Source organism: Catenulispora sp. MAP12-49 (assembly GCF_041262705.1).
Classification (GTDB): Bacteria; Actinomycetota; Actinomycetes; order Streptomycetales; family Catenulisporaceae; genus Catenulispora.
Genome location: NZ_JBGCCP010000021.1, coordinates 1 through 57,671, shown reverse-complemented (window position 1 = coordinate 57,671; position 57,671 = coordinate 1). Strand labels below are relative to the sequence as shown.

The window sequence follows — 57,671 nt, the reverse complement described above, 5'->3', positions numbered from 1 at the left end:
CGCCGGCGGGATCAGGGCGTGCGTGATGCGGTGTTCGTCCAGGACGGCCGCGAGCTCCTCGCCGAGCCAGGGGCCGTTCGGCGGCACAACGAGCGTGGCGCCGGCCAGAACGGAGATGAACAGCTCCAGCACCGAGGCATCGAAACTCGGCGAGGAGAACTGGAGCACCCGGTCGCCGGGCCGCACCGCGTAGCGCTCGATGGCGGCCTCGGTGAACGCGCCGATCCCCCGGTGGGTGACCGCCACGCCCTTCGGCGTCCCGGTGGAGCCCGAGGTGTAGATCAGGTACGCGGTGTGGTCGGGACCGAGCGCCGGGTCCAGGGCGCCGGCTGTGTCCGCGACAGCACCAGCACCCTCTATCAGGGCACGAAGACCGGCCGGATCGTCGAGCGTCACCGCGGGCGCCGCGTCGGCGAGCATCATCGCCCGCCGCTCCGCCGGATACGAGGGGTCCACCGGCAGGAAAGCGGCACCCGCCCGCGCCACAGCCAGCTCCGCCACGATCAGCTCCATCGAGCGCGGCAGGACCAGCGCCACGGTCCGCTCCGGCCCGGCACCGCGCCGCGCCAGGTGGCCGGCCAATGCCTCGACCCGGGCCGCCAGCTCCTGGTAGCTCCAGGTGCGCCGGCCGTCGGTCAGCGCGGGCGCATGCGGCGTGCGGGCCACCCACGCGGCGAACAGCTCACCGAGCGTCGGATACGCATGCGGCCCGCTGAAGGCGGCGGTGGAGTGGTCAGCCATGGTCGGTGTCCTTCCGGATCGGAGCAAGGCGGCAGGCGCCTCCCGGACCTGGGGCGGCGGCTCGGGCGGCGCGGCGGTGGCAGTGCGTTGACTCAGTTGACTCGGTGACTCAGTTGACTCAGTGGCGCAGTGGTGCGGCGGTGCGGGCTCGAGCCGATCTGCGGCTCAAGCGAAGCTGGTGTTGCGATGCGAACTCGACCCGAGCCGAGGCGCGGCTCAAGCGGAGCAGGTGCTGCGGTGCGAACTCGAGTAGCGGTGCGGGTCTCGAGCCGAGCTGCGGCTCAGCCGGAACTGGTGCGGCGCGCGGTCCGCCCCGATATCTGCACCCTGTCGATGACCCCGCTGTCCGGGTCCCGGTGGAACCGCCCGCCGGGCTGGCGGCGGCCGGTGGCCGGATCGACCAGATCGCAGGTCAGGTCGGCGTAACACACCAGCGGCAGCTCGAGGTCGCCGTCGATGGACAGCGTCGGGGAGCCGCCGGGCTGGAGTGCGATGTCGTATCGGGTGCTGCCGTTGGCGTAAGTGCCCGCACAGTCGGGCAGCGCCACGGGGTCGCTCGCGTTCACCGGCTCCATGCCGGCCGGCACCGCCATCCCGGCTATTCGCTCGAGGTCCTCGGCCAGGTCCCGCCACAGCGCCGTGCCGGCGCCGGCGTTGCCGGTGAAGGCGACCACCACTCCGCTGTCCGGCTCCACGCGCAGGTGGCACGAGGTGCCCTGAGCGTTGCCGTCGTGGCCGCACCAGGTCTGGTCGCCCTGCTCGAACAGGGCCAGGCCCAGCCCCCAGCCGTCCGCGAGCGCGCCGGCTTCGGCGCCCGGTTCGGCGCCGCTCATATGCTTGACGATCGCAGAGGGCAGGCATAGGCTTTGCCCAGCTACAGCACGACCCAGAACGCCGAGGTCGATGGCGCTCGCGAGCAGCGCGCCGGCCGGAGCCTCCAGCGGGGCCAGATTCTGTTGAACCGGACGCGTTTGGCCTGTCGCGACGTTGAAGCCGTGCCCGGCGGCCACCGGACGCCCGGCTGGCACGCCCAGGAACGCAGGCATTATGCCCATAGGTTCGAGGAGTAGCGCACCGACGGCTTCGTGCCATGGCATACCGGTCACCGTCTCGGCGATCCGCCCGGCGGCGACATATCCCGCGTTGGAGTAGGAGAAGTCGGTGCCGGGCGCGAACAGCAGGTCGCGCGCGGTGCACACAGAGGCCAGGTAGTGGGCCGCGGTGGTACGTCCGGCGGTGTCGGAGTCCGGTCCGGTCGGCAGACCGCCGGTATGGCTCAGGAGCTGGCGGATCGTCACCGTGGGGACGTCCCGGAGCTCCGGGAGGTACTCGGCAGCCGGATCGTCCAGATCCAGGTCGCCGTCGTCGGCCAGGAGCAGCACGAGCGCGGCGGTACACGGTTTGGTCAGCGATCCCAGAGGGACCGCGGTGTCCGCGGTGAGGGGGGTGCCCGTGGCGACATCAGCAGTACCGGTGTGCACGGCGACGATCTCCGAGCCGGTGTCGACCACCAGTTGGGCACCGGGCACCTTGTGGGTGCTCGCGAGGGTGTCCAGACTGTGCTGCAGTTCCCGGCGCAGCAGGAACGGCGTGTGTGTGGGGTTCATGAGGAAAGCACTCCCGTTGACATGGGTATCAGTTGACTGGTTCTCATGCGCGGGTTCGGCGCCGGCCGCCGGCGAGCGCGGCACGGACGCGGTGGTACTGCGGCTACATCCTTGCGACCTCGACCGGCAGCCGGCGCACACCCAGCAGAACAGCAGGGTTCTGATAAGTGACGTCCTCGTAGGACGGGATCGTCAGGATCCTGAAACGCTCCTGGAGCGCGCGCAGGGCGATCCGCGCCTCCAGCCGGGCCAGCGGCGCGCCGAAGCAGAAGTGGATCCCGTGGCCGAAGGTCAGGTGCGGGTTGGGGTTGCGGGTCACGTCGAACACGTCCGGCGTGCCGAAGCGCGACGGATCGCGGTTGGCGGCCCCCAGGTGGGTCATGACCATGGTGTCCGCCGGCAGTTCGTGACCGCCGAGCACCACCGGCCGGGCGACGCGGCGCCCCAGCTCGGGGAACGGCGGAAGCCAGCGCAGCACCTCCTCGATCGCGCCGGGCAGCAGGCCCGGATCGGCGCGCAGCGCCTCGTTCGTCCCGGGGTTCCGGTCGAAGGTCACGATCGCGTTGCCCAGCAGCGCGGTCGTCGTGACGTGCCCGGCGACCAGCAGCAGCGCGACGAACCCGACCATCTGCTGGTCCCGCAGCCCGACGCCGTCCACCTCGGCGGCGATCAGCCGGCTGGTCAGGTCGTCCCCGGGATGGGCACGGCGGTTGCCGATGTGCTCCAGCATGTAGCCGTTCATCTCCCGGACCGTGGGGGCGATCGCCTCCAGGGCCCGCTCGATGTCGGCGGCGTCCGGCGCCTCACCGAGCTGGTCGCCGCTGAACAGGACGCTGGCCCACTCCTGGAACAGCAGGTGTTCCTCGGCGGGGATCCCGAGCAGCTCGGCGACGACGATGATGGGCAGCGGATAGGCCAGCGACTCCACCAGGTCGAACCGGTCCTGGTCGGCGACCGCGTCCAGCAGCTGCGCGACCAGCGCCTGGATACGCGGCGCGAGCCCTTCCACGACCCGCGGCGTGAACGCCTGGCTCACCAGGGTGCGGAGCCTGCGATGCTCCGGCGGGTCCATGCCGACGAAGTTGCCCTGCGTGAAAGTCTCGAAGTCCTCCTGGGTGGGGGCCAGGGAGGACAGGTCCGAGGAGAAGGTCTTCGGGTCGGCCAGCACGGCGGCCGCGGTGTCGTAGTCCGAAACACGCCAGACACCCAGAGCCTCGTCGTGGCACACCGGCCCGGACGCGCGCAGGGTGCGCCAACGCTCGGGTATCTCCTCCAACGGGATCGTTGGAACGTGCACTGGTTGGGCAGTCACATTCGCTCCTCGGGTCACGGCACGCGGGCATGGCAAAGCCCAGACGGGGATGACGGACACGCGGCAGCGCGCGGCGGAACAGCCGCGAACTACCCCGGGATGCCCCGGCCGGGCGGCCGGGCACGGCGACAAACATCCGCAGCCGACCACCGACACAGGGTGATCGGATATGGACAATCGCTTGTCAGCCGAGTTTCACAACGACGGTGTACAGCGAAGTAAAAATCCGTATACTGTAAGGGGATGGACTCCCGCAGTCGGGCCTCGTTCTCGGCCTGGATTGCTCTCGGCCTTGGTTCCATGTTCGGGTCCGCTTGGCAGACCGATCCGACATAGGCATTCCTCTCGGCGATCCGTCCTGCGCGGCCGGAGCCGCAGACGACGCACAACTGATGCCACGGGCAGGACGCTGCCCGAATCGGGCACTTTCCCACGTCCAATGCGGCACAGTCTTCACGATAGGTCACGCCAAGGCAACCCCCCGGAGTCACCAGAGAACCAAAGCTCTGATTCGCCATGGCCGGCCGCGCTCCCCCTACCGGATCGTCACATGTCATCGCAGCAGGTGGCGCGATACGCGTCCGGCGTTCGCCAGGGGGCGCACGCCCCCGGGGGCCGGACCTGCTCAAGCGCGGCCCGTGTCCCCCGATTCACCTAACGCGGGACCGCGTTCGCCGTTGCCGCGTTAGGGAATCAGAGCTCTGGGTAGGACCGGACGCGGGATAGCCCGCCGGCGGCCCGGCGCGCGAAGGTGAAGGAGGATCCTGATATGCGCCCTTGACATCCGCGTGCCGTCGTGTTGACAGTGCCGAATCAGTCCTCTGAGAGGCCTGACGTCATCACGAAACTCTCGACGAGCAGATCGACGAGCCCGGGCCGGAAGGCGAACACGAAGTGGTCCGCCCCCGGGATCTCCGCCAGGCGGGCACGGGGAACGGCCGAACGGAGGTACAGCGACACCTCCGGCGGTACCTCCTGCCCGACGGTGCTCGCGATCAGCAGCGTCGGCACCTCGATCCGCCGCATCAGGGCACCAGGTCGCCGTCCTGGACGGCGAATACGTGGCAGGCGGCGGTGGAGTTGTCGCAGCGGCTCGGGTTTCAGTCGGAGGCTTAGAAATCCGGAAGACTCTTCAGCTTAGCCAACGAGGTGATAACCCTGATACCCGTGTCGGGGACACCGGAATCAGCACCGGCACCGGCCGAGCGGTCCAGCCAGATGGCCTGCAACCCGGCATCGCGCGCCCCGACAGCGTCGGTCTCATAGTTGTCACCGACATAAGCCACCTCGACGGGGTCCAGGCCCAGCGCCTGGCAGCCGGCCAGGAAGATACTCGCCGCCGGTTTGGCGACGCCGTGCTCCTGGGAGCAGATCAGCGGCTCGGTGAAGTAGCCGAGCAGCCCGATCGCCTCCAGTTTCGTGCGCTGGTGCGCCAGTGCCGAGTTCGACACCACACCGAGCCGGTAGCGGCCCGTCAATGCGTCCAGCGCCGGTGCGGCATCGTCGTACGCCAGCCGGGTCCGGTTCTTCCGCGCCGCGTAGCTCGTGAACCACGCCGCGGCCGCCTCGTCGGTCAGCGCTGCTGCGTCGGCCACGCCGGCCGCCGCGAGGAAGCGCCGGGTCCGCATGGCCTTCTGGCCGGTGAATGTCACCTCGCCGCGCAGGAACCGGTCGTATTCGTCTTCCTTGAGGTCCCGCCACAATCGCAGGGCTTCAGCCGGCGACGCGAACCTCTCCGCGAGCCCCTCGGCCACCAGGTGTTCGTGCAGGCCGGCTTGCTCTGCCTCCTCGAACGCGTACAAGGTTCCGTCGATATCGAACAGCACGCCCCGGATCGCCATGGTGATCATTCTGTCGTAGGCCTCGCGATGCGGTCGCCGCGGCTTCACACCGCGGCGACCGCGCCTTATCGCTTCACTACTCGATCAGCTGCCCAGGTTGATCACCACCTGCGTAGCACCGGAGGTGGCACTCACCGACCGACCCGCGCCAAGGCCATTGTCCGAGCCAGCGTCCGGCCGCCGCGCAGGGGGTGATGGCGACGCCGCCTGCTAGGCAAGCCACAGCTCACCACGCCGCGCAACGGCGTAGATCCGTTGCTGCATGTAGGGGCTGAGCGTCTGCGGAGCCGCGAGAAACACACGCTCCAGGCGCTCTCCCGGGACGACGAGCACGTCCGCAGGCGGTTCTTTCACGGTCAGCGACTGGACGCCGACGAAGGCAAGAACGCCGGCGACTCCGACAGGCAGACGGCATGCTGAGGACAAACGCTTAGCAGCAGCCGAGGCTTCATGCCTGCTGTTCCGGACGTAGTGGTTGAGCTGACCGTTGACGCGCACGAAGTCGCCATTCGCCGTGACCCGCGCGCCGGGGTGATGCTTCGTGTTGATCGTGAACACCCCGCCGGGTCCGACGACGAGGTGATCGATATCCGCGCCGCTCTTGAGCGGTATGGAGTGCAGGACGTTCCAACCACGAGCCTCAAGCCGATCAAGGCGGCTGCCGACGCGACGTTCACCAGCCGCACCCACTTCCCAGGACGTCGCATCCGTCCGAAGGCCGAGGAGCTTCGCCGCGATGCGCTGGAAGCGTCCCGGCGAGAGCTCCGCGGCCCGCTCCCGGACAGCGTTCCCGGCGACGTTGTTCGTCAGATCCCTGCCGGGCGCGGGCGGAGTCGCATCGACGACATGGGCCAAGGCACTGATATCGCCGCCGACGAACGGCGCCAGCGCCTCCAGTGCCGGGTATCGCATGGCCGGGTCTTCAACGTGCAGCGCGCTGGTCTGCCGATCGTAGTAGCCGACGTTGCCGCCAGTGGCGGTGTAGGTGACGTACAGGCGATCCTTGCCGTAACGCTTCCACGCTTTGACCGTCAGTTCCCCCACGCTTTCCCCCAAAGCAGGTTGCCCAGTGCATGCTCGGAGCAGCCTAGAGCGGGAGTGGAGGTTTGTCAGGACTCTGTGATATTCGGCCGACCCGGCCGGCACTGCCATCGGTGGCACCTCTGACTTGCGTGTGGGCCGGTGTGGGGGTGGCGCGGGGGTGTTGGTGCGGTCGGCTGGTGGGTTTTAGGGGCGTTTTACGGCTTCGCGCATGGTTTGCGGGATCCGTTGGTGGCGCGGTTCGGTGGCGCCGCTGGTTTCGCGGGGCGGCGGTGGTGTGGGCAGGTGGTCGGTTCTACTGCCACAATCAAGTTCAAGATCAAGTTCAAGATCAAGGACGACAGGCAGGAGCAAAGGTCAAGGGCTTACAAGCGCCTCCGGCGGCGCCTGCGCGGCGAGCGGCCTCGTCTCGGAGGGATCACCAGACCCCGCGTGGGTGGCGGTCTGAGTGTTGGTCGCCTCTGTCCCGGATCCCTCGTCGCTGTCGTCGCCGTAAACGGAATCATCCCGGCCTGGCGGTATCAAGTCGGATCACACGCTGCTGTGGTCCGGTTTCGTCCGACTTGACACCGCCAGTCCGGAATGATTGGCAGAGCCCGCCGACAGCGACGAGGGATCCGGGACAACCCCACCTGTGGGAAGGGATCCCGCACTACCAGCTCGCCAGTCACCACCGCAGCGTGTGCGTCACCGAGTGGACCCGTCCACACCACAGGTGGGGTTGTCCCGGATTCCCCGTCGCTTCGGCGGGCGAAGCCAAGCAGGCCGGGCCGGTGGTGTCAAGTCGCTGATACTGGACCAACAGCTGGGCGATCCGACTTGATACCACCGGACCGGTCTGCTTCCGTCAGGCGCCGATGCGACGGGGAATCCGGGACAAACGCAACCACAAGCAGCGTCCGCCGCCTAGCAGCGCGACCCCCACTCCCCGGAGCGAGGCCGCTCGCCGCGCAGGCGCCGCCGGAGGCGCCGCCGGAGGCGCCCTTGACTGTCGCAGTAAACCCCACCACCTACCCAGACCATCAGCAGCCAACGCAACGCCGCCCACCACCCCACGACCGCGCCACCCGGCGGATCCCGCAAACCATGCGCGAAGCAGTAATAAGCTCCTAAAACCACTAGCCGACCGCACCAACACCCCCACGCCACCCCAACCCGGGACGCCCCCCATCGGTGGCGGCCGCGCGGGGCCGGCAGGTGCTCCGCCGACCCCGTCGCGCCGGCGCTACAGGAACAGGAGCAGCACCAGCAGGTCCGTGAGTTCGAGGCCCTCGCCCACCTCGGCGACCTCCACGATTGTCTCGGTTCCCTCGAAGATCTCCTCTGTCGTCGTCACCTCGGAGGAGGATTCGCCGAGGTAGTCGATCGCTTTGGAGGTGTCCTCGCCGGTCATGCCGAGGCCTTCGTCGTCGGTGACGATTTCGAGTTGGCCTTCGCCGAGTTCTGTCTGGGCTTCGGCGTTGACGTTGTAGTCCGGGTTGCGGAACTCGGCGGGGTTCTTGGTGAAGTCGTTCACGTGGTCGCCCGCCGCGTGGTCGACCTCGCTCATCAGGCCGAGGTTGCCGGACTCCGTCGCGGCCTGGGGGGTGCTGGACATCGACTCGCCGTGGGTGACCTCCCAGGCGGACTCCAGGCCTTCCTCCTCTTCCTCCAGGGTCACGAACTTGCCGGTCTCGGCGTAGCCCTCCGCGAGGTCCTGCGCCGTGTCGAGGCCGTAGCGGTCGATGAACTCCTCCACCTGCGGGGAGTGGATGCCCGACTCCATCGATTCCACCAGTTCTTCGCCGAACGTCTTCGAGGCCTGCCTGCGCAGCCAGTTCGCCACGCTGGAGGCGTACTTGTAGCCCCCGGAGGGGAGGAAGACGCCGGCGGCCATGACCGGGGTGCTCGTGCTGACGCTGGAGCTGGAACCAGAACTGGAGCTGGAGCTGGAACCAGATGAACTGGAGCTGGAGCTGGCCGGCGTGTAGTTCAAGGCATCCGAGGCGGAGCTCGTGTTCGCCGGCGTGTAGTTCAGCTCGTCCGAGGCCGAGCTGGTGTTCGCCGGCGTGTAGTTCAGCGTGTCCGACGACGAGCTCGTGTCCGCGGGCGTGTAGTTGAGCTCGCCGGCTCCCTCCACATTGCCCGCGGGCGTGTAGTTCAGATCCTCCCCGCCCGACGCCTGGCTGCTGGAACAGGAACAGACCTGGTCGTCATCCGGATCCCGGCCGGAGGCGTCGGTCCAGCGCACCGGATTGTCCCGGACGAACCGGTACAGGTTCGGCCCGTCCGTCAGTCCGGCGGGGTCCGGGCTGAGCCAGCGGGCGAGCCAGGGTACGTAGTAGCGCGCCGCGTTGTAGTAGAGCCCTGTCTCCGTATCGCGTTCCTGTCCCGTGTACCGGTAACGCTTAGGCGTTTCCACTCCGGTGCGGACGGCTTGGTACGCCGTCGTGCCATAAGGGTGGTACTCCTCATAGCTGATCACCTGGCCGCCCTCGTCCAGCTCCAGCACCGAGGAGTCCTGGTGGTCCGCGAGCTGGAATCGGATCAGCTCGGACGGCCCGGGATCGGTCCCGACCGTCCGCGTCTCGACCAGCGCCAGGCGCTGCTTGTCGTCGAAGACGTGCAGAGTCTCACGCTCCAGGGTCAGCGCGCCGTCCGGGCCGTATTCACGCAGGATCTCAAAGCCGCCCAAGTACAGCCGCTCGTGCTTCCTGTCCCCCGCGCGCCGCTCGGTCACCTTGCGAACCCGCTGGCCCGTCGCGTCATAGCCGTAGTAGGTCCGGTCGTGGCCGACCGCCGCGTCACCATGGCGGGACGTGGCGTGCAGCCGGTCCGCGTAGTCCCACCGCATGACCGGCAGCTCCGGCATGGACGTCGTGTTGCCCTGCTCGTCATAGCCGAGCCGGGGCACCGGAACCTCCGACCGTCCGGGGCCGGTGCCGGTGCCGGAGAGCCGGTTGCCCGACCGGCCGGGCTCCAGCAGGCTCGGCTCGTCGTACTCGTACGTCCTGCGCCAACTGCCGCGCGCCCGATCGGACGAGCGGTGCCTGACGAGCAGCGGGTTGCCCACCTCGTCATACGTGTACCGCTCGGTATACCGAGCCATCGCGGACCCGTCGCCCGGCTGCTCGGCGGCCGGAATCCCGGTCGCGCCCGACGGCACCGCCCGCGCAGGCATCGCGGTCTGTCCCAGATGCTCCCGGCCGGACGCCTCGACGAGCCGGTACAGCGCGTCATAGACGTACCGCGACGTCGGGCTGACCACCTGGTTGCGGAAGAACGTGTCCTGCTGTGCACGATCGCTGATCTGCGTCGGATTGCCGGCCGGGTCGTACGTGTACCGCAGGTCCTGCAAGCGCCGACGCCCGCGCAGCGTGACCAGCCGGACCAGGCGGAACGTCTGCGGATCGTACGAATAAGCAGTCGACGTCCCGTTGCCATGACGTACCAGCGTGCGCTGACCGCGCGCGTTGTACTCGATCTTCGCAGCGAACGTGGTCCCTGTGACGCTCCCGCGCAGCCGCGCGGCAAGGCTCTCCAGCCGCCCGGCGGCATCGTAAGCGGGCAGCTGAACACTGTCGTCCGGCGTCCTTAGGCTGATCGGCCGGTTCAGCGCGTCGTAACCAGAGGAAGAGGCATATGAGCGCGGCTCCATCGGCACGTCCGCCGACCAGTCCAGGGCGATACCCGCATAGGGCTGCGCGAGCTGTCGGGTCGAGCCGAGCACGTTCGCCTTGAAGTCATAGCCAGTGGTGACCGTGATGCCGACTCCGTCGTGCAACCGGGCCGCCCGGCCCCGCAGATTGCGCGCCTGCGCATCGCCGAGAGACTCGCCGTACTCGGTGACCTTCGTCAGTGCCCTGCCTTCGATATCCGGCCCTGCCACATATTGGCGTACGGGCCGATGCAGCACGTCATACTCGCTACGCACCTCGAAGTCCCGGGAGTCGCGAGCGTAGACAGGCTTGCCGAGCACGTCCGGCAGTTTCCGGCCCCCGCCGATGTCCATACCCGCACTGGCGATCGCGCCGCCGATCATCGCATAGCTGTAGCGCATGGCCGCCCGATCGAGCGCATCACGCACCTCGTGCTGGTTGCCTTGGATGTCGAGCAGGCCAAGCGTCCGGCAGTACTGATCGACCAGCTCGTCCTGCCCCGCCGCGGACACTCGGTTGTGCTCGACGACCAGGAACGTCCGCCCGAGCGCGTCGAACCAGCTCCGCGTCGGAGTGCCGGCGGCATGCCGAGCCGTCTGCTCAGCAGCCCGCTGCGCGGCTCGGCCGAGGTCCCCGCCGACGCGACGCGCGTACCACGTCGCCCAGCCGCCGGGCTGCTCACTGAGCCCTGCCAAATAGCGGCCCACGAAGGGGGCGATATCAGGATCCTCACGCGGATCGAGCAACACGGTGTCGGACGTGTCGTGGACATCGTTATGCCAGGGATCGAAGGTGGTCTTGCCATACCCTCCGTCCGGGGTGATCGTGGCCACCACCCGCTGGGCCGGATCGTAGAACACCACCGGGCTGACCCCGACCATGATCGCGAACTCGAACCCCGGTGTAGCCGTGAAGAACGGCTCGTAGGTACGGACCGCCTTGCCCTTGTTGTTGAACACGGTCCAGCCGCTGGCGATCCACCGGCGCTCAAGCTCTGGACCACCGGCGAACAGCGGGCCGGGAGCGGCCTGCCCCTTGCGCTGAATCTCGCGGCCGAACCCGTCGGAGTAGCTGAAGCGCGGTTGGAGCCTGGTCCGCTGCCCGGGCTCAAGATCGCTGACATGCGTTTCCCTGGCCAGCTGGGATACCCGCGCAGGCTGGTACCCGCCGCTGCGGCGGTAGCTGTCCGGATCGTAGAGCACGCGCATGGTCGCGCGACCGAGCAGCGCGTGCGCGTGGGCGAACGGGTCGGCGAAGTAGGCCTCGACGACCGCCGGCGACGGGTCGGCCTCGAAGCCGTCCAGGCTGTCGCCGAGCGCTTCCTCCGGCTTGCCCATCGTGGCGGTGCCGGCGACCCGGCCGAGCACGTCGAACGCCACCGCGCCCCGGTTGCGGTTCGCATCGCTGACCAGCCGCGGCGCGAGCACCCGGTAGTCGTTGCCGTCGGCGGTGATCTCGTCGGCCTCGTCGCGTTCGCCCGCGGTGACGAGATTGCCGAGGGCATCCCTGGTCTGCCGCACCAGCAGGTCGTACCGGTCGTAATCGACGCTCGTGACATTGCCGAACGCGTCGGCGTAGCGGCGCGGGAGGAAGAAGTGCCGCCGCGCGTAGTCCAGTTCGGCAGCCGCTCCGTCGGCCGACCCCGGGGAGTAGAACACCTTCCCGGACGGCAGCCACCAACTCCCGCTGTCACGCAGGTATCCGGCCCGCTCCAGCATCGCGGCGTCCACGGCGCCGCCATAAAGCTCCTCGACCAGGCTGTCCGTGAAAACCTGATGCCGACTGCGATACGGCAGCGCCAGGGATTCCAGCACGCCGAACGGCAGAGGCCCGGACAGGTCGTCGCGACGGTACAACACGACCGAGTGAGCGGTCAGCCGACGTACCGGCGCACCGGACAGCATCGCCGGATCGGCATCCCAGTCCTGGAACGGAATCTCGACCGCTATCGCGTTCAGCGCGTCCCGCAACTCCTCGAACCCGAACAGCCGCCGCGCCGGACGCGCCCCGACCACTTCGAAGGCGCGAACCGAGGCTGCTTGCGGCGTCCGGTGTGCGTCCGGCAGCTCGACCGCGTTGGTGTAGTCGCTGTCAGTGTGGACAAGGCGCTGCCGCGCCTGTGCAGCCTGATCGGCGGCCGTCAGCAAAGGATCGGGGTGAAGCCGGCCGTATGCCGCCGTCGCGCTCCGCAGCGGATTGCCGAAGTCGTCGATCGCCAGCACCAGGTCGTGCGTGATCCGCGGATCGGCGCGCAGTTCACCGTTCGCGACGCGGTACAGAGTGCGCTCGTATTGCGCGGTAACGCTTTCCCGGGCATGGGTGAGCAGCACCGCATGGTAGTTCTGCGGGCCGTCGGGAACCGGGGCGATGGCCGGTTGCAGCAGTTCGATGGTGTAGTTGTGCTCCGTCACCTGGTACGGCCGCGGCTCCGCCTCGCTTCCGTCGAGCGCGTACACCTCTGTCCGCAGCGGCAAGCCCTTCAGCGCCCGACACGCCTCCCTGGCCTCGGTCCGCGACAGCCGCCACGGGCGCGGCGCGTGCCCGGGCCGCCGGAGCGTGGTCGGCAGCGCGGTGTCCGGCAGGTCCGGGTCGCCGCCGCCGGGCTGGCGCCAGTAGTCCCGCGCGTACTGCCTGCTGATCCAGTGGTCGTCGGGGAACACTCCGGTGTGCATCCAGGTCCGGGTGAGGACCGGCGGCAGGTCCGTCGCAGAATCCTGGTTCATGAAGCTTCCGGAACCGGCCTCGAGCACGGCCAGCTCTTCGGTGTCCCACTGCTCGAGCATGCCGAACCCGCGGAACTCCCGCTCGAACCCGTCGAAGTAGCCCTGGTGGTAGGCGTGCCGCGTGGTGAACCTGGTCTGGTTGACCCGGTCGATGGTCTCGACCCGTTCCACCACGTGGACCGGGAACGGCAGCCGGGTGAGCCAGGGCCGGCCGGCTGCCTGGTCGGCGAGCGAGAATTGCGTGGACGGGCTGTACCGGACCACGGTCTCGGCGCCGAGGCTGTTGACGATGCCGGTGAGCAGATAGGGCTTGCCGGCGGCCATCAGATCGACGTACCGCACCTGCCGTCCGGCCTCGCCCGCCAGCGGCGAGGACCAGACCAGGCACGCCGTACCGTGGCCGAGCAGGTCCACGACCGTCACGTGGGCCAGCGTGTCCAGCCCGGGAAAGCCTTGCGGCAGCAGGTGGGGCGGCCCGTAGCCGTTGCCCGACCGGTTGAGGTACACCCGCACGCCGTCGACGCCCAGATAGATCAGGTCCGTGCAGCCGGTGCCGTCGACGTCGGCGAGCCGGACGCGGCGTTGGTCGAAGGAGCCCGGGTGGTCCAGCTGCGGACTGTCGTCCATCGTCACCTTGGCGCCGAACCGGCCGTAGCCGGTGTTCGGCCAGTAGCAGACCTCGCCGTCCCAGACCCGGATCAGGTCCGGAAGGCCGTCGCCGGTCATATCGCCGAGGTAGACGCTCTGCCCGGGGTCGGACAACACCAGACGCGGCCCGCGCTCCTCGCTCCACGGGTCGGCGCTGTAGCTCCGCCGCGCCGGCCCAAAGCCGTCCAGTCCCAGTGACGGGTACCAGGTGAACGCGCCGTCCCCGGTGATCAGCACGTCCGCGAGGCCGTCGCCGTCCAGGTCGACCAGGCGCAGGTCGGGGTCGTCCCAGGCGATGTTCGGGTGGGAGGGGAACGGACGGAACGGATGCCAGCCGTCGTCCCCAGCGCGCTCGTAGTACCCGGCCAGCGGACCCTCGAGCTCGGTGAACTCCAGACGCCCGTCCCCGGACAGGTCGAGCAGCCGCTCCTGACCCTCCGCCCCGACAGCCCCGACCGAGGCGGGCTGCGTGGCCAGCAGCCGGGAGGGCGTGAACCGGCCCTCACCGAGATTTTGCCGGTAGTACCAGGCGCTCCCCTGCTTGGCCAGGACGCCTGTCAGGCCCTCGCCGTCGAGGTCGACCCACTGATAGGCCGAGCCGTCCACGCCGAAGGGGAGTTCGGCCAGCGTCTGCGGACTCAGCGTACGGACTTCGCTCCCGACCGCGGGTCTGCTGTAGCTGAGTTCGAGCGGCGGCAGTGAGCGGGACAGACAGCCGCCGTCGTGCCGCCGGTAGCCGGTGTGCGTGACCGCCGCGATGGTCGTCATACCGCTGCCGCCGGTGTCGGCGTAGGCCAGGTCGGTGGAGGCGACCAGGCAGTCCGCGCCGACTTCCGGTTCGTCGGGGAAGTGGTGGAACATCAACACGCGGTGACACCGGCGGTAGGTACGGACCTCGAAACCCGCCCGGCTGTTGGAGAACGGGTCGGGGCGGACCGGCCAGGGCCGGTCCGGTGCCGGCATCGGGCTGTCGGCGCGGTGGTCGCCGTAGTCGAACACCACTTCGAACAGCCAGTCGCTGCGCCGGTCGTGGTCGGCGCGCAGGGCTGCGACATCCGGCCACCACGGCTCGGTGTTGCCGTAGCGGATGCGCTTGAGATACCGGTTCGCCGATCGGGAACGCTCGGTGCGGTTCTGCTCGCTCGGCAGCGTGGTGTCGACGCCGACACTGTCCTCGGTCCCGTACTCGTACCGGGAGACGCTTCCGGTGTCGTCGTGGGTCGCGCAGATCAGCCAGCTGAACACGCGGGACGGATCGGCGGGGTCGGAGATCCGGCTCTCCGTGGTAGCACCGTAGAAGGTGGTCACGTTGGCGCTGGACATCGTGCGCCAATGCGTCTCGCCGGTGGCCCGATCACGCCAGCGCTCGATGCGCGAGAACAGCCCTTCGATCCGGGGCCGGTAGCCCTGGACCAGGTAGTCCCGGCCGCCCTCGGAGCGGCGGGTCGGCGTCTGGCGCCAGGTGCCGTCCTGCTCGGTCCGGATCGGCACCAGGTCTTCGGAGCCGGACAACAGGAACGTGTCCTCGTCCGGGTCGTCCTGGAAGTGGGGAAGTCCCCGGTTAGTCTTCCGGGTGATCGCCGGCAGCGCCACGGTCCAGCCCAGCCCGAACGGACCGTTGCCGCTGCCCGAGTCGTAGGACAGGCTCAGCGACGGCCCGGAACCCGCCCGGCCCGAGCTGGTCGTCACCGGGATGGTCAGGGTTCCGGTCCCGGTCGCGGCGCCGGCCGAGAACTTCTCCCCGATGTCGGTGACGGCTCCGCCGCCTTTCGGCAGGGTCACCGCAGGCGGTGGCGGCGGACCGCCGGGAGCCGGCTGCCACCCGCTCGCCGCGTCGGCGGACGCGTAGTCGCTGCCGGACGGCGCCGACCCCTGCGTCGGCGATGACGACGACGCCGCTGACATTGACGCTGAAGCTGACGACGACGCCGGTGACGACGACGTTTCGGAGCCGAAGGCGTCCCTGACCTCACTCACATCCGCACCCGCAGTCCCGCTCGCGCTCCTCGCCGCACCGCGGCCGACACTGCGCGGTGTAGCCGGCCAGCAGGTACGCGGAGCAGATCTCGCCGACGTGCTCGGGGAAGTCGAGCGTGAACAGGACCTCGGACCCCGCTCTGGGGACGGGACTGATCGGGGTGGCGCGCAGGTCGACCACGCCGAAGAACAGGCCCGGCCACGCACGGGAGGCGACGCAGGTCACGTCCTGCACGGCATCGCGGTCGGCCCGGTCGTCGTGCTCGTTCTCCACCGGCCGGAAGCGCACCAGGTGGTGGCTGCCCGGATCGGCGTCCGGCGCGGCGAACAACAGCATCAGCTTGTCCACGTGGCGCACCCGCTTGCCCTGGACGAAGGGGAAGTGCGCGGCGCTCAGGCTCGGTCGCAGCTCCCTGCATCTCCCCTCCTCCCACCGCCGCGGACGCAGCGCGGCCCACGCGTCCGGGAAGTCGTGGCGGACGTCGAACAGCCGCACGCCGTCGCCGGGCAGCCGGTCCCGGCTGTCCGCGGCCGCGGCCTTGCGCAACGCGTCGCCGCCTTCGCGCGCCGTGTAGTCCACGCGCAGCACCAGATCGGTGATCGAGTCGAAGTCGAACTGGTTGTTCTCCCGGGGCAGCTCGATGCGCCACCGACTGACCGCGCCGGCGAACTCGAAGGGCAGGTAACGCTCGTCCCGGAAGTTCAGCTCGAACATGCCGGTGTCGTTCTGCCCGGTCGAAGTCGCGATGGCATCGGTCGCCGCGAACGAACGGACGATGCGCGGGTCGCCCGGGATCGGGCGGTAGCCCTCGGCGTCGCCGTGCGGCTCGTCCCCGCCGCAGCGGCAGTCGCAGTCACAGTCACCGCGCGAATCAGCATGCGTACAGCAACGCTCCACCGGTCCGTGCAGCCGGGGATCGATGCGCGTCTGGCTGCCCACGAGCGTCAGCCGGCAGTGGACGCCGGTGTACGCGGGGACGACGCAGGGGACGGTCACCGAGACGTTCTTGATGCTGCGCAGGTAGTGACCCGGGTAGTCGAGGTCGAACATCCACTCCGGGATCTCGATCTCGCACTCCCCGTCGGTCTTGAGTTTCACCAGGGCCAGCGGGAAGTCACGCCGCAGGGAGATGTGCTTGGTCAGCTCGTACTCGCGCCGGTTGCGGTCCAGATAGGTCTTCTCCATGCGGCGCAGCGCGGTCTCCAGGCGCTCGCCGGCGAGCAGGCCCTCGTGCAGGTCGTCCCAGAGCTCGCCCTCGACGAACCGCTCGGCGGTGTGGCCGCGCTCCAGGTTGAACGCCCGCTCGGCCTGCCGTGCCAGGTCCACGGCCAGTTCGTAGACCTGGCGGTAGAGCGTGGCGGTCTGGCGCTGGTGGAACAGGTACAGCGCGTGGTTGGTGAACTTGTCGCGCAGGAAGTCCTCGGTTTCCTTGGCCTGCTCGATCATCACCTGCTGGATGTTCAGCTCGCGCAGCGCGGCGTCCGAGCGCCGCTCCGCGCCGAGGATCTCGCGGATCAGCCGCTCGATCTCGATCGTGTAGATGTCGATCTCGTGCCGCCACTCGGCCAGCCGGCGGTCCCAGCCGCCCTCGGTCAGCGCCAGGTTCGCGCCGCCGAAGAGGTCCTGCGCCAGGAACCCCAGCCCTTGGCCGGCGGAGTTGAAGAAGTTGGTGAAGCTGGAGCCGGTCATCGGGATCTTGACGAAGTCCACGGTGCCGACATAGGCGTCCGGGATCACGCCGCCGATCTGCGCGATCATCTCGAACACCTGGGCCGCCACCTCCAGCCCGATGCCGACTCCGGTCAGGTCGACGTACAGGTTCTCGTTGCTGTTCAGGCCGCCGTCGACCAGGCCGGTGTAGTAGGCGAGCTGGTTGTGCGCGCTGAGCTTGGCCTGCTTCAGCGCCTGGACCTGCCAGTCGGCGTCGCGCCACTGGTCCTTGCGGACGGCCAGCGACAGGGTCTGCACCTGCCGTTCCTGCCCGGCCCGCAGCGCGGCCAGGTACTCCGCGTCGCCCTTCTCATAGGCGGCCAGCAGCGCGCCGCCGAAGGCCCGCACCTCGCCGGCCATCTCCAGCGCCTTGCCGATCAGGAACTGGAAGCGGTAGGGACTCGGCGGGCAGCATGCGGTGTCGCAGCAGCCTGAATCAGCCGTCTTCCAGCCGTCGCGGACTGGATTGTCGCCCCAGAAGGAGCGGGAGTCGCGGTCCTCGGCGTAGCGGCGGCGCCGGAGGTTGTCGCGCTCGTGGATCAGCGTCAATCGGTCGCGGACCCGCTCGTACACCGAGACCAACCGGGGGTTGAGGCGAGGGCTCAGCGGCGTGAAGTCTCCGATGGTCTGCACCGGGTTCTGTGCCGGACCCAGCACGACGGTCCGCGGCATCGGGCCGAGGATCCGGTCGGCGGCGTCCAGGACGGTGCGAGCCATCGCGGAGGATTCCAGAGAACCTCCCGACTCCACCGATGCGCAGTCGCGATGCGCGCCGAGGAGCCTGTCGCCCCAGTCGAGCAGTGTCTCCAGTTGGGCCAGGATGCTCGCGCGGCGGCGGGCCACGGTCGGCGTGGGCGGGGTGTTCTGACAGCAGGCGTCGTTCACCTCGGTGGCGTCCGGAGCTCCATCGGCCGCGCCGTTCGGTGGCGGCTGGTTCCGGTTCGGGCACTGACTCCACTCGTTGTCGCCGGTGAACGGGTCGTAGTACAGCCGGTACCAGTCCAACGCCGCTTCGAATCGGCAGTGCGCACGCAGCGCGTCCGCCACTGCCGCAGCCGGTGCGAAGGACGAGAGCGGCAGCAGCGGCGCACCCGGGCTGAAGTACACGAAGAACGGATAGGCGGCCAGCCCGCCGAAGGCGCTTGTCCCCGGCATCGGCGCCGGCAGCAACACCGGATCCGGCGCGGTGACCACCAACGGCAGGAGCACCGCGTCGTCGTCGGCCAGGTCGTAGCGCCAGCCGGTCTCGGGGGTCCAGCCGGTGTAAGCAGCCTGCCAAGCGAACCCTGTGCCGCCCTCGAAGGCGGGGATGGTACCCGTTCCGCCCGAGCCGTCATCGACCCGGAAGACCAGCGAGTCGGCGCGCCGTCCGCGAAGTTCGAGGGTCGGCGGCCCGCCGGGGTCGCCGAGTTGTGCGGGATCGAGCGCCACGCCCTGGCTGGAGCGGCGCAGTTCGCCGAACTCCCCGTTGTGGACGCGGCTCCAGTGCAGGTGCACCATCGGCTGCGGGTCCCAGGCCAGCAGCTTCGGGAACTGCGCCGGGTTCTCCCAGTCGGAGTCGTCGTCGGTGGCGCCGAAGCGGTCGGCGTCCTGGGGGTCGGGGAGGTCGTAGTACTCGGCTTCGGCGAGCCAGAAGTAGTACTCGTCGACGCACGGAGGGTGGATCGCTCCGCACTGCGCGCAGCAGGGCCCTGATCCGTCTTCGACCGCCAAGGCCGAGGCGCCCGCGGGCTCGCCGGCCGCCGCCACCCGCAGGAACCGGACGCCGAGCCGGACCGCGGCCTCGATCCAGTACGGCAAGGGGTTCGCGTCCGCCGGAGGCGGGACCACCACGGCTGCGGCGCCGTCGGCGACGTCGGCTACGTCAGGATGCTGATTGCGGTCGCGCGGCTGCCCGCCGGTCGGGTCGCCCTGCTGCGGCGTCGGCGGCTGCTTCGTCGTCAGCAGCGCCAACCACGACGGCCGCGCCGCCCGGTCCGGACGCCCGAGCAGGCCGAACGCCTCGGCCGGGACAGCGGCGGCCGACACCGAGGACGGATCCGCGGCGACGGGCAGGTGCAGCGTCGAAGGCTGTCGCGCTTGCAGCACCGGCAGCCCGGGATGCGACGGCGGCTGCGGTGCGGTCCAGTACTGGATCCCGGCCGGAATCGGGATGGTCAGCGCGTGGTCGCGCAGTTCGTGTTCCAGGAACCGGAAGCCCTCATCTCGGCGCGCGGCCTCGAGTTCGGACCACTCGATCGCGTTCTCCGGGTACAGCTCGCGCCGTCGGCAGGCCTGCCAGCAGCGGAACGAGGCGAACCGGCCGTCCCAGAGTTCGAGGAACGGCGCGGGCAGCGTCGTGCCGGGCTCCAGACGCAGCCGGGCACGCCGCACGAACGCCTGCACGGCGGTGATCGCGTCCTCGATCCGGCTCGCCCGCTCCCCCGGCCCGGCCTCGACGTCGAGCAGCAGCAGATCGGAGAGGTCCTGCGGCCGGGCCGCGAACGCCGGGACCGGCCAGGGCAGGGACACCCGGTCCAGGCCGCACAGATAGGCCAGCAGCGCACGCCGGGCCCGTTCCCGCAGTCCGTCGTCCAGGGCGCGCAGGTCGCGATACCGGTGCGGGCCCCCGGATTCGAGCATGCCGTCCTGGACGAACGCGGTGAGCAGGTCGTTGCCGGACGGCGATCCGGCGGAGGGATCGGCGGCGGCCCACAACGCGGGCATGGCGCTGCCGATCGGCTCGCCGACGCGGCGGGCCTCGACGGCGCGGGCCCACAGTTCGGCGTGGAAGCAGCGCACCGGCCAGCGTTCGTCGAGCAGGTTCTCGGCGGTCAGTTCCGGCTTGCCCAACAAGGCTTGCAGGCCGTCGTAGGTCTGCACCAGGTCGTTGTGGTCGAGTTCGACATGCAGGTGCGGGGCGAGCTGCAGGACGTCGGCCGAGCCGGCCTCGCCCGCGTCCTGGAACAGCCGCCACAGGCCGCCGCGACGCCGATGGCCCCGGGGTGCGTTCTCCCCGCGCAGGCGCGCGTAGTCGAACAGCCGCTCCCACCAGTCGAAGAGCGCGGCCTGCCGGCCCAGTGTCGGCGCGACGCGTTGGTCGTCGGCCGGCGCCGGGGGCAGGTAGGGGTCGGTGACCGGCAGGAAGTCGAGGTCGAACCAGGCGGGCTGGGCGACGAAGCCGCCGCCGCTCCGGCGGAACGCGGCCCCGGCGAAGTGGTCGGGGTGGTCGATCCGGTATCCGAGCTCTGATTGCCCGTCCTCGTGGCGGCGCGCAGACAGCTCGAAGCGGTCGGTGAGGCGCAGCGCCAGGAACGCTCGCTGGTAGGTGCGCCGGATGTCGCGCAGCGTCGAGGGGTACCGGCCGTCGATCGCGGCGCGGGCGGCTTCGGAGTCCAGATCGAGGTCGGCGCCGAGGGTTCCGGTCTTGGCGGCGATGAACAGCCGGCTGCGCGGGACCGTCACCAGTTCCTCGCCGGTGTCCGGGCCGGCGTACTTGAGCTGGAAGCCGGTGTGCTGGGGACGGAGGTCGTCCGGCTGCCGGAATCCGGGCGCGGGTCGCTGGAACTCCACGGTGATCGTGTAGGCGCCGCGCCGCATGTCGAGTTCGGTGTGGTGCGCGGTGTCCGGCTGTCCGGCCCAGCCGTGGCTGAGCAGGAGCCAGGTGCGCGGACCGCGTTCGAGCCGGATCCGCCAAGCGTCGTACTCGGCGCGTTCGAAGTCGGGGTGCTCGTCCTCGGCGGTGGGCGCCCCGGCGGCGAAGCGGTGGCGGCCGCCGCGCTCGATCAGCAGGACGCCGGTCCAGGCGACGGTATGGCCCTTAGCGCCGCCCAGGAGCCGGTCCGACTCGTCGGAGAAGGCCAGGCCGTTCTTGACGGTGACGTTGACGCCGGCCGGGGTGCTCGCGTCCAGGGCCGGGAGCAGGGTCGGAAGCGGGCTGTTCCGGTGGTCTCGGATGTGGCCGAACGCGTCGAGTCCGCCGGAGGTCTCGCGCCACAGCGTGCTTCCGTCAGGGGTCGAATACTCGGTCAGCAGGCCGGTCCCGCACAGTCCCAGCAGCGCGGCGAACGCCCCGCCGGTGGCCTGGGGCCAGGTGAGCGGCGGGGGCGAGCCGTCGGGCTGCTCCCACGGTGCGGTGGCGGCGTTCTCGTCGGCGTGCAGCGACTTCAGGACCAGCCAGGCGCGGTCGAAGGATTCGCGCTCGCGGTCCTTGTCGCGGTCCTCGTCGCGGTGTTCGTCGTGATGCGGGTCCGGGTCGGCGTGATGTGCCAGGTGCTCGGCGATGATGCGGCACCGCTTGCGGGCCAGGACGAAGGCGTGCTGGAAGTAGTGCCACCGCGCGTGCTCGTCGCCGTGCTGGATCAGGTGCCGGTCGGCGTCGGCGAGGTCGGGGAACAGGAACCCGAGGGCCGCCAGGTCGGCACGCGGCTGCCAGTACAGTTCCTGGACCGCCAGCACCTCGCTGTCCCCGGCGGCGCCGTCCTTGAGCTGCCGCAGCCGGGCCAGCGACTTCAGCACGTTCTCGTCGGACAGCGGCAGGTCGGTCCACAGGTTCGCGGTGGCGGCGTCGTAGTGGAAGGCGCCGTCGGGGTCGCCGTTCCACATGCCCGGGGTCGTGCTGCCGATGCTCAGAGGGCTGAGATAGCGGCGCTGGACCGGCGTCACCGGCTGACCCTCGCGCTCCAGGACGTGCGGGAACGCGTGCCGGGCCAGGGACGTCAGCGGATCGCTGGAGCCGCTCGGGGCGTATCCGAACTCCTCGGCCAGCGCGCTCTGGATCCGCGGCCAGGTCCAGCGGTCCAGGTCGTCGCCGTCCACCTCGGCTTCGAGCAGTCGTCTGCGCAGCGCCCACAGCGAGTGTCCCCGACCGTCGTCGGGCAGCTCCAACGGGTCGTCCTCGGCGTCGCCGGCGGACTGCGGCAGGAAGGGGTCATCGCCGCTGACGTCGGTCCCGGAGCACAGCAGCTCGAGCTCGCCGACGGTGAAGGACGAGGCGTCGATCTTCGCCAGCACCTCGACGAACCGCAGGGTGCGGGTCGGCGTGGCGTGCCAGGTGTCGGTCGCGACGGTCGGGTCGAAGCCGGCCAGGACCGACAGCCCGTCCAGGACCGCCGGTTCCAGCTTGACGTCCTGCGTGTCGTGGCGCGGACGGTGGTGGACCCGGACGGCGTACTCCTGCAACCGGTCGAGCAGTTCGCCGACCGCCCAGGCCCAGTCATCGGGCGCGGCGTTCGGGTCCCAGAGGGCGAGCAGGCGAAGCCGGATCTGACCGCCGAACAACTGCTCGGTGTCAGAGTTCTGGATCGCGACCTCGCCGAGCGGCAGGCAGAGCAGGTCGCGGAGCATCTGGAAGGCGGCCAGTTGCTCGATGAAGTTCGGGTTCAGGGTTCCGTCGGTGTCGAACAGGCCCAGGACCGTGCAGATGTCGGCAAGTTCGGCGAAGGTGTAGCCGCCGCAGCGCTGCTTCTTGAGCTTGCGCCACAGGCGGATGAACACGGCCAGCTGGCCGAGCGCGGTGGCAGTCGGCGAACCATTGCCGTCGCCGTTGCCGTCGCTGGAGTCAGAGCCCTGAGGGAACCGAAGCCAGATCTTGTCGAGGTAGCACGGCGGGCAGTTGTCGAAGCCGCCACCGCCTTCCCGATCGCCCTCGCGGTCGCCGCGCCAGAAGGGAACGAAGCCCGAGCGCCACAGATCGACGAAGTCGCAGTAGTCCAGGCCGGTGCGCTTCAGGAACTCGCCGAGAATGACAGTGGTCTGCGTCCAGTCGCCGCTCTGCGTCGACTGCTGCGCGAAGCCGTACAGGGTCCAGGCATCGATCGGCGTCGTGAACAGCGCGTCGGCCTCGGCCGGATCGATGTCCAGGTACTCGACCGCGATATCGCGCCGCACCGGGAACCGCCACAGCGTGCTGTCGAATCCGGCGGGGTCGGTGGTGTCGAGCACGAATCCGGTGATCTGCGCGCGGAAGTGCCGCAGCAGCTCGAACCGGTCGGTGCCCAGCTCGCGCAGGTGCGAGCGCGAAACGTCGAGCGGCTGGCTGTACGGCAGCTCGGGGCTGGAGAAGTCGGACGCCAGCGCCGCGTAGCCGCTCGGCTCGGCCACCGGGCTGGCCGGCGAGGAGAATTCGGGCAGCGCGCGGAACAGCGTCGCGGCCTCGTGGCGGAACGGCGGTCCGGGCTCGCTCTCGGCTCCGGGCGGTGCGAGGCGGTGGTCGCGCACAGAGGACACGGCGGTGTCGTGGACCACGCCGCCGACCCCGGTCGCGGTGCCGCCGCCGGCCACCACCGCGGCGGCCAGGTGCTCCAGGCTCTCGGTCACCAGATCGACGAGCGGGATCGGGGTGACGAGATTCGCCGCGTCGGCTTGCAGGGCGGCCAGATCACCGCGCCGGTTCTTCAGCAGCGTGCCGAAGTCGGCCCCGGACGGCGACACCGGCTGCGCGCAGGTGGAGTCCGGGCCAGCCTTCAGCAGTTCGCTGAGATAGGCCACCGGGCCCAACGGCGACAGCTCTTCCGGCGGAATGCAGTCCGTCAGACAGCCGTCGGCGTTGACCGGGACAAACGGTCCCGGCGACCCACTGGGCGGCGTCAGGCTGCCGCCGGCCGCCGTCCAGATCGCGCCGGCCCACTGATGGGCCACCGAGCCGGCCACCGCGGTCTGGAAGTCGGCCTCGTCCAGCGCCGTGATGGCGTCCTTGCCGGTGAAGCCGCGGGTGTACAAGGCCTCGATGATGGAGAACTGGAGGCTCGCGGCGTTGGCGGACGCCGCCGGGATCAGCCCGTCGGTCACCGCGGCGAGCTCGCCGATGCTCTTCACGGCCGCGGCCAGCCAGGCCGCCGCGTCGGCGTCGTCGGGGAAGACCGCCGCGATCGCCGTCTGGGCGGCCGCGTCGTCGGGCGCGCTGGTCCCGAAGGTGAACGCGGTCCCGGTGCCGTTGTAGTACTCGATGAGGAACGCCTGCAACGGGTCGAAGCCGTAGCGGTCGAGCTGCGGCGCGCTGCCCGGGGTGAGGACGACGTCGGACGGCGTGGTGGTGCCGACACTGTAGAAGTGCTGCAAGGTGCGCAGGAACGCCCGGATCCGGTCCGGCACCGAGACCGTCGCGCCGGGCGGGCTGGTCGAGGCGGGCAGGAACTGCGGGTGCGCGGTCAGGAACGCGGTCCACTCGTCAGCGGTGACGGCGGCCAGTCCGTCGGCGTCGGTGACGCCGAGCCCGCCGTTGCCCGGCGGTGTGCCGAGCGGCTGCTGGACCGCCGCGACCAGGTCGCTGAGCGTCGTGGCCGGCGCGACGTCGTCGAATCCGGTCAGCGCGCACAGGATCAGCCGGAGCTGGCCGCGCCGGTTGGCGGCCTTGGCCGCCGCGCTGCCGGTGGTGAGCAGCGCGCTCCACAGCGTCGCGTCCGGTTCGGTACTGGCCAGCCAGGCGGTGACCAGCTTCACCGGGTCGCCGATCGGGCCGATCTTGCACGGCGGATCGGTGCCCCGGGTCCCGGCCAGCGCGATGATCCGGCGCGCCGCCTGCAGCGGCGTGATCAGGCCGCTGACATCGATGGTGCCGTCGTCGATGGCCTGCTGGAACAGGTCGACGAGCGCGGACTCGGACTTGCCGCCGGCGATCGTCAGCCGGGTGGCGGCGTCGATGGTGGCCGGCATGGTGCTGCCGAGCGCGTAGAAGTACTCGGCGGGAACCTCGAAGCTCGGCGTCAGCCCTGGCATGGCTGCCCCTCATGGTCGCTCAGCCGGAGCGCCTCGGGCGGCGGCGGGCCGGCCCGGGCGCTCGGGTGTCTCAGTTGTGAAGAACCACGCCGGCCTCGGCGGCCTGCGCGGTGCCGGGCGTCGAGGTGACGCGCAGCGGGAAGGTCAGCGCGGCCTGGGCCGCGGCCTTCGTGAGCCCGTTGCAGTTCAGGGCGGCCGACCAGGCGTAGATGAAGCCCGCGAGACGGCTCGCCTCCGCATCGAGCGTGGCGTAGTAGGACTGGAGGGTGGATTCGAAGTGCTTGCGGTCGTCGTCGCTGCCGGTGGTGTACAGGACCGGCACTGCGGAGGAGGGCGCGGGCAACGGAGCCGCGTACCGGTTGCTGACCAGCTCGCGCGCGATGTGCAGGCACTGCTGCGCGGTGAGGTCCGTCGGATCGCTCATGCCGGTCGGGTCCTCGGCCAGGATCGCGTCGACCGCGTTCTTGATGTCGGAGAACGAAGGAGCGCTGCCATCGGCCGGCGGCACCAGATAGGCGGTCCCGGACCCGGCGTCGAAAGCCGGATCGGGCAAGGGCAGATACAGGCCGACGACTCCGCCGCCCGGCGAGCCGTCCAGGGTGAGCGACGTGCCGGCCACGCCGAGCGCGAAGGACGACGGGACGGAGTAAGGGCTGCCGCTGCTGCCCCACAGCTGCACGTCGTAGTCGAGGCTGTCCTCGCGGATCTTCTTACCGTCGCGGGTCACCGAGAGCACGACGTTGACCAGGCTCTCCGGCGAGGTGTACTTGGCCAGGATCGCGCTGTCGACGTCGATCACGGCCACCGCCGCCGAGTACAGCGTGGTGTCGAACAGGTCGGTGAGCTGGTAGATGGTGTTCGTCGAGTCGTTCGCGGCCGTGTAGCCGGCGGAGCCGATCACGGCGTGCGGGGGCGCGGCCAGCGTGTCCGGGTGGCCGAAGTCGACCTGGTACGCGGTCACGGCGAGTTTGTGGAGGTACTGCTCGAAAGCCAGCGGATCGCCCACGACTTTGGGCGGATGCAAGACCACGAGCAAAGCGACACCGCTGCTCATCGGCCGACCTCATCGGAATCCATGCGTCCCGCCTTCCGCAACGACTGCTCGCCACGGCGGTGGTACCCGACGAATGTGGACGTGATGCCAGGTTTCATGAGAAACCCCTAGAAGAGTCGAGATACAGGATATTCGACCGTTGGGGCCTTCTAAGTTGCTCAGACGTTACCTCTGCGGCGCGGACACGGACACTCGGTCATAGCCCTTACGAGGGTCCTGACGAGGGCCCTTACGAGGCCACGCGACGGCCAGACCGAGGACACATCCGGCCAGCAGACCCGCGCCGTGGTTGTTCTCGATCGCGCCCAGGAACACACCGGCCGCCAGGATGGCGATCGCCATCACCCGCTGGCGCTTGGGGTTGGCGGTACGCGCCAGGCACACCGCGGCCAGCGCCCCCACGAGCCCGCAGATGGCGATGGAGCACCCGCCGCCGTGCCGGCTCCAGCCCGCCTCGCTGACGATGTTGGCGGCGACACCGCTGCCGAAGAAGATCAGCAGCCAGCGACCGGGGCCGAAGCAGCGCTCGGCGACGGGGCCCGCGACGGCCAGCGCGGGCACGTTGATCACGATCTGGAGCAGCCCGGAGGACTGGATGAACAGGGCGGTGAAGACCCGCCACCACTGGCCGTCGTGGAGCGCGTCGGGCTGGCGCATCAGATGGTCGGACAGGCCGTGCACGCCGTACTGCAGGCCGATCATCACCAGCACCGCCGCCAGGACCACGGTGGTGGCCCACGGCCAGGGCCTGCGGCGCCAAATGGCCGACAGGATCTGGACCGGGCTTCGCTCTTCGGGCCCGGTGCCGGACAGCGCGATCAGCAACGGTTGCCCCGCCCCGATGACGACCGCCGCGCTCGCGTACAGCTCCAGCTCGTGGATGTCGGCCATTCCCAAGCCCCCCTTGGCCCCGAATTTCTTGATCACCTTATAGGGCCCGGCAACCGACTCCGCCATCAGTAGTGTCTCGGCGATATCGCCGCTCGCCTCAGACTGTCGCGAGCGACGCCGAGACTTCGATGGCGTTCGAGCAGGAGCACATACTGAGCCCGGCGTCGTCGTGGCCCTTCGCCATCGCCCTGCGCTGCTCGTGGAAATACGTGACCGCCAGGCCGCGATGGGTTTCGCAGATTCCTGCGACGTCGCCGAGCGCGCGGTACAGCCGCAGGGCACGCCTGAGCTGAAAGCGCGCGGTGTCGTATTCGCCGACGAACACCAGGTCGCGTGCGATCTGCCGATGAGCGCGCGCCTGCGCCGCCAGGTCGCCGAGCCGCCTGGCGGCGGCCAGGCCGAGCCGCACGGCTTGGCGCCGATGCCCGGGTCCGCGCCGCACATCGGCGTCGTCGGCTACACCCTCGGCGGCGGGCTCAGCCCTGTGTTCGGCCGCAGCAAGGGATACGCGGCCGACCATGTCGTCTCCATCGACGTCGTCACCGCCGACGGGGAGCTGCGCACGGCCACCGCGGACGACGATCCGGACCTGTTCTGGGCTCTGCGCGGCTGCAAGGGCAACTTCGGCGTGGTCACCGCGATCGAGATCGAGCTGTTCCCGGTCGCCCGCGTCTACGCCGGCGGCCTCTACTTCCCCGGCGAGCGCAGCGCCGAGATCCTGTACGCCTGGCGGACCTCTTCCGGGTCAACCACAATGTCCGCCCGCTGGAAACAGGACTCTGAGACTTCGGCCCCGCCCGGATGGCTTCCGGGCGGGGCCGATATGGGACTACCTGGCTACGTGGTGGCTACTTGTAGCTGACCACCAACTGTTGGCCCACCGACTGGCTCGGCGCCTTGACGGTGAGCGTGTGGGACGCGCTGTCCCACGTCCACTTGTCAGCCGTGGCCTTCACTCCGTTGATCGTCACCGACGTGGGTGCCTGTGCGTTCTGGAACGCGACCGTCCACGACCGCTGACGCACCTGGCCGGTGAAGGTGCCCTTCGCCGGGGCGATGGTCACCTTGTGGTCGGCGTAGCGGATGTCGGTCGTCGCGCTCTGGGCGGTGTTGGTGGTCGTGCCGTTGTCCTCGTAGAGGGTGAACGCGCCGGGTGCGCCTTCGGCGACCGTCACCGTGGCGCTCGTCAGCGGGTTCTGGTCGTCGTTGGTGACGTTGCCCGTGCGGGTCGCCATGATGCCGCCGGACTTGATGAACACCGGCATGGTGTCCAGGCCGGTCGTGATGTTCTGGACGGTGCCGCCCTGGTAGGTCTGGCCGGTGAAGTAGTCCGTCCAGGTGCTGCCGGCCGGGAACCACACCTGGGTGGTCGCCGAGTCGCCCGACGTGGTCACCGGCGCCACCAGGACGTCGGGACCGTAGAAGTACTCGCTGTCGTCGAACGCGTAGGCGTCCTGCTGGTCCGGGTACTGCAGGTAGGTCGGACGGGTCACCGGGACGCCGGTCGCGGTGGCCTGATGGGCCAGGGTGTAGGTGTAGGGCACCAGGTCTTCGCGCAGGTTCAGGAACTTCTCCGCGGAGTCCTTCGCCGCCGGGCCGTACTGCCAGGGCAGCCGGTCGCTGTGGTTGCCGTGCAGCCGGTCGACGGGCTGGAAGGCGCCGAGCTGCACCCAGCGGGCGTAGAGGTCGTCCGGCAGCTTGGTGCTGCCGGGCTCGGAGCCGGTGGTCTGGTCGCCGGCGTTGTTGAAGCCGCCGATGTCGTGGCTCACCGCGGACAGGCCGGTCGAGGAAGCCTCCCCGGGGGTGTATCCGACCTCCATGGCCAGCGTGGCCCAGCTGGAAGTGGTGTCGCCGGTGAAGTGCACCGTGGTGCGCTTGTCGGCCCACGGTCCGGTGGCCAGGCCGACCGAGCCGCTGTAGCCGCCGGCGTTGAGCGAGGAGTAGGCCCGCGAGAAGGCGAAGCCGCGGCCGACGGTGGAGTCGGTGTCCCAGGCGTAGTTCTGGTTGATCCACGCGTCCGGGGTCACCCCGGCCAGCGACGAGGTGGAGCTGTCACAGCACCAGTCCAGCCACCAGAAGTCGTCGCCCTGGTTCTGGATCTGCTGGTGCAGGCCGAAGTACGCCGACAGCTGCGCCGGGTTGCCCCAGTCGAAGCAGTACTGCCCCGAACCGCACGACGGCAGCGTGCCCCCGGCCGCGGCCAGCGCCACGGGGTACTGCGGGTCGGTCTGCTGGACGCTCGGGTGCACGTTGAGCGTGGTGTGCAGGCCTTGGGAGTGCGCCCAGGCGAAGTACGCGCTCGGGTCGGGGAACTTGGAGGGGTCCATCTCCCAGCCGTCCCAGGTGCTGACGGCCTTGAAGTCGGTGTCGGTGACCAGGACGTCCAGCGGCGTGTTCTGCGACCGGAAGGTCGGCAGGATGGTGTTCTCGTAGTCGGCCGCGGAGTGGTCGTAGTACTCGGAGTACCAGACGCCGTAGGCCCAGCGTGGCAGCAGCTCGGACGGACCGGTCAGCGTGGCGAGGTCCTTGAGACCCTGCTGGTAGTCCTGGCCGTAGCCGAACACGTACCCGTCCTGGTACGGCTTGCCGCCGGTGGACGGACGCTGCGACACCTGGTGCGACGCGCTGTTGAAGATCGCGGAGGAGGTGTCGTCCAGCAGCGACCAGCCGTCCTGGTAGAGCAGGCCGGGCGTGGTCAGGACCTCGCCGTTCTGGCCGTCCAGGCCGCGCCGGTAGCCGCCGAGCGCGGCGTGCGGGGCCAGCAGCGGGGTGTTGTTCTTGACGACCGCGACCGTGTCGAGGTTGACGTGGCAGGAGTCTGCGGTGGGGCAGCCGAGGGTCACCGTGTTGTCCCCGGCGGCGAGCGTGACGGGGATCGAGACGGTGCGCCAGCTGTCCCAGCTGCTGGTCTGCGCGAGGGTGGTGGTGGCCGGGGTGCCGGAGCCGACGGCGACCGAGATCGTGCGCGGGCCGGCGGCCCCGGTCTGGCCGAGATCGGTCTGCCAGTTGGCGTAGCGCAGTTGCAGTTGGTACGAGCCGGCCTGCGGCACGCCGGTCACGGCGATCGCGTCGGCGGCGGTGGTCGAGCTGAGGCCGCCGACGAAACCGGATCCGGCGTAGTCGTTGTGGTTGTTCTGCGGGGAGGCGCCACCGGTGAGGGCGCCGTTCTCGGCCTGGCAGATCGTGCCGAAGGCGCAGGGCTGGGCCTGCGGCGCGCCCGGGCCGGGGTAGCTCGCGCCCGGCGTGACGACGGCCAGGCTGTCGATGTTCACGTTGCCCGAGTCGGAGGCCGTACGCGCGACGGTGACGGTGTTGACTCCGGCGTTGAGCGTCACCGGCACGGTGGCGACGGCCCAGGTGTCCCAGTTGGCTGTGGTCGGCAGGCTCAGCTGTGCTGCGGCGCCGCTGCCGGCGGTCACGCTCAGGGTGCGGGTGACGTTCTGGCCGTCGCCGCCGGTGCTGTTGGCGTAGCGGGTGGCGAGCTCGTACGTGCCCGCCGTCGCCGCGGTCACTTGGAACGTCAGCGAGTTGCCGGTGGCTTGGAAGCCCGCGGCGAAGCCGGTTCCGGTGAAGCCGCTGTGGTCGCTGGCAACCGAAACGCCGTTGAGGTTCAGGCCCTCGGCCTCACACAGAACACCGAACTGACAGGACGGCGTCGGGGGCGGCGCCCAAGGCTGGGAGGTGACGCTCTGCTTGCCGGCCCGCTCGGTGATGATCAGGTTCCCGGCGGTGAAGGGGCCGGAACCGACCTTGTACCGCAGCTGCTCCTGGCCGGTGTCGATGGTGAGCCAGCCGTTCGCGGTGGTCTTCGTGAAATGCGTCGGGGTGAAGCCGTCGCGGCCGATGGCGTTGAACGTCGGGTCGTTCTCGAAGGCGCCGTTCCCGGCGTACTCGGTGCGGATGAGGGTCGGTGAGAGGACTTCGAACCTTGCGTCGCCGGACACGACGGCGTGCTTGGCCGCGCTTTGAGCTGTCGCGGCCGACGCCGACACGGCGGCGGTCACGGTGCCTGCCAGGACGAAGCCGGCGGTGACAGCCGCGGTCGCGGCACGCCAACGCCTTCTTCGGTGGGGACGGACGGGCATCAGGAAGCTCCTTCGGGAGGGAGGGAGAGAGGGAAGGAAGGAGGAGGAGGGAGGTGGAGCGGTACAGCTACCGGGCGGGGACAGCGTCGAACGCGGCGATCCGCCCGGGGTTCGAGGAGGTGGGGACACAGGACTGGTCGGTGAAGCGGTTGGACTCGGACAGGACGAGCGCCAGGGCGCCCATCAGCGAGGCGCGGGGGCCCAGCGCCGAGGCGCGGACCGCCACCGGCGCCCCGAACGGGACGGTCGCGAGCTCGGCGTGGACGGGGTCGAGCAGCAGCGGGCCGAGCGCCGTCAGCTCGCCGCCGAGGGCGATCACCGAGGGGTTCAGCACCAGCGCGAGCGCGCCGAGCGCCCGGGCCAGGCGCCGGGTGCCGTCGCCGACCACGGCCAGGACGTCGGCGTCGCCGGCCTGGGCCCGGAGGATCAGCTCATTGACGTCGTCGATGCGGATCCCGCGCGCGCCGAGCCGGGCGAGCATCCCTTCGGCGCCGGCGTACAGCTCCAGGCATCCCCGGCGTCCGCACCAGCATTGCGGGCCGTCCGGGTCGGAGGTGACGTGCCCGATCTCGCCGGCGTACCCGTCGCGCCCGCGGTAGATGCCGGAGCCGAACGCGATCCCGAGCCCGACCCGGCTGGCGACCTTGACGTAGAGGAGGTCCTGCCCGTGGGGCGTCGCGGCGACCGACTCGCCGAGCGCGCCGAGGTTGGCGTCGTTCTCCACGGCGGCCGGGATGCCCCAGGTCCGGCCGATCTGCTCGGCCAGCGCGGGCCCGTTCCACCCCGGCAGCACACCGGGAACGAGCAGCCGCCCGCTGTCCGGCGCGATGGGCGCGGCGATACTGATGGCCGCCCCGACGATCTGGTCGCGGTCCGCCTCGGCCTCGGCGAGCGTGGTCTCGATGCTCCGCATGACGATGTGCATGCCGCGCTCGGCCGAGTGCCCCTGCGGCAACGGCACCCACCGCTCGGCGAGCACGCTGCGCGACAGGTCCCCGACCGCGACGGCCACATGCCGCACCCCGACGTCGACCGCGATGGCCAGCCCCGCGGCCCGGTTGAGCGCGAGCCGGCTCGGCGGCCGCCCGGGACTGTCCACGGCGGACTGTGAGTACTCCGAAACCAGACCGCGATCAGCCAGCTCCCCGATCAGACTGGACACCGTGGCCCGCGACAACCCGGTCCGGACGATCAGCTCAGCCCGCGTGGCGCTCCCGGAACGCCGCAGGATATCGACGACCCGCGCACGGTTCCCCGCACGGATCGCCTCACTGGTCGGCTGCACCCTGCGCTGCATTGAGCCCTCTCGGGTCGAAGACTGACGCCACACGCCCTTCGCGCGCCGCGGAGTTCCGTCAAGACTTCGACAAAAGGCTGTAGTTTTGCCAACCCCCGGGTAACTGGCCCGCTATCGCTAGAGCCCGGTGGCCGCTGTGCGGACCGCTTTCGCACCTTCGGTGAAGGTCGCGGTCAGAGCCCCGCACCTCTCGGCGGCCTGATTGAAGTCTTGCCAGCCCTGCGCCGAGAGCCGTCTGCGTAGCTTCTCAGCGATCGTGTCGAGTTCGACGTATGCGTTCGTGAGCTCCCTGGCCAGTGACGTCACCGGGTCAGGAGCTTCCAGAAGCAGGATCGAGTACGAAGTCCACCGATCGTGCTCGTGTTCAATGACCTGGGCGTACAGACGATCCCGCTCTTCGGCCGTGCTCACACCTTCGCGCAGACTGATCAAGAGCCTTCGCCACGCCAACTCGTACTCGACGCCCGCGCGAAGGAAGTCCGCGTATATGGCCCTGGTCACCCTGGCCTGTTCTGCCGCGATCGCCGCCTGAAGCTGCGTCTGACTCATGCGCAGCTGAGTCCGCGCGGTGGTGACACTGCCCCAGATCGCCGCCCCGGCACCGAAGGCCGCACCGATGAGCCCTGCTATCGCGCCGGCGGCCTCTGACCCCATGATCCCGAAGCATAACAGAGTTCTGATTCAGTGCGCCGTCCGCTTCTCCATGAGTGCAAAATACCTTTTCGCTATACCTACGAAGCCCTCCGTCAACACAGGAAGACATCCCTGGTGAATAGCCCGCCGCAGCGGCCGTCCGGCGTCGTGCTCACCGCCGAAGAGTACATCAAGGATTTCTTCCCAAGGTTCTGGCACATCTCCGAGGGGGACTTCTGGAAACTGGAACGGATCCAGTCATTCCAGGAGGAGGGCAGTGAAAGCTGGAACGCCTTCGCACGAGGCGACCGAGCCGAAGCCTTCCGCCTGATCGAGGACCGACGACACTCGCTGGCGGAATACTATGCCAAAGTCGCACAGAATGGCTTCACAACTTACCGCGCCCGCGTAGTCGAGGAAGAAGTCACCCCGTATCTCCAGTGGGAGCTCCATTCGCTGCGGCAGCGGAACGAACTCGGCGAGCAGATCAGAGTGGTCAGCGCGAGCAAGGTGGCGCCGCTGGAGCGGCAGGGCATGCTTCCTGAGATCGTGACGCTGGAAACCGATGCCGTCTACGAGGTGCTCTACAACGAACAAGGTTTGAACACCGGTGCGGTGCGCTCCGAAGCGCCGGCCGATGTGAACGGCTGGCGAACCTTCATCAGGGATCTCTTTTCTGTAGGCCAGGATATTGACATCTTCCTCGACCGGCAGACCACATCATGAATCAGCCTCCCCATCGAGACGAAGCGAACGAGAACCGGCATCAGGCACCCAGTGGGGCAGACTTCTCGGCACCGCGCCAGCTACCAAGCGATATCCGTGGTTTTGTCAACCGCGACACGTCCTTAGGGCAACTCGACGTGTTCTTCACCGAGGATCGCGAGCAGGCCCAGATCTCGACGGTCTGTGTGGTTGTCGGCACCGCCGGCGTCGGGAAGACATCATTCGCCATCCACTGGGCCCACGGAATCGTCGACCAGTTCCCTGATGGCCAATTATTCGTCAATCTGCGCGGCTACGACCCGGGGCCTCCCATGGCCCCCGACCAAGTGCTGGAACGCTTCCTGAGCGCATTGGGCGTCCCCCACGCCGCCATCCCGACCGATCTGGAATCCCGGGCGGACCTCTACCGCTCCCAAGTCGCCGGCCGCAGGGTACTCATCGTCCTCGACAACGCCTCCAGCGTCCGCCAGGTGCGTCCACTTCTGCCAGGGAGCCCCGGGTGCCTGGTGCTCGTGACCAGTCGAAGCCGGCTTTCCGGGCTCATCGCGCGGGACGGCGCTCGGCGCCTGTCACTGGACATGCTCAGCGACGTGGAAGCCATCTCGTTGATCCGGAGCCTGATCAACGAGTACCGGCCCCAAGACGATCCGACGGACATAGCGTACTTCCGAGATATCGCGGTCCGGCGCCGATCCAGTGGGCGATCCGCAACGGAGACGGCTCAATCGGTGTCACGGCCCACTGGATGGACGAACGAATCGACACGGGGAGCATCATCGTCCAGCACGATGGCATCCCGCTGCCCGAGTACGTGAGATTCGATGAGCTCTGGCACGACGTGGCCCCGACGATCCGTGCTCTCGTCGCAGAAGCGGCGACCCTGGCCGCAGATGGTTACGGCGGGGTCCCGCAGGACGAGAACAAGGCGACCTACGCGGGCATGTTCACCGCTGAAGACTCGACCATCAACTGGTCATGGCCATCGCACGACGTGCACAACCTGGTCCGTGCTTTCCACTTCGGCACGGGTATCCCGGGACCGTTCGCGACGATCGATGGAGAACACGTCCGGGTTCTCCGAACCCGTCTCACTCCCGGTTCGGGTACCCGGGTCGAGCTACCGGATGGACCGCTATGGATAGAAGAGGCTGAGCCCGTCGCTCAGCGCTTCCCGTGATCCAGCGGAAGCGGCCGCTGCTCGGCCCACAGCGCCGACGCGGCGCCGGCGGCCAGCGGGCGGGAGTACAGGTAGCCCTGGCCCGCGCGGACGCCGAGTTCCAGCAGGCGCCGGTGTTGGTCCCAGCCCTCGATGCCTTCGGCGATGGTGCTGATGTCGAGGGTGTCGCTGATGGTCAGCAGGCCGCGGACCAGGCGGCGCATGCGGTCGGAGGTGGTGAGGCGGCTGGTGAAGGACTTGTCGATCTTGATGATGTCGATCGGCATGTCGTGCAGGGAGATCAGCGAGGCGTAGCCGGTGCCGAAGTCGTCCAGGGCTATCGCCACGCCGAGGGCGCGCAGGTCCTGGAGGCGCTCGCGGACGCCGACGTCCTCGTGGTCCAGCAGGGCTGTCTCGGTCACCTCGAGGACCACGTAGCGGGGGTCGATGCCGGTCTCGGCGAGGACGTCGCGGACCGCCTCGACGAAGCCCTCGCCGCGGAGTTGGTGGACCGAGACGTTGATCCCGATGAAGCAGCCCTCGCCGCCGGACGGGGCGCTCCACGTGACGGCCTGCTTCACCGCCATGCGGAGCATCTGGCCGCCCAGCTCGCGGATCTGGCCGGTCTCCTCGGCGAGCGGGATGAACACGTCGGGGCCGAGCAGGCCCAGGGTCGGGTGCGGCCAGCGGGCCAGGGCTTCGAAGCCGGCGATGCGGCGGGTGTGGAGGTGGACGACGGGCTGGTAGAAGACCGCGAGCGAACCCAGGGCGAGCGCGTCGTCGAGGGCTGAGCGCAGTTCGGCGCGGCGGACTGCCTGGTCGAGCAGGGCCGCGTGGTAGCGGCGCCAGCGGGCCTTGCCCTCGGCTTTCGCCGCGTACAGGGCCAGGTCGGCGGCGCGCATCAGGGCGTCGGGTTCGGAATCAGGGTCCTCATCCGCGTCGGGGTTTGGTTCGCCGCCGCCGGCACCGCCGCCGGCACCGTCCCCGGCACCGAAACCGGAGCCGGAGCCGGACCCCTCCGTCTCGCCGAGCACCGCGAGTCCCAGGCTCGCGGTCACCCGCAGCGGCCCGGCGTTGGACTCCACCGGCTCGTCGAAGGCGTCGAGCACGCGCTGCGCGATCGCCTCCAGGCCGGTGCGCTCCAGACCGGCGCGCTCCGGACCGGCGCGCTCCACGCCGGCTCGCTCCGGGTCGTGTGCCATCAGGACGGCGAACTCGTCGCCGCCGAAGCGGGCCACGGCGTCCTCCTCGCGGACGTTCGCCGTCAGCCGCTCGGCGACCGCGACCAGCACCTCGTCGCCGATCGGGTGCCCGAGGGTGTCGTTGATCTCCTTGAAGTCGTCCAGGTCGACCATGAGCAGGCCCGCGGCGCCCATGCGGCCTGAGGCCGGGTCGCGGTCCTCCTGCATCAGGAGCCGCAGTCCCTGCCGGTTCATCAGGCCGGTCAGCGGATCGGTGAGCGCCTGCCGGCGCAGTTCCTCCTCCAGCCGGCGCTCCTCTGTCACGTCGCGCAGCGTCAGCACGATCCCGGCCACGGTCGGGTCCGCCCGCAGGTCGCTCCACCGGGCCTCGGCAAGCACGATCCGGCCGTCGCCGGTCTGGACCCGGACCGCGCCGGGCCAGTCCGGGGCGGCCTGGGGGTCGCCGAGCTGGTCGAAGCACCGGGCGACCAGCGCCTGGTCCGGCTCGGAGAACAGGCCGGCCACCGAGCCCTCCTGCAGCCGGTCGCCGAACAGCTGCTTCGCCGAGGGGCTGGAGAAGCTCACGCGGCCCTTCGGCGAGACCACGATGACGGCGTCCTGCGCGTCCGCGATCAGCGTGTGCAGGTAGGCCTGCGTCTCGCCGCGCAGCGCGTTCGCCTGCCAGGCGCGCATCGCCTGGACCAGCCGGGCGAAGACCAGCAGGAACAGCACGACGCAGCAGCCGGCGAGCACGAGCGTGTCGGCGGGATCGGCGCGGTAGGCGGTGACGAGCAGGAGCACCGGGCTGACCAGCGCCGCCGAGCACAGCAGCGCGACCCAGGTACGCGGCGCGACCAGGGCCCACGGCCGGCCGCTCAGCGGCCGCACCAACTGCGCCATCGACGGCATCAGCGCCGCCAGACCCCACGCCACATAGAACGCCGCATAGCCGAGAATCTCGCCGGGCACCGACCAGGTCGGATGCAGTTCGGCGACCGCGAAGTACTCGTCGGAGTACAACATCCCGAGCGCGCCGAGCAGCAGCAGCGGGACCGGGGCCGCGCGCAGCCGTCCGGCGAGGGGGAGTTGCAGCGCCAGGGCCAGCACCAGGGCGTCGCCGAGCAGGTAGGTGATGAGGACGGTGTTGTTCAGCATCGACTCGTACGCCAGATGCCCGGACGGGATGACGAAGATGCTCCAGGACAGCGCTCCCAGGCCGATGGCCACGATGAGCACGTCGAGCAGCGTTCCCTGGCGGTACTCCGGTTTGTCCCGCAGGACGAAGCCCAGCAGGGCGAAGACCGCGAGCGGATAGACGCCCAGATAGATCGCGTCAGCCGCGCTCGGGAACGGGCCGCCGCCGCCCACATTGCCGCCCAGCGCCTGGTACACCACGTCGCCGATGGACTCCAGCAGCAGCGCGCCGGCCACCAGCACCCAAGGCAGGACCGGACGGGGCCGGTAACGCACGATCCCGACCACCACAGCCGCGACGGAGGTCATGCCCAGCACCGTCCACCACAGCAACTGCCCGGACGGCAGGAGCTCATACGCGGCGAATGACACAGCCGAGAGCAGCAGGAAGACGGCGATCAGGCCGCGAGTCGCGCGGGCACGCCGCGTGGACTCAACGACCCGCGTTGCGTCGCTGAGTGGGGGAACCTGGTCAGGCGTCGAATCCCACAGATCCAATGATGCGCCTGGTGCCGCGACTCCAGCAGCGTAGGTTGCGCCAAACGAGCGCGCCCGGCTCCGCGGCAATTCCGTTGCGGCGCGGGCGACGCTGCTGCGACCATCGCGACCATGAACACGCGGAAGAACATACGGAAGGTCGACGGCACCGCCGGCGCATGATCCAGGCAGAACGCCGGGAGGCGTTGCACCAAGCCATGGTCTACCGGGACTTCCCGGTGATCGAGGAAGCACTGCGGGGAGACGACCTCGCTCTCAGGCGGGCCGCGTTGCGGGCGGTCAGGGCGCTCCCGGTGTCCGACGACGCCGCGGCGGCGGTCCTGACGGACGCCTCGCTCGAGCTGCGTCGGGCCTTCTACCGGACCCTGCTCGACGCTCGGCGGACCGCGCTGGCCGACCGGCTGCTGCCGTCGGTGCACCGGCAGTGGGGCGACGGCGAGGCCGCGGCTCTGCTGCCGGCCTGCTCGGCGAGGGTGGCGGCGGACCAACTACCGGGACTGGCGCACGCGGTGGGGTCGTGGACCACACTGGCGCGGAGGCATCCGGAGGCCGTGCTGGCCCACATCGAGAGCGGCGATCCGGCGCTCGGCCTCGGCTACGCGTTCTGGCGGCGGTGGGAGACCGTCCTCACCATCCTGGCGGAGTCGCTGCCGGAACGGACTATCGCGTTCCTGGAGACACAGGACACGCGCTACGGGCTTCATCTCCCGGCCCGCGCGATGACCGCGCTGGTGAAGGCCGACCCAAATGGGCGCCTGGACTCTGGTGGCCTCCGACGAGCGTCCGCGAACGAACCGGCTGCACTACCAGGCCGTGGAAGCCCTGGACGACGCCGGGATCATGGCCTACGTGGACGGCGACGTCTACACGCTGTGGGCGGTGCTGGGACACCTGCCGACGGCGCGGCGCGAAGGCCTGGTCGACGCGTTCGTCGCGGCGGCGCCGGAGCTCCAACCGATGTGGGCCGAGCCGCTGCTCGACGTGCTGCCGCCGGCGCGCGCCGCGGCCGAGGCCCGGCGGATGCTGGAGTGGCACCGGTCGCAGTGGCACCCGGTCCGGGGGCGTTCCCAGGCCGAGACGGTCGAGCTGACGCTGGCGTCGTATCTGCCCGTCGCCGGGGCGGTCGCGGTGCTGACCGAGGCGGCCGGGTCGAGCACCTCGACGGTCCGGAGGTCGGCCCGGTCGCTGCTGCTGGAACGCGTGGCGCGAACCGCGCCGGCGGCGGAGGTGCTGCGGCAGGTCGAGGCGCTGGTCACGCGCGTGCTGAACGAGCCGGATCCGGTGCGCGGCAGCTTCCTGGAGGCGCTCGGCAAGCTGCCGGTCGCGGTGTTCGGCGAGGACTGGGTCCCGGTGCTGGCGCGGCTGACGACGGTCGTGATCGAGGCGCGCGACTGCTCGGAGTCCACGCGGCGGTCCCTCAGGATCCTGGCCGGCCGGACGCTGCGGCATCAGACTTCGCCGGGTTTGCAGGCGTGGGCGTTCGACGTGTACCGGCAACTGGTGGCGCGGTTCGGGGCGGAGGGGCTGGCGGTGCGTCCCTTTCTCGCCGGCCTGTCCGAGAACAGCCTGCGGGAGCAGATCGCCGGCCGGCAGCCGCCGCGGCCGCCGGCCGGGCTCCTGGCCGCCGCCCGCACGTTGGCCGATCGCGGCGATCTGGCGGGCGGGCTGGTGGCCGTGCAGATCGCCGGGCTCGTCGCGGCCAGCGCGGCCAGCGCGGCCCTGGACGCGTCCTGGCTCGAGGTCGTGACCACCCTGCGCGGCTCGGCGCATGGAGAGGTCGCCGAGAACGCGGGGGACATCAGGTCCCGCAAGCAGGGAGAAGAAGGACCCTGATATGCCGGGCTACGGTGATGCTCGTGGCGAAGACAGCGATCGGACCCGACGAGATGGGCCGCCGGTACGACCAGTCGGCCTCCATCACCGATGTCATGAACGAGGGGCAGGTGCACCTGGCGTACTGGTACGGCCGGGAGGACACCACGCCGCTGCGGGAGGCGTCCCGGCGCATCACCGGCAAGGTGGTCGACGCGCTCGGGCTGCGGCCCGGCGAGCGCGTCCTGGACGCCGGCTGCGGCCTCGGGCTGCCCGCCCTGGACGTGGCCGAGGCCACCGGCGCGCACGTCACCGGCGTCACGGTGAGTCAGGCGGAGGTGGACGCGGCGACGAAGCGGGCCGCCGAGGCCCGGATGCAGGAGCAGGTGCGCTACCAGCGGGCGGACTTCATGGCGCTGCCCTTCCCCGACGCCTCCTTCGACGCGGTGCTGGCGATGGAGTCGCTCGTCCACGCACCGGACCTGGACCAGGCGCTGCGCGAGTTGCACCGGGTGCTGCGGCCCGGCGGCCGGGTGGGGCTGGTCGAGTACACGCTGGAGTCCGAGGCGGCCGGGCTCGAGGTCGAGGAGTTCTTCGGCAACCTCGGCCTGGGCAACGTGCTCACCATGCAGGGCTGGATCGAGGCGTTCGCCAAGGCCGGCTTCGCGGTCGAGGAGTACACACAGTGCGGCCCGCGCGTGTTCGGCATGGGGCCGAAGTACATCGAGGCCGCGCGCGGGATCCGCGAGCGCGTCGTCGCGCAGTTCGGGACCGAGGCGTACGAGGGGCTGGAGGGCGGCCTCGCCGGGTTCTTCGAGATCAGCGCGGGCCGGGTGGGCTATGTCGTCGCGGCGTTCGGCAAGGTGCGCGGCTGACATATCGGCACCCATGTCGCTTTCCCCAGATCCGCTCCGACCACCAGTCAAAGGCGCCACGCGCGGGGTGCCACCACTGTGGTTAGCGAGAAAGGATCTGCCATGAGTGACAGTGACACGACCCAGCCCGAGGCCCCCCTGGCCGGGCGCCGGGAGTGGCTCGGCCTGGCCGCACTGGCGCTGCCCACGCTGTTGGTCGCCTTCGACATCGGCGGCCTGTTCCTGGCGTTGCCGCATCTGAGCGCCGACCTGCACGCGACCGGGACCGAGCAGCTGTGGATCACCGACATCTACGGGTTCATGCTCGCCGGGTTCCTGATCACCATGGGGACGCTCGGTGACCGGATCGGGCGGCGCAAGCTGCTCATGATCGGGGCCGGCGGGTTCTTCGCCGCGTCGTTGCTGGCGGCGTTCTCGACCAGTCCGATGATGCTCATCATCGCGCGTGCTCTGCTGGGTGTCGCGGGGGCCACGCTTTCGCCCTCGACGCTGGCGCTGATCAGCAACATGTTCCGGAACCCCAAGCAGATGGGGACCGCCATCTCGCTGTGGGCGTTCTGCAGTTTCGGCGGGGCGGCGCTCGGGCCGGTCATCGGCGGGGTGCTGTTGCAGCACTTCTGGTGGGGTTCGGTGTTCCTGCTCGGGACGCCGGTCATGCTGTTGCTGCTGATCGTCGGGCCGATCCTGCTGCCGGAGTACAAGGACGCCAACGCCAAGCGCCTGGACCTGATCAGCGTGGTGCTCTCGCTGGCCGCGATCCTGCCGGTGATCTACGGCATCAAGCAGCTGGCCGCCGGGCAGAACAGCTCGCCGCTGGTGTCGGCGCTGGCCATCGTCGTCGGCGTCGTGTTCGCCATGCTGTTCACCCGCCGGCAGCTGCGCCTGCCCAACCCGCTGCTCGACCTGCGGCTGTTCCGCAACCTCAAGTTCAGCAGCTCGCTGTTGGCCATGCTGCTGGCCTCCGGGACGCTGGCCGGCCTGGGGCTGATGACCAGCCAGTTCATCCAGAGCGTGCTCGGGATGGAGCCGGCCAAGGCCGGGCTGTGGCAGGCCCCGACGGGCCTGGGCATCGCGATCGGCGTCCTGATCACCCCGGTGCTCGTCCAGAAGATCCAGCAGAGCACCGCGATCCTCGGCGGCCTCGTCCTGGCCTTCGTGGGCCTGATCCTGCTCAGCACGGTGCGCAGCACCAGCAGCGCGGGCCTGGTGGCGCTGAGCGTGGCGCTGGTGGCCCTGGGCATCGGGCCGCTGTTCGTGCTCGGCACCAGCCTGGTCGTCGGGTCGGCCCCGCCGGAGAAGGCCGGCTCGGCCGCTTCGATGTCGGAGACCAGCAACGTCTTCGGCTCGACCCTGGGGCTGGCCCTGCTCGGCAGCGTCGGCGCCGCGGTCTACCAGTCGAGCATGTCCGGCTCGACGGTCGCCGGGGCCCGGCAGACGCTGGCCGACGCGGTCTCCGCCGCCGCCAAACTCCCGGCCGGCCAGGCCCAGCCGTTGCTGAGCAAGGCCCGCGACGCCTTCACCGACGGCCTCGACATCGTGGCCTACAGCGGCATCGCGATCATCGCGATCGTCTTCGCCTTCGCGTGGATGACGCTGCGCCAGAAGGCGTCCGCGCCGGCGGAGTCCACCACCAGCCCCACCGAGTCCCCCGAGCCGGATCCGGTCGCCGAACGCCCCATGGTGACCGAGTCCTGATGGAAGTTCCGCCCGGTACCCGCCCCGCATCGGGTACCGGGCGGAACGCCGTCCGGCTCAGCCGTTCGCCGCCTCAGCCCGCGGTCGCCGGGGCGCTGGCCTCGGTCTCCAGCGCGGGCACCGGCCGCCGTGACCGGGGCCGAGACCACTTGCGCATCACCGGCATCTCGACGAACCGGTAGAGCAGCCAGGCCAGGAAGATGCTGATGGCCAGACAGGCCAGCAGGAACAGCACCGCCACCGGCGTGCTCCACGCCGTCAGGTCGTAGTCGCCGTATCCCATCCACTCCCCCTTGAACGCCGCCTGCACCGTGTGCAGCACGTTGAGATGGATGAGGAAGAACGCATACGAGATCTCGCCCAGGAAGACGGGCACACGATGCGTCAGCACCGTCCTGCGACCGGCGATGTCACTCGTGGCGGCCGCCGAGACCAGCAACCCGAGCGGGAAGCTGTACGTCGCCGCGAACACCCACAGCTGGGGCAGCCACAATGACGGCACATAGAGCACCGCGACCATGAGCACCGCCGGGCCCAGGCCGAGCCGGATGAACCGCCCGCTGATGACGATGCGCGCGAACAGGATGCCGACGACGAACTCCAGGCAGCGCACCAGCGGGAACTGGTAGACGAACCACATCTGCGGCCAGGAGAACTGGGTGTACCCCGGGAACATCGGCGAGTCCGGCACGAAAGCCTTCGCCAGCAACGGAACCGACAACGACAGCGCCGCCACCCCGATGACCCAGTACCAGAGCCGGTCCTCTCGGATCTTCGCGGCGGCCAGGACCAGGAACGGGAACAACAGATAGAACACGATCTCCGCGGACAGCGACCAGGTGACCCCGTTGACCGCGTAGAGCAGGTTGTTCATGCTCGGCGCCCAGGAGTTCACCAGGAAGAGGTTGGCGATCGCCGGCTCGACCATGGTCTTGGTCCCCGACACCACCAGCATGACGAGGATGACCAGCCAGATCACGGCGTGGTTCGGGAAGATCTTGAAGAACCGCCGGCGCCAGAACTGGCCCTTCGAGTCGGTCGGCCTCGCGACCCAGGTCAGGACGAACCCGCTGAGCACGAAGAAGAACCCGACGCCCATCGTGCCGGCGCTGTTGGTGATGAAGTCGTAGTGCTTCTCCAGCCGGGTGTCACGGAAGACACTCAAATAGGTCACATGGTAGGTGAAGACCAGAAAAGCGGCGACGAATCGCAAGGCGGTGAGGGAAGGAAGCCTGGCCGGACGTTGTGCCATTGCCTCTGTCATGGATACCTGCCTCGTCGATGAGGGGTCGGGAGAGAGCCACAGCGGGTCTACGGGAGTGGAGTCTGCGGGCCGCCCGGCCGGGCGTGCATCTTCCAGGGTGCGGGGTTGGGCCGAAGCCGCAGCCGATGCGTCCGCATCCGCGAAACGCACCGGCTGCTGTCGACGCCACGTCCGCTACATCAACGGATTCGCACCGCGCGGCCTGCTGGAGAGCTCCTCGTGCGTCCGCTCCAGCAGCAGAAGCGGGTCCTGCGTCTCGACCTGGCCGAGGCCGGGAGGGCAGCGTTCCCAGCCGAGCAGGCGCTGTACTTCCTCGGGCAGGGTCTGCACGGTCTCCCGGGAGACCGCAAGGTACTGATTCTCCTCCTGCCGCAGGTTGCCCAGGTCCAGCGCGAGGGACAGGCTGTAGCGCGGCACGTCCGTGGTGTTGGCGCCGCCGCCGTGGTAGACCCCGCCCGGCCAGATCAGCGCCGAGCCGGCGGGCATGACCGCCGGGACGGTCTCGGCGTACGCCGGGGCCCGCTCGTCGTCCCAGTGGTGGCTGCCGGGGATGACCAGGGTCGCGCCGTTGGCCGCGGTGAACTCGGTCAGCGCCAGCATCAGCTGCAGCCGGCACGGCGGCCCCGGGTGCCGCCACAGGTGCATGGCGTCGTCCCGGTGCAGCGGCTGGCGGCCCTGGCCCGGATCGATCCTGATCGCCTGGGTGAAGCTGACCTGGATGCTCGGGGTCACCTCCATCCGGACCTTGCCGATCCACATGTGCGCGGGCTGCTGCAGCAGGCGCCGGGCCGCGCCGAGGAACTGCGGCTGCAGGACCACGCCGGTCATCGGGCCCGGCGAGTGCTGGAACAGGCTGGAGAGCCGCTTGGTCTTCTGCCCGTCGTAGCCGCTCTCGCTGTAGCCGGCCGTCTCCAGGCCGGGTGCGAGGTCCGACCGGAGCGCGGCGAGCGTCGCGGCGTCGGCGAAGTCCTCGACGATCACCGCCCCGTCGCGGTCCAGGACCTCCACGACGTCGTCGAGCGCGGTGGCGGGGGTGATGTGGGTCAGGGTGGGTGCGGCCATCGGGCTCACCCCTCGCGGGTCCGGATGCCCGCGCGGGCCTGGATGTCCCGGGTGAGGGTCTCCAGGTCCGGGTCCTCGAACAGGTCGCCGATGTCGAGGGTGACGCCCAGTTGCTCCTCGACCGCCGCCGCGATCCGCACCGCGGCGATGGACTGGCCGTTGAGTTCGAAGAACGTGGCGCCGGGCCGGTCGGAGCCCGGGCCCAGGACGTCGGTCCAGATGGCGGCGAGCCGCTGGGCGACGTCGGCGGTGGCCGGCTGCTGCTGAGTGGTCATGTCACTGCTCCTTGCGGGAAGTAGGAGGTTCAGGGGTACGGAGATGGACCGGAAGCTCTGCACGGCCGTTCATGATGAACGTGCCCTGACTCGCCAGGTCGTCCGGCTCCACGGCCAGCCGCAGGCCGGGGAAGCGCGCGAACAGCGCCTCCACCGCGATGCGCACTTCCATCCGGGTCAGAGCGGGACCGACGCAGCGGTGCACGCCGTGACCGAACGCCACGTGCCGCTTGTCCGCGCGCCGGGCGTCGAAATCCCCCGCGTCGGCGCCGTACAGGTCGGGGTCGCGGCCGGTCGCGGCGTAGCCGACGATCACGGGGTCGCCCTTGGCGATGGTCACGCCGGCGATCTCAATGTCCTGTGTCGCGTACCGGAACGGGATGTGAGCGACCGGCGCGTCGGCGCGCAGCGTCTCCTCCACCACGTCGTCCCAGTCCACATCGCCGTCCACTGCCAGGGCACGCTGGTCGGGGTGGGCGAGCAGCGCCAGGACCGCGTTGACGATGAGGTTCCGGGCCGGTTCGGCGCCGGTGTTGATCACCAGCTGGGCCAGGCCGACGAGCTCGGCGTCTGACTCCGCGGCGGCGCCGGTGTGGGCCACCGGACACCCGCCCGGCAGCGCCTCGATCAGGTCGCTGATCAAGTCCTCCCCCGGCTCCCGGCGCTTCGCCGCGACCAGAGTCTGGATCTTGCCCTGCAACGCCATGAACTCCGCGCGGGCCTTCTGCGGGTTCGGCTCGACGTATCCGGCTCGGTCCAGGACGCCGTCCGGGTCGCCGTCGGGCACGCCGAGCAGCTCGCCGATCACGCGCGAGGACACCAGATGCGCGTACCGCAGCTTGAGGTCCACCGGCTCGCCGGGCCGCTCGGCCGCGTACTCGGCCAGCTCGTCCAGCGCCCGCGCGACGACCTGCTCGACCCGCGGCCGCAGCATGGCGATCCGCTGCGGGCTGAACGCGCCGACGACGACTTTGCGCTGGCGCGAGTGCGCCTCGCCGTCGGCGGTGGACATGTTGTCCATCCGGGCCCAGGCGATCAGCGGGAAGTCCGGGCCGAGGGTGCCCTCGGCGTAGGCCGGCCAGTGCTCCCGGGCGTTCTTGGCGAACCTGTCGTCCGCCAGGACCTGCCGGGCGGCGTGGTAGCCGGTCACCGACCAGGCCTCGACGCCCCCGGGCAAAAGCACCCGGGTGATCGGTCCGCGGGCCCGCAGCCGGGCCCCCTCGCCGTGGATGTCGGTGCCGGCCGGATCTATGACGAAAAGCGGATCGTCGTCCACGTCTACCTCCTGTGCAGCTTCAGTTGCGCGTATCCGCGGTTGGCCACGGTGGTGAGCAGCACGGCGGAGCTGGCGTGCGTACGGCCGGTGGACAGGTCGCGCCAGACGCGTTCCAGGCGCGTCCCCTCGCGGACGGCCGGGCTGCCGGCGGTCGGCTGGAGGATCTCGTCGACGGCCCGCCAGGCCAGTTCGGTGGCCTCCCGGCAGGTGATCGCGACCCGCAGGTCCTCCTCCGCCGTGAACGCCCCGACCGGCTGCTCGGACAGCTCGTGCCAGCGCCGCGAGGCCGCGAGCACCAGGGTCTCGGCGGCGTCGATCATGCCGCTGGCCTTGCCGTACCAGAGCTGATAGTCAGGGTCCTGAGCGCGGGGTGCGAACGGTGGCAGGATCGTTGTGCGGCTGAACATCAGCTCGGTGTAGGCGTCGAGCGCGCCCTGGCACATGCCGACCGCGATGTGCGCGCCTTCCAGGGCCATCGAGCTGGCCGGCGCGCCGCCGTACTGCGGGTGCTCGTGCAACTCGCGGCCCGGGGTGCCGTCGGTCACCGAGATCTCCTCGAAGTTCACCTCGATGCCGAAGTGTTCGGGGATGCGGCCGCCGGAGATCCGGATGCTGTGCGACCCGCTGCCCTTCAGTCCCAGCTGGCCGCCCCAGTCGTCGAGCATCTCCCACTGGTCGCGGGGCGCGATGAACAGCAGCCGGCGCGGCGGGGCCGCGTCGTCGGCATCGTCGGCACGGCCGGCGTTGCCGGCATCGTCATCGCCGACGATGACGGTGTTCCCGATCAGGTGCGTCGCATACGGCGCGCCGGAGCAGTACCGCCACACGCCGTCCAGGATCCAGCCGCCGTCCTCGGCGCGCCTGGCCGTCCCGTAGGGGGCGTTGACCAAGGGCGCGATGAAGTCGCCGGCGCCGAAGATCTCGGCCTGCGCCTTCTCGCCGAACATACTGCCGGCGAACAGCGAGTGCGCCGCTCCCAGGCAGTACATCCAGCCGGTGGACGCGCAAGCGCGAGTCAGGATCATGGCTATCTGCAGGAAGGTGTCGAAGCTGAACTCGTAGCCGCCGTACCGCTTGGGCACCGTGACGCGGTAGAAGCCCGCGTCGCGGAACGCCTGGTGGGTGTCCTCGGCGTAGTAGGTCCGCCGCTCGGTCTCGTGCTGGCGTGCCACCAGGCCGGGCACCATCGCCTCGGCCCGCTCGATCAGCAGGGCCGGGGTGACCTCGGATTCGGACGGCGCGGCCGCGGCCCGCACGGCGTTCTCAGTCGTGGTCATGGTCCCGCGCCTCAGATCGCCGAGTCCGGGTCGGCCACCATCTCGCCGATCACTCCGAGGAACACGTCCACCTGCTCCTCGACCTCGGCCCGCGCGAACAGGTGGCGGCTGAAGCTGAGCCCTCCGACCACTTCGTCCGCGCCGAGGTGCATCGACCAGATCATGCCGTCCGGGGTCTCCGAGCCGAGCGGCTGCGGGATGACCCGCCGCCAGATCGCGCTGTATTCGAGGTCGCCGATCCGCTCGCTCTGGGTCAGGTAGGGCGGCTGGACGGCCTGGAACAGGGTCGGCACGGCGTCGGGGCCGGCCGAGGACATCAGCTCCGGCGCCTCGGCGAGCAGATGCAGCAGCGGCAGCTCGTGGGAGAAGGCGCCGATGCAGGCCTTGCGGGTGCGGACGATGACGTCGCGGAAGGTCTGGCAGCCGTCCAGGTCCACGCGCAGCGGGACGAAGTTGAAGAACGACCCGACGGTGGACTGGAAGCGCGGCTCGCGGCCCGGCCCGAAGGTGGGCACCACGATGTCGGTCTCCTTGGTGCGGCGGTTCACGAAGACGGTGAACGCGGCGAGCAGGACCATGAACGTCGAGCTGCGCGTCGCCTTGGCCAGCCGGGACACCTCGGTGCTCAGCCGCGCGTCGGTGGTGAAGCGGTGGTAGCTCGTCGCAGGAGTCTGATCCGTGCGGTGCACCGGCGCGACCAGGATCCTGGCGCCGCGCAGGGTTTCGCGCCAGTACGCGCGCGAGGCGGCCACTGCCGGCCCGGCGGCGTCCTCGTGCTGCGCGGCGACATACTCACGGTACTGAGTCGCCTCGGGCAGCTGCGGCTCCTTGCCGGCCACGCGGGCGGCGTAGCACTGCGCCACATCCCGCAGGACCACCTGGATCGACCAGACGTCCGCGGCGCTGTGGTGGGCACACAGGACCAGGACCGAGTCCTGCTGGTCGAAGCGGCCGAGAACCGCGCGCAGCAACGGGACCCGGTCGGCCGGGAACGGCCGGGTCTCGGCCTCGATCATGAGCTGCTCGGCGCGGCGGTCCCGGTCCGCGCCCGGCGCCTCGTCCAGGTCGACCAGCAGCAGCTCGGGCGCCACGGCCGGCAGCACACTCTGCCCGCCGCCGTCCTCCAGGCGCACCACGGTGCGCAGCGCCTCGTGCCGCTCGACCACGTCGGCCAGCGCCGCACGCAGGGCGTCCACGTCGATCCGGCCCTGGACGCGCCAGCCGAAGACCTCGGTGTAGTGCGGCCCGAACGGCCCGGCTTCGAAGCCTTGGGCGAAGATGCACAGGAACTGCTGCTGCAGGGACAGCGGCGCGGTCGCCTGCTGCGTTTCCGGAGTCGTGGTCATGTGAGATCTCTCCTGAAGTGAAGGCTGACGCTGGTTTCAGTTCCAGGGCTTTTGGACCGTGACGACGGCATAGCCGATCCGGTCCGCGCCCGGGGCGAAGAAGTGCTCCAGCGTCTGCCGGAGCTCGTCGACGGCGGCCGGGCCGAAGCGGGCGGCCAGCTCCTCGCGCCGGGATTCCACGGCCTGCAGGTACTTGGGGCCCATCCCGAACACGCGCGGCCCGCACTGCAGGTACTCCAGCAGCTCGAAACCGTTCTCCCGCAACGGATCCAGCCACTCGGCGACCGACAGCAGCCACTTCGCGCCGAAGGCCGTCGCGTGCTCGCTGGCGGCCACGACGCCGAGCCCTTCGCGGGTCGGCTCGGTCAGGGTCAGCCGGCCGCCGGGGCGCAGCACCCGGTGCAGGCCGCGCAGGGTCGGGCCGAGGTCGCGGACGTAGACCAGGGCCTCCATCGCCACGACCGCGTCGAAGCTGCCGTCCGGGAAGTCCAGGGCGCTGAAGTCCGCGGTCACGAACGCGACCTGATCACCGAGCCCGGCCGCCGCGGCCCGGGCGTGCGCCTCGGCCACCTGGCGGGTGCTGATGTTGACCCCGGTGACCTGCACCCCGTACTCGGTCGCGAGCTGGATCGCCGGCGTGCCGAGGCCGCAGCCGACGTCCAGGACCCGTTCGCCCTTGCGCAGCCGCAGCGATTCGGCGACCTTGCGGGTCAGCCGCTGCGTCGCCTCGATCAGCGGGGACTGGTCCTCGTCGTCGTACCAGTAGGCCAGGTGCACCTGGCCGTCGTTGAACGCGTCCGACATGTCGGTGGACTCGTCGAACATCTCGGCGATCTGGGTGGTCTCGCTCTCCATGGCTTTCATGGTCGCCAGGGCGCCGAGGCCGGGCATCTTCATGGTTGCGCCGGTGGACTCGGACACGGAACAGCCTCACTCCGCGCGCAACAACCTCACCCCGCGCAGAACAGTCTCACCCCGCGCGCAATCCAGGAGATGCCCGGCCCGGGCCGCAGCGCCGATCGTGAAGCTCATCAGCGCACGATCTCCAGGAGGTGGGCCAGATGCCCAAGGAAGCACCCCGGCCGGCGGCCGACGGCGACCCGACCCGCGCCGTCGTGCTGGGCGGCAGCATCGCCGGGCTGTTCGCGGCCCGTGTGCTCGCCGAGGCCTACGACGAGGTCCTGGTCGTGGACCGGGACGCGGTCACCGGCATCGACGGCCCGCGCCGCGGACGCCCCCAGGGCAAGCACATCAACGCCATGCACGTGCGCGGCCGGGTGGTGATGGAGGAGCTCTACCCCGGCATCACCGACCAGCTCATCGCCGACGGCACCCCCTTCGGCGACTTCTCCGGCTCGGTCCGCTGGTACTTCCGCGGCCGCCCGGTCAAGCGCGCCGACATCGGCTACATCGCCGTCCCGGCCTCGGCCCCGCTGATGGAGCGCCGGATCCGCGAGCGCACGGCGGAGCTGGCGAACGTCCGCTTCGTCGAACGCTGCGACATCCTGGGCCTGACCGCCACCGCCGACCACGCGCAGGTGACCGGCGTCAAGGTGCAGCGCAACGGCAAGGCCGGCGAGACGATCACCGCCGACCTGGTGGTCGACGCCACCGGCCGCGGCTCGCGCACCCCGGTGTGGCTGGAGGAGATGGGCTACCCGCGGGTCGAGGAGGAGCGGACCAACATCGGGCTGGGCTACGTCACCCAGAACTACAAGATGAAGGCCGACCCCTACGACGGCGACCTGGCGATCATCGCGGTCGCCTCCCCGGACGTCCCGCGCGGCGTCATCTTCACCAAGACCGAGGGTGACAAAACCCTGATGACGGTCTACGGCATCCTCGGCGACCACCCCCCGACGGACCAGCAGGGACTGTACGAGTTCGTGAAGGGCCTGCCGGTCCCGGACATCCACGAGGCCCTGAAGCACGCCGAGCCGCTGGACGAGCCGGTCGCCTTCCGCTTCCCCACCACCCAGCGCCGCCGCTACGAGCGCATGAGCCGCCTCCCGGCCGGCCTGCTGGTCATCGGCGACGCGGTGTCCTGCTTCAATCCGGTGTACGCGCAGGGCATGACGGTCGCGGCACTGTCCGCACTCACCCTGCGCCACCACCTGCACTCCGGCGCGACCCCGGACTCCCAGCAGTACTTCCGCGACCTGGCGCGCGACGTCATCGACCCGCCGTGGGAGATGACACGCACCGTCGACCTGGGCTTCGACGGCGTCGAGGGCAAGCGCGACCTGAAGGTCCGCATGGGCCAGCGCTACCTGGCGATGGTCCAGGTCGCCGCGACCCGCGACAGCTCGGTGACCCGCGGCTACATGCGCGCCGCCGGCATGCTCGACCGCCCCGAGCAGCTGATGCGCCCCGGCATGGTCGCCAGGGTGCTGCTGAACGCGCTGCGCGGGCCCGCCGGCCCGGCCGCCGTGCCGCCGGCGGTGGCGGATGCCGGCGCCGAGCCGGTGTCGGTGCCGGGGCGGGTGTGAGGGGAGCGCGAGGGCTGCGCGGCTGAGGAGCCCACCGGGGCGGCGACCGATAGAGGGCGGTCGCCGCTTCGGTGTGTTCGGGGCGCGCGAGCATCCGAGCGACCGGTTCGGCGAATAGGCCAGCAGAGTCGGCTTTATTTGGCGCGCAGAAGGGATCGACGGCGCGCCATTTCTGCGCACCGCCGATCCGTCCTCGACCTACCGCGCCGCCCGCCTCCTCACAGCCCCCGCGTTGTACTCGTCCAGCCGCCGCTGTGCCGTAGCCGTCGCCTGTGCGAACCGGCGTGCGGGGTCGGCGCCGTGGTCCAGCACGTCCGTCATCGCCTCGATCAGGTCGGCGTGCATGCCCGCGAGGTCTCCGGCCAGGGCGCCGGTCGCGGCTGGGGAGCCGTCGGATGCGGCGAGCTGCGCCGGGGCTGCGAGGTGGTGCGGTTTCCGAGTGAACCAGCCTTCTGCTTCCAGCAGGCGGTGCGCGCCGTGCGTCACCGGGATGAAGCCGCTGGACTTGTGCCACTCGGCGGCGCCCTCGGGGTTCAGCAAGTACTGCAGGAACGCCAGTGCGCCGTCCTGTTCCTCCGGCGACAACCCGGCCGCCAGCCACAGCGAGTCGCCGCCCAGGACGTCGCCGGCATACGGGACGGCGCCGTTGTGCGGCAGGCGGTGCGCGCGGACCTCGATCCCGGCCTGTGCTCCGGCCGACACCACCGGCTCGGCCATCACCGAGGAGTTCCACAGGAACGGCACCCGGCCGGCGATGAAGGCCTCGAACGTCCCGGCCCAGTCCTGGGCCACGCCGGTGTGCAGGTAGACCCCGTCCTTGTGCAGCCGCTGCCACCAGGTGACCCAGGCCAGGAGTTCGTCAGAGGCCAGATCCACCTTCTGCGCCCGGCCCGCGCGGCCGTTGGCGTTGTCGGCCAGCAGGCCGCCCTGCTGGGCCACCACGTGCTGGAAGAACCATCCGTCGTTGGCCCATGCGACGCCGTGCGAAGGATCGCCGTCGCTGCGCATCAGGGTCCTGCTGGCGGCCTCCAGGGCGTCCCAGTCCTGCGGCACCTCGGTGATCCCGGCCGCCCGCAGCATGGTCATGTTCGCGTAGAGCAGGCCCGTCGAGACGCTGAACGGCATCGACACCAGCTCGCCGTCGTAGCTGTAGTAGCGGTGCGCGGTGTCGACGAAGTCGTCGAGGACCACCGGCTCGCCGAGGATCTCCCGGCGCCCGCCGACCGCGCGCTGCACCGGGGTGAACAGCGGCCCGCCGGTCGCGCAGACGGCATCGCGGGCGCGCTGGGTCTCGGTGAAGAAGACATCGACGATCGCCGGGACGCGGCCGGCGTCCAGGATCCGCGTGAACTCGTCGCCCCCGGTGAAGGTCCGGTACGTCGAGATGCGCACCTCGTAGCCGGGGTGCGCCGCACCGAACTCGGCAGCCCGCCGGCGTACCGGATCCAGGAATCCCTCGCGAACCGGATGCTCGGCGAGCAGGATCCCGATGACGGTCGGCCCGTCGCCGCCCACGCCTCAGCCCTCCCGCGTCGCGGTGAGGAACACGAACGTCCCCGGCCCCGACTCCTCGACCACGGTCAGCCCGGCGGCGGCCAGCCACGACCGGATCTCCTCCGGCTCGAACAGCAGGTATCCATCGGGAGCGGCCGGGAAGATGTGCGAGTGCTGGAAGTACCGGTACACCGGATCGTCGGCCCAGCGGAACGTCATCAGGGTCAGCACGCCGCCGGGCCGCAGGCAGCGGCCGATCTCGCGAAGCGCCTGAGCCGCGTCCGGCACCGCCTGCAGGGCGTTCCAGAAGTTGACGGCGGTCAGGGAACCATCGGCGACGGGCAGCTCCAAGGCGCTGGCGCGGACCGTGGAGACCTGCGGCAGACGACCGCGCAGCCAGTGGAGCATGGCGTCGTTGAGGTCCAGGGCAATGACCCGCTCGGCACCGACGGCGTCGGAGACCACCCAGGTCCAGCGGCCGGCGCCGGCCGCGAGGTCCAGGATCGGGCCGCCGGGCCGGGTGGCGGCCGCCGTGCGCAGGCGCTCGGCGATGTAGGCGTCCTCGACCGCCGGAGTGACAGCGCCGTCCCAGTTCTGGCCCATGATGCGCAGGAAGGCCGGGCGCAGCCCGACCTCGTAGTGCTGGCCCACCGTGCTCATCACGGCCGCGTTCTGCAGCACGTCGGCCTCGACGTCCTCGGCCTCGTCGCTCACGCCGGCGCCGGAGCGCTCTCGGCGGGACAGGTCGAGGATGCCGCCGAGCACGACCGGGTAGAAGGTCGAGCAGCCGCCGCAGCGTGCGCCCTTCTTCTCGAACTCCAGCGGGCTCGCGCAGGAGGTGCAGCGCAGCGTGGCTTCGTGGCGGGCGAACGTGGTGCCGGCGGCGATGGCGGGCATCTGGTGCGGTGCCGACCAGTAAGGACTCTGATCGGCGACCGGGCTGGGCAGGCCGTTGGCCATCGACCACAGGGCCTTGGCCCCGGCGGTGGCCCACAGCGAGCGGGTGTCGCTCTCCCAGGTCGCGGTGATCTGCTCGGGGGTCAGGGTACTGATCCAGGCGCGGTCGAAGTCGCGTTCCTTCTCGTCGATGTCCCAGTCGAACGGCGAGGGCCAGGCGCGGCCCAGGTCGGGGTCGGCCGGGTCGAGCAGGGTCAGGCCGCGGTCCAGCCGGGTCGCGTCGTCGGGGTTCAGCGGCACACCGCTGAACGCGGACAGGACCCGGTCGCGCTCGTGCGGGAAATGCGAGAGCAGATACAGCGCGGCCACCGTGAACGGCGTGACGGTCGTGGTCCCGCGAACCTGGTCGAGGACGACGTCCAACCCCCGGCGCACGGCGGTGGCGACCGGGCCGTCCAGCTCCGGGTACTCGGCCTCGGCGAACAGGCCGAGGGCGATCGCGAGGTGTCCGCGATGCGGGGCGTCGGCGCCGTCGAAGGCGGCCAGCAGCTCGGGGACGGCTTCGGCCGCCAAGCCGGGATCGTTCAGCACTCCGGCGGTCCAGAACGTGCCGACCAGGCGGGTGAACGCCTCGGCCAGCACTTCGGGCCCGGCTTCACGGAAGGCGGTCAGCGGTCCGGCGACGGTGGCCGGCTCGGCATGCGGAGCCATGGCGAATCCTCTCTTCGACAGGTCTGTCTCCACGATCGATCCGCCCGGCGGCGGCCGACATCTTCGGGGATGCCGAACCGGTGCGGGCGCTTCGCACGCAGCGAGAAGGGCGCCCGCGGCGGCGTTGCTAGCGTCCGGAAGCATGAAGACTGCGCTTCGGACGTGTCCTCTGTGCGAGACCGCTTGCGGGTTGCGGCTGACCCTGAACGACTCAGGCTCCGTGCTGCGGGTCGAGGGCGACCGCGACGATCCGTTCAGCAAGGGCTTCCTGTGTCCGAAGGGGGCGGCGCTGGGTCATCTGGACGAGGACCCGGACCGGTTGGCGGGTCCGCTGGTCCGGGTCGACGGGGAGTTGCGGCCGGCCAGTTGGGACGAGGCGTTCGCCGAGCTGCACCGGGGGCTGAACGAGACCATGGCGGCGCACGGCCGCGATGCGGTCGCGCTGTACTTCGGCAACCCGACCTTCCACACCATGGCCGGTTTCCTGTACCGGCAGCCGCTGACACAGATGCTCGGCAGTCGCAATGTCTACTCGGCCAGCACCATCGACCAGATGCCCAAGCACGTCGCCAGCGGCCTGATGTTCGGCGATCCGATGTCCGTGGCCGTTCCGGACATCGACCGCACCGACTACATGCTGATCCTCGGGGCCAATCCGGTGGAGTCCAACGGTTCGCTGTGTGTGGCGCCGGATTTCAAGGGGCGGCTGCGGGCGTTGCAGCAGCGCGGCGGCAAGGTCGTGGTGGTGGATCCGCGGCGCACTCGTACCGCCGAGCTGGCCGACGAGCATTTGTTCATTCGCCCCGGGACGGATGCGTATCTGCTGTTCGGGATCGTGCATACGTTGCTGGGTGAGGGTTTGGCCGCGGTGGATGTAAAAGTCGCCGGGCTCGAGGAACTCAGAGCTCTGGCAAGCGACTTCACGCCGGAGGTCGTGGAGCGGGCCTGTGGCGTGCCGGCCGCGACGACGGTGCGGCTGGCGCGGGAGGTCGCGGCGGCGCGGACGGCCTGCGTGTACGCGCGGATCGGCACGTGCACGGCCGAGTTCGGTTCGACGGCGCAGTGGCTGGTCGACGTCATCAATGCCCTGACGGGGAACCTGGACCGGCCCGGCGGGGTCATGTTCGCCAAGACCGCGGGGCTGGAGATCTTCCGCAGCGGCCAGCCGTTCGCCACCGGCGCCTGGCACAGCCGGGTGCGTGGTCTGCCGGAGGTGCTCGGGGAATTTCCGGTCGCCACGATGGCGGACGAGATTCAGACGCCAGGCGAGGGTCAGATACGGGCTCTGATAACGGTCGGCGGCAATCCGGCACTGTCCGCGCCCAACGGGCCGCGCCTGGCCGAGGCCCTGTCCGAGCTGGACTTCATGGTGTGCGTGGACCCGTACCTGAACGAGACCACCCGGCACGCGAACGTGATCCTGCCGCCGCCCCGGATTCTGCAGAGTCCGCACTTCGACTTCCTGGTGCAGATCATCATGGTCCGGAACTACGCGCGCTTCTCGCCGCCGGTGCTCCCACTGCGCGAGGACCAACGTTCCGAGGCCGCGATCCTGGCGAAGCTGCTGCTGATCCTGGCCGATCAGGGCCCTGATGCCGACTCGCGCGGCGCCGAGGAGATGCTGCTCGGCCAACTGCTCGCGGCCGTGCCGGAGATGCGCGACGGCCTCGACGGCGCCGACGGGACCGAGCAGATTCTGGACGCGCTGCTGAAGCTGGGCTCCTACGGCCTGTCGCTGGAGGCGATGCGCCAGGCCCCGCACGGCCTGGACCTCGGCCCGCTCCAACCGCGTCTGCCGGAGATCCTGTGCACCGCCTCGGGCAAGGTCGATCTGGCACCGCCGGCCCTGGTCGCCGACGTGCCGCGGCTCCTGGAGCGGCTGGCGGACCCGGCCCCGGAGATGGTGCTGATCGGGCGGCGGCACCTGCGCTCGAACAACAGCTGGATGCACAACGTGCCCTCGCTGGTCGGCGGCAGCAACCGCTGCACGCTGCACATCCACCCGCAGGACGCGGCGCGCCTCGGACTCGGAGAGCGTGCGCGGGTCCGGTCGGCCGCCGGAGAGGTGGAGGTGCCCGTGGAGACCACGGACACGATCATGCCCGGCGTGGTGAGCCTGCCGCACGGCTGGGGGCACGCGGACAGCGCGCAGGCCGTGGCGCGCAAGAACGCGGGGGTCAACGCGAATGCGCTGACTGATGAGGCGGTCGTGGACCCGGTTTCGGGGAACGCGGTGTTCAACGGGGTGCCGGTGCGGGTGCTGGCGGTGTGAGAGCGGGCAAAAAGGGCGCCGCTGGTGGTGGGTTTAGAGGCTTCTTACGGCTTCGCGTATGGGTTTGCGGGATCCGTTGGTGGCGCGGGTCGGTGCTGGTGCTGGTTTCGCGGGGCGGTGGTGGTGTGGGTAGGTGGTGGGGTCTACTGCGATAGTCAAGGTCAACTGCGACAGTCGAGGGCAAGGTCAAGGTCAAGAGCTGAAGGGCGCCTCCGGCGGCGCCTGCGCGGCGAGCGGCCTCGCTCCGGGGAGTGGGGGGCCGCGTTGTCGGGCGGCGGACGCTGCTTGTGGTCGCCTTCGTCCCGGCTTCCCCGTCGCTTCGTCGCTTCGTCGCTTCGTCGCTTCGTCGCTTCGTCGCTTCGTCGCTTCGTCGCCCGGAGGGAACCATCCCGGCCTGGGCGGTGTCAAGCCGGATCGCTGTTGCTGGCCACCGGTTTCGTCCGGCTGGACACCGCCCAGTCCGGGATGGTTGTGCAAGCACCGCCGAAGCGACGGGGAATCCGGGACAACCCCGGCCTGTGGTGTGGACGGGGTCCACTTCGCCACGCACGGGTTTTGTCCACTGGCGTGGTGTAAGTAGTCTTCAGCGGTGAAGCCCCGGGTCACAGCTGCCGCAGTGGGCATCTGAGCCCATGGATGTGAAAAACCGGCCTGCTGATGGCCGGTTCTTCACATCCATGAAGATCACCACGCGCTCGGGCGTGCCTTGCGTCCTGCCCACGTCGAAGATTGCTTACACCACGTCGATGGACGTCACCGACGCACACGCGGGCGGTGAGTCTGCGGGCATGGGGCGCGGGAACCCTTCCCACAGGCGGGTTTGTCCCGGATTCCCCGTCGCTTCGGCGGGCGAAGCCAAGCAGGCCGGGCCGGTGGTGTCAAGCCGCTGATACTAAACCACGGCGGCAGCGATCCGGCTTGATACCACCGGACCGGTCCAATGCCGCGTAGTTAAGGGTTTGGCGGTGTCGTCAAATGCGGCTGTGAGCAGCTGTTTTATATAGTGAACGAGACCTCTGATACACCGGTTCTTGTCTAGGGAACCCAGGGATCGGAGGTCTCGTCGTGTCTGAGTCTGCCATGGTGCGTGTCGAGCGTGCTATCGAGGTGGCAGCGGGGGTGTTCGCGCCGGGACATTTGGGGGAGTTGACCCAGTTCCTGCCGTTCGAGCTGGTGGACGCAGTGCTGGCTGATACCGGGACGGTGCAGCAGCGGCTGCGGGTCCTGCCCTCCCGGGTGGGGGTGTACTTCGTTTTGGCTTTGGGCCTGTTCCCGCA

Annotated in this window: 34 protein-coding genes (1 of these 34 running past the window's edge); 10 read left to right on the top strand and 24 right to left on the bottom strand. The window is 70.1% G+C overall.

The features are described 5' to 3' along the window. The 11 genes from ABIA35_RS31700 to ABIA35_RS31650 form a co-directional block, all read right to left on the bottom strand. Positions 1-741, bottom strand: the beginning of a protein-coding gene (locus ABIA35_RS31700; RefSeq protein WP_370360329.1) for a non-ribosomal peptide synthase/polyketide synthase. It extends 18,105 nt beyond the left edge of the window; only the first 741 of its 18,846 coding nucleotides appear in the window; it begins with the start codon at positions 739-741; its stop codon lies beyond the left edge, outside the window. A 281-nt stretch (positions 742-1,022) separates the two neighbouring features. Next, the gene (locus ABIA35_RS31695; protein WP_370360328.1) at positions 1,023-2,348 is read right to left on the bottom strand and encodes a serine hydrolase domain-containing protein; all 1,326 of its coding nucleotides are present in this window, start codon (positions 2,346-2,348) and stop codon (positions 1,023-1,025) included. Between the two features lie 103 nt (positions 2,349-2,451). Then, a complete protein-coding gene (locus ABIA35_RS31690) occupies positions 2,452-3,660 on the bottom strand; it encodes a cytochrome P450 (protein WP_370360327.1) in 1,209 nt (402 codons plus the stop codon). Positions 3,661-4,473: 813 nt separating this feature from the next. Then, entirely contained in the window at positions 4,474-4,686 is a 213-nt protein-coding gene (locus ABIA35_RS31685; protein WP_370360326.1) for an alpha/beta fold hydrolase, read from the bottom strand. Between the two features lie 86 nt (positions 4,687-4,772). After that, the gene (locus ABIA35_RS31680) at positions 4,773-5,501 is read right to left on the bottom strand and encodes an HAD family hydrolase (protein ID WP_370360325.1); all 729 of its coding nucleotides are present in this window, start codon (positions 5,499-5,501) and stop codon (positions 4,773-4,775) included. 210 nt (positions 5,502-5,711) lie between these two features. Continuing rightward, positions 5,712-6,545, bottom strand: coding sequence for a nuclease-related domain-containing protein (locus ABIA35_RS31675; protein WP_370360324.1), 834 nt, complete (start codon positions 6,543-6,545; stop codon positions 5,712-5,714). A 1,222-nt stretch (positions 6,546-7,767) separates the two neighbouring features. Beyond that, on the bottom strand, positions 7,768-15,456 hold the full coding sequence (locus ABIA35_RS31670; RefSeq protein WP_370360322.1) for a SpvB/TcaC N-terminal domain-containing protein: 7,689 nt from the start codon (positions 15,454-15,456) through the stop codon (positions 7,768-7,770). A gap of 64 nt (positions 15,457-15,520) precedes the next feature. Continuing rightward, the gene (locus ABIA35_RS31665; RefSeq protein ID WP_370360321.1) at positions 15,521-24,934 is read right to left on the bottom strand and encodes a neuraminidase-like domain-containing protein; all 9,414 of its coding nucleotides are present in this window, start codon (positions 24,932-24,934) and stop codon (positions 15,521-15,523) included. A gap of 70 nt (positions 24,935-25,004) precedes the next feature. Then, positions 25,005-25,988, bottom strand: coding sequence for a hypothetical protein (locus tag ABIA35_RS31660; RefSeq protein ID WP_370360320.1), 984 nt, complete (start codon positions 25,986-25,988; stop codon positions 25,005-25,007). Positions 25,989-26,153: 165 nt separating this feature from the next. Further along, positions 26,154-26,879: a rhomboid family intramembrane serine protease gene (locus ABIA35_RS31655; protein WP_370360319.1), complete on the bottom strand. Its 726-nt coding sequence runs from the start codon at positions 26,877-26,879 to the stop codon at positions 26,154-26,156. A gap of 97 nt (positions 26,880-26,976) precedes the next feature. After that, positions 26,977-27,288 (bottom strand): hypothetical protein, encoded by a 312-nt coding sequence (locus tag ABIA35_RS31650; protein WP_370360318.1) that lies wholly within the window; start codon positions 27,286-27,288, stop codon positions 26,977-26,979. 12 nt (positions 27,289-27,300) lie between these two features. On the opposite strand from ABIA35_RS31650, the gene ABIA35_RS31645 reads away from it, so the two are divergent. Further along, the gene (locus ABIA35_RS31645; protein WP_370360317.1) at positions 27,301-27,741 is read left to right on the top strand and encodes an FAD-binding oxidoreductase; all 441 of its coding nucleotides are present in this window, start codon (positions 27,301-27,303) and stop codon (positions 27,739-27,741) included. Here the strand turns inward: ABIA35_RS31645 and ABIA35_RS31640 are convergent. From ABIA35_RS31640 to ABIA35_RS31630, 3 genes are all read right to left on the bottom strand, one after another. Continuing rightward, complete coding sequence (locus ABIA35_RS31640; RefSeq protein WP_370360316.1) at positions 27,728-30,964, bottom strand: TIM-barrel domain-containing protein; 3,237 nt, start codon at positions 30,962-30,964, stop codon at positions 27,728-27,730. The genes ABIA35_RS31645 and ABIA35_RS31640 overlap by 14 nt on opposite strands. Before the next feature lie 67 nt (positions 30,965-31,031). Beyond that, positions 31,032-32,249, bottom strand: coding sequence for an ROK family protein (locus ABIA35_RS31635; RefSeq protein ID WP_370360315.1), 1,218 nt, complete (start codon positions 32,247-32,249; stop codon positions 31,032-31,034). 129 nt (positions 32,250-32,378) lie between these two features. Further along, the gene (locus ABIA35_RS31630; RefSeq protein WP_370360314.1) at positions 32,379-32,810 is read right to left on the bottom strand and encodes a hypothetical protein; all 432 of its coding nucleotides are present in this window, start codon (positions 32,808-32,810) and stop codon (positions 32,379-32,381) included. 219 nt (positions 32,811-33,029) lie between these two features. Here ABIA35_RS31630 and ABIA35_RS31625 point away from each other — a divergent pair, with 219 nt between their 5' ends. Genes ABIA35_RS31625 through ABIA35_RS31615 form a run of 3 tightly spaced genes read left to right on the top strand, consistent with a single transcriptional unit; the run spans position 33,030 to position 34,797 of the window. Next, entirely contained in the window at positions 33,030-33,620 is a 591-nt protein-coding gene (locus tag ABIA35_RS31625) for a DUF6879 family protein (RefSeq protein ID WP_370360313.1), read from the top strand. Continuing rightward, entirely contained in the window at positions 33,617-34,435 is an 819-nt protein-coding gene (locus tag ABIA35_RS31620) for a hypothetical protein (protein WP_370360391.1), read from the top strand. The genes ABIA35_RS31625 and ABIA35_RS31620 overlap by 4 nt, the downstream gene beginning before the upstream one ends. Further along, positions 34,324-34,797, top strand: coding sequence for a hypothetical protein (locus ABIA35_RS31615; protein ID WP_370360387.1), 474 nt, complete (start codon positions 34,324-34,326; stop codon positions 34,795-34,797). The genes ABIA35_RS31620 and ABIA35_RS31615 overlap by 112 nt, the downstream gene beginning before the upstream one ends. Here the strand turns inward: ABIA35_RS31615 and ABIA35_RS31610 are convergent. Next, positions 34,782-37,523, bottom strand: coding sequence for a putative bifunctional diguanylate cyclase/phosphodiesterase (locus ABIA35_RS31610; protein WP_370360312.1), 2,742 nt, complete (start codon positions 37,521-37,523; stop codon positions 34,782-34,784). The two genes, ABIA35_RS31615 and ABIA35_RS31610, sit on opposite strands and share 16 nt — an antisense overlap. 873 nt (positions 37,524-38,396) lie before the next feature. On the opposite strand from ABIA35_RS31610, the gene ABIA35_RS31605 reads away from it, so the two are divergent. The 3 genes from ABIA35_RS31605 to ABIA35_RS31595 all read left to right on the top strand — a co-directional run bounded on the left by ABIA35_RS31605 (position 38,397) and on the right by ABIA35_RS31595 (position 42,031). Further along, positions 38,397-39,482: a hypothetical protein gene (locus ABIA35_RS31605; protein ID WP_370360311.1), complete on the top strand. Its 1,086-nt coding sequence runs from the start codon at positions 38,397-38,399 to the stop codon at positions 39,480-39,482. A gap of 23 nt (positions 39,483-39,505) precedes the next feature. Beyond that, positions 39,506-40,336, top strand: coding sequence for a class I SAM-dependent methyltransferase (locus ABIA35_RS31600; RefSeq protein ID WP_370360310.1), 831 nt, complete (start codon positions 39,506-39,508; stop codon positions 40,334-40,336). Positions 40,337-40,438: 102 nt separating this feature from the next. Then, positions 40,439-42,031, top strand: coding sequence for an MFS transporter (locus ABIA35_RS31595; protein WP_370360309.1), 1,593 nt, complete (start codon positions 40,439-40,441; stop codon positions 42,029-42,031). A 73-nt stretch (positions 42,032-42,104) separates the two neighbouring features. Here the strand turns inward: ABIA35_RS31595 and ABIA35_RS31590 are convergent, their stop codons facing one another. The 7 genes from ABIA35_RS31590 to ABIA35_RS31560 form a co-directional block, all read right to left on the bottom strand. Continuing rightward, positions 42,105-43,205, bottom strand: coding sequence for an acyltransferase family protein (locus tag ABIA35_RS31590; RefSeq protein WP_370360386.1), 1,101 nt, complete (start codon positions 43,203-43,205; stop codon positions 42,105-42,107). 264 nt (positions 43,206-43,469) lie between these two features. Continuing rightward, a complete protein-coding gene (locus ABIA35_RS31585; RefSeq protein ID WP_370360308.1) occupies positions 43,470-44,357 on the bottom strand; it encodes a phytanoyl-CoA dioxygenase family protein in 888 nt (295 codons plus the stop codon). Between the two features lie 5 nt (positions 44,358-44,362). Then, the gene (locus ABIA35_RS31580; protein ID WP_370344302.1) at positions 44,363-44,632 is read right to left on the bottom strand and encodes a phosphopantetheine-binding protein; all 270 of its coding nucleotides are present in this window, start codon (positions 44,630-44,632) and stop codon (positions 44,363-44,365) included. Position 44,633: 1 nt separating this feature from the next. Beyond that, positions 44,634-45,908, bottom strand: coding sequence for a cytochrome P450 (locus ABIA35_RS31575; protein WP_370344301.1), 1,275 nt, complete (start codon positions 45,906-45,908; stop codon positions 44,634-44,636). A gap of 2 nt (positions 45,909-45,910) precedes the next feature. After that, positions 45,911-47,185, bottom strand: coding sequence for an acyl-CoA dehydrogenase family protein (locus ABIA35_RS31570; protein WP_370360307.1), 1,275 nt, complete (start codon positions 47,183-47,185; stop codon positions 45,911-45,913). Between the two features lie 11 nt (positions 47,186-47,196). Further along, positions 47,197-48,531: a condensation domain-containing protein gene (locus tag ABIA35_RS31565; protein WP_370360306.1), complete on the bottom strand. Its 1,335-nt coding sequence runs from the start codon at positions 48,529-48,531 to the stop codon at positions 47,197-47,199. A 36-nt stretch (positions 48,532-48,567) separates the two neighbouring features. Then, positions 48,568-49,452: a cyclopropane-fatty-acyl-phospholipid synthase family protein gene (locus ABIA35_RS31560; protein ID WP_370360305.1), complete on the bottom strand. Its 885-nt coding sequence runs from the start codon at positions 49,450-49,452 to the stop codon at positions 48,568-48,570. Positions 49,453-49,592: 140 nt separating this feature from the next. On the opposite strand from ABIA35_RS31560, the gene ABIA35_RS31555 reads away from it, so the two are divergent. After that, positions 49,593-51,020 (top strand): FAD-dependent oxidoreductase, encoded by a 1,428-nt coding sequence (locus tag ABIA35_RS31555; RefSeq protein ID WP_370344297.1) that lies wholly within the window; start codon positions 49,593-49,595, stop codon positions 51,018-51,020. Positions 51,021-51,218: 198 nt separating this feature from the next. On the opposite strand, the gene ABIA35_RS31550 is transcribed toward ABIA35_RS31555, so the two are convergent. Both ABIA35_RS31550 and ABIA35_RS31545 read right to left on the bottom strand, forming a co-directional pair. Then, on the bottom strand, positions 51,219-52,535 hold the full coding sequence (locus tag ABIA35_RS31550) for an extracellular solute-binding protein (RefSeq protein WP_370360303.1): 1,317 nt from the start codon (positions 52,533-52,535) through the stop codon (positions 51,219-51,221). Positions 52,536-52,538: 3 nt separating this feature from the next. Continuing rightward, positions 52,539-54,122 (bottom strand): class I SAM-dependent methyltransferase, encoded by a 1,584-nt coding sequence (locus ABIA35_RS31545; RefSeq protein WP_370360302.1) that lies wholly within the window; start codon positions 54,120-54,122, stop codon positions 52,539-52,541. A gap of 142 nt (positions 54,123-54,264) precedes the next feature. Between ABIA35_RS31545 and ABIA35_RS31540 the strand changes: the two genes are divergently transcribed. Next, positions 54,265-56,394: a molybdopterin oxidoreductase family protein gene (locus ABIA35_RS31540; protein ID WP_370360301.1), complete on the top strand. Its 2,130-nt coding sequence runs from the start codon at positions 54,265-54,267 to the stop codon at positions 56,392-56,394. 1,080 nt (positions 56,395-57,474) lie between these two features. Beyond that, positions 57,475-57,671: transposase domain-containing protein (locus ABIA35_RS31535; RefSeq protein WP_370360385.1), on the top strand; the 197-nt coding region annotated here is incomplete at its 3' end.

Coding starts and splice junctions, on each gene's coding strand:
- ABIA35_RS31695 (WP_370360328.1), bottom strand. CDS start 2,348: ATGAACCCCACACACACGCCGTTCCTGCTGCGCCGGGAACTGCAGCAC.
- ABIA35_RS31685 (WP_370360326.1), bottom strand. CDS start 4,686: ATGCGGCGGATCGAGGTGCCGACGCTGCTGATCGCGAGCACCGTCGGG.
- ABIA35_RS31680 (WP_370360325.1), bottom strand. CDS start 5,501: ATGGCGATCCGGGGCGTGCTGTTCGATATCGACGGAACCTTGTACGCG.
- ABIA35_RS31670 (WP_370360322.1), bottom strand. CDS start 15,456: ATGTCAGCGGCGTCGTCGTCATCGCCGACGCAGGGGTCGGCGCCGTCC.
- ABIA35_RS31665 (WP_370360321.1), bottom strand. CDS start 24,934: ATGCCAGGGCTGACGCCGAGCTTCGAGGTTCCCGCCGAGTACTTCTAC.
- ABIA35_RS31660 (WP_370360320.1), bottom strand. CDS start 25,988: ATGAGCAGCGGTGTCGCTTTGCTCGTGGTCTTGCATCCGCCCAAAGTC.
- ABIA35_RS31655 (WP_370360319.1), bottom strand. CDS start 26,879: ATGGCCGACATCCACGAGCTGGAGCTGTACGCGAGCGCGGCGGTCGTC.
- ABIA35_RS31645 (WP_370360317.1), top strand. CDS start 27,301: ATGCCCGGGTCCGCGCCGCACATCGGCGTCGTCGGCTACACCCTCGGC.
- ABIA35_RS31640 (WP_370360316.1), bottom strand. CDS start 30,964: ATGCCCGTCCGTCCCCACCGAAGAAGGCGTTGGCGTGCCGCGACCGCG.
- ABIA35_RS31630 (WP_370360314.1), bottom strand. CDS start 32,810: ATGAGTCAGACGCAGCTTCAGGCGGCGATCGCGGCAGAACAGGCCAGG.
- ABIA35_RS31620 (WP_370360391.1), top strand. CDS start 33,617: ATGAATCAGCCTCCCCATCGAGACGAAGCGAACGAGAACCGGCATCAG.
- ABIA35_RS31605 (WP_370360311.1), top strand. CDS start 38,397: ATGGGCGCCTGGACTCTGGTGGCCTCCGACGAGCGTCCGCGAACGAAC.
- ABIA35_RS31595 (WP_370360309.1), top strand. CDS start 40,439: ATGAGTGACAGTGACACGACCCAGCCCGAGGCCCCCCTGGCCGGGCGC.
- ABIA35_RS31585 (WP_370360308.1), bottom strand. CDS start 44,357: ATGGCCGCACCCACCCTGACCCACATCACCCCCGCCACCGCGCTCGAC.
- ABIA35_RS31580 (WP_370344302.1), bottom strand. CDS start 44,632: ATGACCACTCAGCAGCAGCCGGCCACCGCCGACGTCGCCCAGCGGCTC.
- ABIA35_RS31570 (WP_370360307.1), bottom strand. CDS start 47,185: ATGACCACGACTGAGAACGCCGTGCGGGCCGCGGCCGCGCCGTCCGAA.
- ABIA35_RS31565 (WP_370360306.1), bottom strand. CDS start 48,531: ATGACCACGACTCCGGAAACGCAGCAGGCGACCGCGCCGCTGTCCCTG.
- ABIA35_RS31555 (WP_370344297.1), top strand. CDS start 49,593: ATGCCCAAGGAAGCACCCCGGCCGGCGGCCGACGGCGACCCGACCCGC.
- ABIA35_RS31545 (WP_370360302.1), bottom strand. CDS start 54,122: ATGGCTCCGCATGCCGAGCCGGCCACCGTCGCCGGACCGCTGACCGCC.
- ABIA35_RS31540 (WP_370360301.1), top strand. CDS start 54,265: ATGAAGACTGCGCTTCGGACGTGTCCTCTGTGCGAGACCGCTTGCGGG.